Raw genomic sequence first — 53,312 nt, 5'->3', positions numbered from 1 at the left:
GGCGCCGGCCGCCCCGCCGGGTACGACCGTCAGTTCTTGTGCGCCGCCCAGGCGTGCTGGATGACCAGGTCGGCCTTCAGCTCCGTCAGCTGGATCGCGACCGCCGACGGGGCGGTGCCGCCGCGGCCGTCGCGGGAGGCCAGGGCGCCCTTGACGTTGAGGACCGTACGGACCTCCGGCGTCAGGTGCTCCGAGATCTTCGCGAACTGCTCGTCCGTCAGCTCGTCGAGCTCGATGCCGAGCCCCTCGCACTCCTTGACGCAACCGCCGGCCACCTCGTGCGCCACCCGGAACGGCACGCCCTGCTTGACCAGCCACTCCGCGATGTCGGTGGCGAGCGAGAAGCCGGCCGGCGCCAGCGCCTCCATCCGCTCCCGGTTGATCGTGAGGGTGGCCATCATCCCGGTGAAGGCCGGCAGCAGGACTTCGAGGGTGTCGCAGGAGTCGAAGACCGGCTCCTTGTCCTCCTGGAGGTCCCGGTTGTAGGCCAGGGGAAGGGCCTTGAGGGTGGCGAGCAGGCCGGTCAGGTTGCCGATGAGGCGGCCCGACTTGCCGCGCGCCAGCTCGGCGATGTCCGGGTTCTTCTTCTGCGGCATGATCGACGACCCGGTGGAGAAGGCGTCGTGCAGGGTCACGAAGGAGAACTCCTTCGTGTTCCAGATGATGATCTCCTCCGCGATCCGGGACAGGTTGATCCCGATCATCGCGGTGACGAAGGCGAACTCGGCGACGAAGTCGCGCGAGGCCGTGCCGTCGATGGAGTTTCCGACCGAGCCGCGCTCGAAGCCCAGTTCGGCGGCGACCGCCTCCGGGTCCAGGCCGAGCGAGGAGCCCGCGAGGGCGCCCGAGCCGTACGGGGAGACCGCGGTCCGGGTGTCCCACTGCCGCAGCCGCTCCGCGTCCCGGGACAGGGCCTGCACGTGGGCCAGTACGTGGTGGGCGAAGAGCACCGGCTGCGCGTGCTGCAGGTGGGTCCGGCCGGGCATGGCCACGTCGGCGTGCGCCTCGGCGAGGCCGACCAGCGCGTCCTGGAGCTCGGCGACGAGGCCGCCGATGATCCGGGCGTGGTCGCGCAGGTACATGCGGAAGAGAGTGGCGATCTGGTCGTTGCGCGACCGGCCGGCGCGCAGCTTGCCGCCGAGGTCGGCGCCGAGCCGCTCCAGCAGGCCCCGCTCCAGCGCGGTGTGGACGTCCTCGTCGGCGATGGTGCCGGTGAAGGAGCCGTTCTCCACGTCGACCGCGAGCTGGTCCAGGCCCGCGATCATGCGGCCGAGCTCTTCGTCCGTGAGCAGGCCCGCCTTGGCGAGCACACGGGCGTGGGCCTTGGAGCCCGCGATGTCGTACGGGGCCAGGCGCCAGTCGAAGTGGACCGACGCGGACAGCTTCGCGAGGGCCTCGGCGGGACCGTCGGCGAACCGAGCGCCCCAGAGCCGGACGTCACCACCGTTGTTGCTGCTCACAGCTACTGCTCCTCAAGAACGTGCATTGCTTCGGATGTGCAACCGCCTCCCCGCCGCGGAGGTAACGGGGAGGCGGTCCGTACTACGGTCTACGGTGTCGCGTCAGGCGAGGTCGCGGCGGGCCGCGATCTTCGAGGACAGGCCGAAGATCTCGATGAAGCCCTGGGCCTTCGACTGGTCGAAGGTGTCGCCCGAGTCGTAGGTCGCGAGGTTGAAGTCGTACAGCGACTCGTCGGACTTCCGGCCGGTGACGACCGCGCGGCCGCCGTGCAGGGTCATCCGGATGTCGCCGCTGACGTGCTGGTTGGCCTCGTTGATGAAACCGTCCAGCGCCCGCTTCAGCGGGGAGAACCACAGGCCGTCGTAGACCATCTCGCCCCAGCGCTGCTCGACCTGCCGCTTGTAGCGGGCCAGCTCGCGCTCGACGGTGACGTTCTCCAGCTCCTGGTGGGCGGTGATCAGCGCGATCGCGCCCGGGGCCTCGTACACCTCGCGGGACTTGATGCCCACGAGCCGGTCCTCGACGATGTCGATCCGGCCGATGCCCTGGGCCCCGGCGCGCTCGTTGAGCTGCTGGATGGCCTGGAGCACGGTGACGGGCTTGCCGTCGATGGCGACCGGGACGCCCTCCTTGAAGGAGATGACGACCTCGTCGGCCTCGCGCGGGAGGGCCGGGTCCGCGGTGTACTCGTAGATGTCCTCGATCGGCGCGTTCCAGATGTCCTCCAGGAACCCCGTCTCGACGGCGCGCCCGAAGACGTTCTGGTCGATGGAGTACGGGGACTTCTTGGTGGTCGCGATCGGCAGGTCCGCCTTTTCGGCGAAGGCGATGGCCTTGTCGCGGGTCATCGCGTAGTCGCGGACCGGGGCGATGCACGTGAGGTCGGGGCCGAGGGCGGCTATGCCGGCCTCGAAGCGGACCTGGTCGTTGCCCTTGCCGGTGCAGCCGTGGGCGACGGTGCTCGCGCCGTGCTTGCGGGCGGCGGCCACGAGGTGCTTGACGATCGCGGGCCGCGAGAGGGCGGAGACCAGCGGGTAGCGGTCCATGTAGAGGGCGTTCGCCTTGATCGCCGGGAGGCAGTACTCGTCGGCGAACTCGTCCCTGGCGTCGGCGACCTCGGCCTCCACCGCACCGCAGGCGAGTGCCCGCTTGCGGATGACGTCCAGGTCCTCGCCGCCCTGACCGACGTCCACCGCGACCGCGATGACCTCGGCGCCCGTCACCTCGGCGATCCAGCCGATGGCGACGGAGGTGTCCAGACCGCCCGAATAGGCGAGTACGACGCGCTCGGTCACGGGGTTCTCCTTACACGGTGCATCCGCCGTCACGTCCAACAGCGGTAGGCATAACTATGCACTGCTCTGCATGTTTCGTCAATCGACGGAATAACAGGAGGTCAGCGCGGGTACCGAGCGCCTAAAGTGCGCGGATGGAGATGCTGCCGCCCCTGTCCCGGACCGAATTCTGCTCACCCGCCGTCCGACTGCTGCACGGCAAGGACCCCGCGCGCGCCCTCGACGGCGGCAACCCGCAGGCCTGGGCGGATCTCGACAGGAGCATTCGCTTTTACACCACCGCCCGCTACCGGCGCAGCACCCCTTCCGGCACCGTCCAGGTGGGCAGGCACTGGTTCGACGCCCGCGAAGTCGCCGACTGGAGCACCGCCCCGTACTGGCACGACGGGCACGGGGCGACCTGGGCCGCCGCGCCCCCGGCCGCCGCCGAGCTCGCGCTCGGCCTGTGCCACGCCGACCGCAAGGTGCGGGAGGCCGCCCTCGGGCACGCGGCCGGACGGCCCGAGGTCCTGGCGCTGCTGCTGATCCGGTGCGCCGACTGGAAGGAGCCCGTACGGGAGCGGGCCCGGGCGGTGCTGACCGCGGAACTGGACGCGGCCGCGCCGGGCCTCGTACGCACCCTGGTGCCCCACGCCCTGTTCCTGAGCCCGCGCCGGTACGGCGCCTGGGCCTGGGAGCGGTGCCTGGACCGGCTCGGCTCGCCCGCCGACCTGACCGTCGAACTGGACCGGCTGGTCCTCACCGGGCAGACCCCCCAGGTCCGGCGCGATGCCCTCGGCCTGGCCCTGGAGAGCGGGATCCTGACGCCCGAGCGGCTGCTCGAAACCGCCGCCGCGAGCCGGGACCGCGTGGTGCGCAGGCGCTGCGAGGTGGCCGCCCGGCCGGCCCTGGACGCCCGCGCCGCCTCGCTCCCCGGCCCCCTCGTCGACTCCCTGCTCGCCCAGGGACGCGCGTCCCTGCGGGCGACCGCCGTCCGCGCCCTGCGCCCTGCCGGGCGGACCGGCGAACTGCCCGCATACCTGGCCGACCCCTCGGCACGGGTACGGGAAGCGGCCCGCGGGGAGCTGCGCGCCGCCGGGCAGGACCCGCTCGCCCTCTACCGCGCACGGTGCGCGGACTCCCCGGTGCCCGGCGCGGTGTTCGGGCTGGCCGAAACCGGGGACGCCTCGGACCTGCCCCTGCTGCGGCTCCTCGCCCGGTCCCCCGAAGGGCGCCTGCGGGCCGCGGCCGTCCACGGCCTGCGCAGGCACGGCGCCACCACACCCGAAGAGCTGCTGCCGTACCTGGCGGACCCGCATCCGCCCGCCGCCCGGGCGGCACGCTCGCTGGTGGTCCCGTACGCGGACACCCGGCCGGAGTCCTGGCTGCTGGAGCTGTTCGCGCCCGGCCGGCCCGAGTCCGTGCGGGTCGCGGCCCTGGTCCTGCTGGAGCTGCGCCCGCTGCTGGTCCGGCGCCGGATCGCCCGGTCCCTGACCTCCCACCGCGACCCCGCCGTGCGCGGCTGGGCCCGGAAGCTGCTCCAGCAGCGCCTGAAATGGCGGGCGTACGAGGGCCGGGTCGCAGCGCGGGAGCTCACAGACGGGACGGGGACACGAGTGGACGAAGTCGTCGACACCGAGGACCCGGCCTCCTGGACCGCGCTGGACATCGGGGTGCGGTCCATGGCCCCCTACCGGCCCGAGGCCCTGGGCTCCCGTACCGCGACCGCCCTGTGCCACTGGGACGGCCGGATCCGGGAGCGCGCCGTCGCCGAGGCCGCGGGCACCCCCGAGCTGCTGCCGCTGGTCCTCCTGCGCTGCGCCGACTGGGCCCCGCAGGTCCGGGAGGCAGCCCGGCGCGTCATCACGGAGGCGCTCCGGGAGGCCGGGGACCAGACCCTGCGCGCCCTGACCCCGATGGTGATGCACCTGGCGAAGCGCCACGAGAGCCGGTGGGCCACGGCGGCCTTCGAGGCGGCCCTGCGCGAGCCCCGGTACGCGGCGGTCTTGGCGGAGCTGTGCTCCCATCGCGACCTGCGGACCCGCCGGGCGGCCGTACGGATCACCCTGGAGGCCGCCGGCTCCTTCACGGCTTCCGAGCTGGCCCGGCGCGCCGCCGGGGAACCGGACGCGGTCCTGCGGCACCTGTGGACGCGGGCCACGATGGCCGCCTTGGCCGCGCACGGCCCCGAGGACTCCGCGGTCGACGCGCTGCTGGCCTCCCGCGCCGGATTCGTACGCGCGGCGGGCGTCACCGCTCTGCGCGCGGCCGGGCGGGCCGGCGAGGCACCCCGGTACCTCGCCGACCCGTCGGGGACGGTCCGGGCCTGTGCCCGGTGGCTGCTCCGGCAGGACGGGGCCGACGCGCGCGCCGCGTACCTGCGGCTGTGCGCGGACTCCCCGGCGCCCGGGGCCGTACTCGGGCTCGCGGAGTGCGCCGAGCGCGCGGACTCCGCCGCGCTGACCGGCCTGCTCGGCCACCGGGACGGCCCGATCCGGGCGGCTGCCGTCGCGGGGCTGCGGCTGCTCGACGGGCCCGACCCCGGCCCGGACGCACTGACCGCACTGCTGGACGACCCGTCACCTGCGGTGGTCCGGGAGGCGACGCGCTCGCTGCGCCCGGTGGCGGGCCGGCTGGCGGCGGGCCCGCTGGTGGCCCGCACCCTGCCGGACCGCCCCGCGCACGTCCGCCGGGCCGCTCTGAGGCTGCTGGCCGCCCAGGCCGCCGACGAGGGGCTGCCCGCGCTGACCGCCGCACTGGACGACCCCGACCCGGCACTGCGGCGCATCGCGCTGGACCTGCTGCGGGGATGGGACTGGCAGGCGACGGCCCGCCGGGAGACCTTCGAACGGAGGGAGCTGCGAACCCTCTACGAGCGGTACTACGTCAAGCTCGACTGGGCCGAGATGCGCAGGACCCGTCTCATCTGGTGAAAATGCGGTCCGCCCCCGCCCCCGACACGCCGATAATCGGATCATGGGAAAGCTCTATGACCGCATTGACAGCCGCATGCGCACCTTCATCGAGGAGCAGCCGGTCTTCTTCACCGCCACCGCGCCGCTGTCCGGCGACGGGCACGTCAACCTCTCCCCCAAGGGCCGCGCGGGCACGCTCGTCGTCATCGACGAAACGACCCTCGCCTACCTGGACTTCGGCGGCAGCGGGGCCGAGACCATCGCGCACGTCCGCGAGAACGGCCGCATCACGCTGATGTGGTGCGCGTTCAGCGGGCCGCCGAACATCGTGCGCATCCACGGCGACGGCGAGGCCGTCTTCCGCGACGACGCGCGCTGGGACGGGCTGATCGAGCGGTTCGGGGACGCGGACGGGCCTTCGGCGCGGGCCGTCATCCTCGTGAGGACCCGGCGGATCGCCACCGTGTGCGGGTTCGCCGTCCCCCTGATGGACTATCAGGGCGAGCGCTCGCTCCACGCGGAGTACTTCGGCCGCAAGACGGACGAGGAGTTCAACGAGTACTGCGAGAAGAAGGAGTTCATCGGGGTGAGCGTCGACGGCCTGCCTGCGCTGCCGCTGCCCCTTCCGCCCCGTACCGTCTGACATGTGCTGCGTACCGCGTTCCTCGCCGCCTCACTGATCGTCACCAGCCTGCTGGGACAGGGCCCCCACGGTGACCCGCCGCTGCCCGTCCTGCTCGCCGACACCGGCGGCGGGAGCCAGCTGATCACTGCGGTGGCCCCGGGCCCCGGCTCCACGACCGGACGCCTGACCTGGTGGGACCGGCGGGCGGGCCGCTGGTACGAGGCGGGGAGCGCCCCGGCCCGGTTCGGCGCGAACGGGCTGACCGAGGGCGCGACCCGGACCCAGGGCACGGACACCACCCCGGCCGGCCTGTACGCGCTCCCCTACGCCTTCGGCATCGCGCAGGCCCCGGCCGGTACGGCGTACCGCTACCGGCGGGTGACCCCGGACTCCTGGTGGTGCCAGGACAATGCCTCGGAGAGCTACAACCGCTGGGTGGAACCGCTGCCCGCGGACTGCGCGCCCGGCGAGGCGGAGCACCTGACCACGTACGAGACGCAGTACGCGCACGCGCTGGTCATCGCCTTCAACTACGAGCACCCGGTACGGGGCCGGGGCGCGGGCATCTTCCTGCACGTGAACGGCAAGGGCGCGACGGCCGGCTGCGTCTCGGTCCCCGAGGACGCGATGCGCGCGGTGCTGCGCTGGGCGAACCCGCGCAGGAGCCCGCACATCGCGATCGGCACGGAGTCGGGGCCCCTCGCGGTGACGCAGTACTGAGGGCCTTCTGACGACAGGCCCTAGCCCTCCTTCTGCGCCAGCCTCAACAGGTGGTCGGCGAGTGCCTGGCCGCCCGCCGGGTCGCGGCTGATCAGCATCAGGGTGTCGTCGCCCGCGATCGTGCCGAGGATGGCCTGGAGTTCGGCCTGGTCGATCGCGGAGGCGAGGAACTGGGCCGCACCCGGCGGGGTGCGCAGGACCACGAGGTTCGCGGAGGCCTCCGCCGAGATCAGCAGTTCACCGGAGAGGCGCCGCATGCGCTCCTCCTTCGCCGACTCGCCGAGCGGCGCCTGCGGGGTGCGGAAGCCGCCCTCGCTGGGGACCGCGTAGATCAGCTCGCCGCCGGTGTTGCGGATCTTCACCGCGCCGAGCTCGTCGAGGTCGCGGCTGAGCGTCGCCTGGGTGACGCTCAGCCCGTCGTCGGCGAGCAGCTTGGCCAACTGGCTCTGGGAGCGGACCGGCTGCCGGTTGAGGATGTCCACGATCCGGCGGTGGCGGGCGGTGCGGGTCTGCGGAACGGACTGCCCGTTCTGCTCGTGTTCCTGCGCCTGACTCATCGTCGTCCCATTCCCCGGTCGGTCATCCGTCCACGTCCGCGGCGGACTTCGCTGCGTCCAGCACACCGGGCAGGGCCTGCAGGAACACGTCCACCTCGGCCTCGGAGAGCACGTACGGAGGCATGAGCCGTACGACGTCGGGGGCGGGCGCGTTGACCAGGAAGCCGGCGTCCTGAGCCGCGCGCTGCACCTGCGCTGCGAGCGGCTCGGTCAGCACGATACCCAGCAGAAGGCCCGCGCCGCGGACGTGTGAGACGAGCGGGTGTGCGAATCCTTCGATTCCGGCCCGCAACCGCTCTCCGCGCTCCTTGACCTGGTCGAGGAGTCCGTCGGCGGCGATGGTGTCGATCACCGCGAGGCCGGCGGCGCAGGCGATCGGGTTGCCGCCGAAGGTGGTGCCGTGCTGGCCGGGCTGGAGCAGGTCGGCCACGGGGCCGAAGGCGGCGACGGCGCCGATCGGCAGACCGCCGCCGAGGCCCTTCGCGAGGGTGACGACGTCGGGCTCCACGCCCTCGTGGGCCTGGTGCTCGAACCACTGGCCGCAGCGCCCGATGCCGGTCTGCACCTCGTCGAGGACGAGCAGGGTGCCGGTGGCCCGGGTGATCTCGCGGGCGGTCGTCAGATATCCGGCCGGCGGCACGACCACTCCGTTCTCGCCCTGGATCGGCTCGATGATCACGAACGCGGTCTCTTCGGTGACGGCGGCCCGCAGGGCCTCCACGTCGCCGTACGGAACGTGCGTGACGTCTCCGGGCAGCGGCAGGAACGGGCCCTGCTTCTTGGGCTGGCCGGTGAGCGCCAGGGCGCCCATGGTGCGGCCGTGGAAACCGCCGTCGGTGGCGACCATGTGGGTCCGCCCGGTGAGCCGGCCGATCTTGAAGGCGGCTTCGACGGCCTCGGCGCCCGAGTTGCAGAAGAAGACCTTGCCGGGGCGGCCGAAGAGCTGGAGCAGCCGCTCGCCGAGCGCGAGGACCGGCTCGGAGGCGTACAGGTTGGAGACGTGGCCGAGGGTGGAGATCTGCTCGGTCACCGCGGTGACGATGGCCGGGTGCGCGTGGCCGAGGGCGTTGACGGCGATGCCGCCGACGAAGTCGGTGTACTGCTTGCCGTCCGCGTCCCAGACCTGGGCGCCTGCGCCGCGTACGAGGGCCAGCGCGGGGGTGCCGTAGTTGTTGGTCAGCGCGCCCTGCCAGCGGGCGGCGAAGTGCTGGTTGCTGGCGGCCTGGTTGCCGGTCATGCGGGGTCCCCTCCCTGTGTATCGATTGCCTGCGTGCCGACTGCCTGCGTGCCGAGTCCTTGCGTGCCGAGTCCCTGGTCGTCGAGCACGACCATCGTGCCGATTCCCTCGTCCGTGAAGATCTCCAGCAGGATCGAGTGCTGGACCCGCCCGTCGATCACGCGGGCGGTGGTCACCCCGTTGCGGACGGCGTGCAGGCAGCCCTCCATCTTCGGGACCATGCCGCTGGACAGCTCGGGCAGCAGCTTCTCGAGCTGGCTGACGGTGAGCCTGCTGATGACCTCGTCGCTGTTGGGCCAGTCCGCGTAGAGACCCTCCACGTCGGTGAGGACCATCAGCGTCTCGGCGCCAAGCGCGGCGGCGAGCGCCGCGGCGGCCGTGTCGGCGTTCACGTTGTACACGTGGTGGTCGTCGGCGCTGCGCGCGATGGAGGAGATGACCGGGATCCTGCCGTCCGCCAGCAGCGCTTCGATCGCGCCGGTGTCGATGGCGGTGATCTCGCCGACCCGCCCGATGTCGACGCTCTCGCCGTCGATCTCGGGCAGGTGCTTGGTGGCGGTGATGGTGTGCGCGTCCTCGCCGGTCATGCCGACGGCCAGCGGCCCGTGCTGGTTGAGCAGCCCGACCAGCTCGCGCTGGACCTGCCCGGCCAGGACCATCCGTACGACGTCCATCGCCTCGGGCGTGGTGACGCGCAGGCCCGCCTTGAACTCGCTGACCAGGCCCTGCTTGTCGAGCTGGGCGTTGATCTGCGGGCCGCCGCCGTGCACGACGACCGGCTTCAGGCCGGCCTGGCGCAGGAAGACGACGTCCTGGGCGAAGGCGGCCTTCAGGTCCTCGTCGATCATGGCGTTGCCGCCGAACTTGATGACGACGACCTTGCCGTTGTGCCGGGTCAGCCAGGGCAGGGCCTCGATGAGGATCTCGGCCTTGGGCAGTGCGGTGTGCCTGCGTGCAGTGCTCATGAGGAGTACGCGCTGTTCTCGTGGACGTACTCGGCGGTCAGGTCGTTGGCCCAGATGACCGCGGACTGCGAACCGGTGGACAGGTCGGCGGTGATGCGGACCTCGCGGCCCTTCATGCTGACCAGGTCGCGGTTCTCGCCGACCGAGCCGTTCTTGCAGACCCAGACGTCGTTGATGGCCACGTTCAGCCGGTCCGGGTCGAAGGCGGCCTTCGTGGTGCCGATCGCGGACAGGACGCGGCCCCAGTTCGGGTCCTCGCCGTGGATGGCGCACTTGAGCAGGTTGTTCCGGGCGATGGACCGGCCGACCTCGACCGCGTCCTCCTCGGTGGCCGCGCCGACGACCTCGATGCGGATGTCCTTGCTGGCGCCCTCGGCGTCACCGATGAGCTGGCGGGCCAGGTCGTCGCAGACCGTGCGTACGGCCTCCGCGAACGCCTCGTACGCCGGCACCTGGCCGGACGCGCCCGAGGCGAGCAGCAGCACCGTGTCGTTGGTGGACATGCAGCCGTCGGAGTCGACCCGGTCGAAGGTGGTGCGGGTCGCGCCGCGCAGCGCCTTGTCGAGGGTGGCGCTGTCCAGGTCGGCGTCGGTGGTGAGGACGACGAGCATGGTGGCCAGGCCCGGGGCGAGCATGCCCGCGCCCTTGGCCATGCCGCCGACGGTCCAGCCGTCCTGCGAGACGGTGGCCGTCTTGTGCACGGTGTCGGTGGTCTTGATGGCGATCGCGGCGGCCTCGCCGCCGTCGGCGGAGAGCGCGGCGACCGCGGTGTCGATGCCGGGGAGCAGCTTGTCCATGGGGAGCAGGACGCCGATCAGGCCGGTGGACGCGACGGCGACCTCGCCGGCGTTGACCTCGCCGCCCGTGCCGAGCCCGTTCAGGGCCTCGGCGACCTTCTCGGCGGTGGCGTGGGTGTCCTGGAAGCCCTTGGGGCCGGTGCACGCGTTGGCGCCGCCGGAGTTGAGGACCACCGCGCTGACGCTGGCGCCGCGCAGGACCTGCTCGGACCAGTGGACGGGGGCGGCCTTGACCCGGTTGGAGGTGAAGACGCCCGCCGCGGCCAGGCGCGGCCCGTTGTTGACCACGAGGGCCAGGTCGGGATTGCCGTTCGCCTTGATCCCGGCGGCGATGCCCGCCGCCGTGAACCCCTGTGCTGCCGTGACACTCACGGTGCGACTCCGATCGTGGAAAGACCCAGCGCCTCGGGGAGCCCGAGGGCGATGTTCATGCTCTGGACCGCGCCGCCGGCGGTGCCCTTGGTCAGGTTGTCGATGGCGCTGATCGCGATGATCCGCTGCGCGGCCTCGTCGTACGCGACCTGGATCTGAACGGCGTTGGAACCGTAGACGGAGGCCGTCGCCGGCCACTGCCCCTCGGGCAGCAGGTGGACGAAGGGCTCGTCCGCGTAGGCCTTCTCGTACGCGGCGCGGACCGCGTCGGCCGTGGTGCCCGGCAGCGCCTTGGCGCTGCAGGTGGCCAGGATGCCGCGGGGCATCGGCGCCAGCGTGGGCGTGAAGGAGACGGAGACCCGCTGCCCGGCGAGGGGGCTGAGGTTCTGCACCATCTCGGGCGTGTGGCGGTGGCCGCCGCCGACCCCGTACGGGCTCATGGAGCCCATGACCTCGGAGCCGAGCAGGTTCGGCTTGAGCGCCTTGCCGGCGCCGGAGGTGCCGGAGGCGGCGACGATCACGGCCTCGGGCTCGGCGAGCTGCGCGGCGTAGGCCGGGAACAGTGCGAGCGAGACGGCGGTCGGGTAGCAGCCGGGGACGGCGATGCGCTTGGAGCCGGCCAGGGCCGCGCGGGCGCCGGGCAGCTCGGGGAGGCCGTAGGGCCAGGTCCCGGCGTGCGGGGCGCCGTAGAACTTGTCCCAGTCGGCGGAGTCCTGGAGCCGGTGGTCGGCGCCCATGTCGACGACGAGGACCTCTTCGCCGAGCTGGGCGGCCACCGCGGCGGACTGCCCGTGCGGAAGGGCCAGGAAGACGACATCATGACCGGAGAGCACCTCGGGCGTGGTCGGCTCCAGGATGCGTCCGGCCAGCGGCACCAGGTGCGGCTGGAGCGCACCGAGCGGCTGCCCGGCGTTGGAGTTCGCCGTCAGCGCGCCGATCTCCACCTCGGGGTGGGCCAGCAGCAGGCGCAGCACTTCCCCGCCCGCGTATCCGCTCGCACCGGCCACCGCTACACGTACCACCATCGGACCCTCCTCCTCGATGGCATGACTATACGTAAGACCGCACGTTTATGCAAAGCAGTCGTCCGCCCCCGCTCCCCCAGTGTGACCTGCGGAGCAGCCCGGGCCCCAACCCTGAAGGACGTCCTGAGGGCGCGTTACGGGGCCTGCCGCTTCGGGGTCAGCGGGTTCGGGGCTGGTTGAAGCGGAGCATGTTGCCGGACGGGTCCCGGAAGGCGCAGTCGCGGACCCCGTACGGCTGGTCGACCGGCTCCTGGAGCACCTCGGCGCCGGCGGCCCGGATCCGCTCGAAGGTGGCGTCCACGTCGTCCGTGGAGAAGATCACCCCGCGGAGCACGCCCTTGGCCAGCAGTTCCGCCATCGCCTGCCGGTCGGCCGGCGAGGCGCCGGGGTCGGCGAGCGGGGGTTCGAGGACGATCTCCACGTCGGGCTGCTCGGGTGAGCCGACGGTCACCCAGCGCATCCCCTCGAAAGCGACGTCGTTGCGCACTTCCATGCCGAGGGCGTCGCGGTAGAAGGCCAGGGCCTTGTCGTGGTCGTCGACGGCGATGAAGCACTGCGCGAGCTTGATGGTCATGTCCCGAACGCTACGACGCGGCCGCGGATCCCGCTCCCCCGTTGCCCGCGGGATTGCGGACGGGCCGGGTGAAGACCTTGGCGACACAGGCCGGGATGGCGGCGCCGGCCTCGTGCCGCCGGGCCCGGTAGGCGCTGGGGGTCTCGCCGACCAGCTCCGTGAAGCGCGAGCTGAACGACCCCAGCGAGGTGCATCCGACCGCGAAGCAGACCTCGGTGACGCTCAGGTCGCCCCGCCGCAGCAGCGCCTTCGCCCGCTCGACGCGGCGGGTCATCAGGTAGCTGTACGGGGTCTCTCCGAAGGCCGCCCGGAAGCTGCGGGAGAAGTGCCCCGGCGACATGAGGGCGACGCCCGCCAGCACCGGTACGTCCAGCGGCTCGGCGTAGTCGCGGTCCATCACGTCCCGGGCGCGACGCAGCCGCACCAGGTCCTCGATCATCACGCGCACCAGCATCTCACGGCCGGTACGGGCCGAGGGGGCCACGGCGGGCGGCGGGCGGGCGACTGCGGCCAGGGGACACTGCGCGGGCCGTGGGGCCGGGAACGCGCCGGATTCCCGGCGACCCGGCTACCCGCCCGACTGCCTGCCTGCCTGCCTGCCTGCCTGCCGGCTGCTCCCCGGTCTTCTACTTCTCGTTCTTCGCGGCCTTCTCGGCCTTCTCCGCCTGCATCTGCTTGATGCGGACGGTCTCCTTGCGGACGTCGGCCTGGGTGGCGCGCTCCTTCGCGAGCCACTCCGGCATCTCCTGCTTCAGGGCCTCGATCTGCTCCGTGGTGAGCGCCTCGGTGACACCGCCGCGCGCCAGACCGGCGATGGAGACGCCGAGCTTCGCCGCGACCACCGGACGGGGGTGCGGGCCGTTGTTCCGGAGGTCCTGCAGCCACTGGGGCGGCTCGGCCTGGAGGGCGGTCAGCTCGGTGCGCGAGACGACACCCTCCTGGAACTCTGCGGGGGTGGCCTCGAGGTACACACCCAGCTTCTTCGCCGCAGTAGCGGGCTTCATGGTCTGGGTGGTCTGGTGCGACGTCATGGGGTCAAGGGTATCGAGCATGTGCGCCACCTCCGACCACGGCCGGTAATCTGGCCGGGTGACAGACTCCCGGACACCCCCGTCGTTCCAGCTCGCATACGTCCCCGGGGTGACTCCCACGAAGTGGGTCCGGATCTGGAAGGAACGACTGCCCGACGTTCCACTGACCCTCGTCCCGGTCGCTCCGGCCGACGCCCCCGCCCTGCTGCGCGGTGGCGGCGCCGACGCCGGGTTCGTCCGGCTGCCGATCGACCGTACGGATCTCAGCGCGATCCCGCTCTACACCGAGACCACGGTCGTCGTGATCCCGAAGGACCACCTCATGGCCGCGGCCGAGGAACTGTCCCTCGCGGAGCTGGCCGACGACATCGTGCTCCACCCGCTGGACGACACCCTCGAGTGGGAGCAGCTGCCGGGCAAGGCCGCGCTCCAGCGCCCGGAGACCACGGCCGACGCGATCGAGCTGGTGGCGGCGGGCATCGGGGTCCTGGTCGTGCCCCAGTCGCTCGCGCGGCTGCACCACCGCAAGGACCTCACCTACCGGACCCTGCTGGACGCCCCCGAGTCGCGCGTCGCGCTGTCGTGGCCCGAGGCGGACGAGACTCCCGAGCTGGTCGAGGAGTTCATCGGGATCGTGCGCGGGCGGACCGTCAACAGCTCGCGCGGGCGCGGACGTACTCAGCCCGAGCCCGAGCAGAAGAAGGCGAAGCCGGCGGCCCGGAAGCCGGCCCCCAGGTCGGGCGGCAAGCCGGCGGCCAAGAACCCGCGCTCCGGCGCCCCCAAGGGCGGCAAGGCCACGGCCAAGTCCACCGGCAAGCGCGGGAAGCCCCGCGGCCGCTAGTTCAGCTGGTTCTGTCGGTTCATCGGTTCAGTCGGTTCAGCTGGTTCAGCCGCCGAGCAGGTGGACCGCGGCGGCCAGCGAGCCGATGGCGGGCAGCACCCCGATGACCACCGCGGCGAACGTGAAGACCCTGGCCGGGTTCGGGTACGCGCGCGGGTCGGCGAAGTTCGCGCACAGCAGGAGCAGCGACGACGGCAGGAAGACCCACCCCCCGTCCAGCAGGCCGAAGAGCGCCCACCCCGCCAGCACGACCGCGAGGGCCACGCACGAGGTCATGAACCAGGCCCGGTTCGCGCGCAGGACCGGCGGCGCCGCGAGCAGCAGGACCGGGGCGATCACCACGAACGGCGACAGCCCGGCCCGGAGCGCCTCCCCCACGAGCGGCACCGGAAGGATCAGCGCGGCCAGCGCGATCCCCTGCTGCCACGGGTGGGCGGCCCGCGCCCGGCGCACCGCGACGCCGCCGCCCGCCGCGCCCCGCCCGGGCGCCACGATCCCCGCCATCCCTGCCCCCTCGATCCATCCGCCCCAGTCGACTTGAACGCGTTCAAGCTAGCGGATATTCGCACTCCCTGGCGATGGCCGGAGAGCGTTGCGCCCGCCACACACCCGTCCCTATAGTCACTTCGTATTCATTTCGTCACGCTGAGTGAGCTGGGGGCAAGGGTGTTACGTATCGGCAAGGGACCGACCCGAAAGGGATGGGCCCGAAAGGGATGGGTCTCGCTCGCCGCACTGGCCGCCGGGGCGGTCCTCGCCCTGGGAATGGGGGCCGCGCCCGCGAGCGCGGCCGAGGGCTCGTGCGCCGGCGGCGCCACCGGGCGGCTGCCGCGACTGCAGGACCACCGGTTCTACGTGCAGTGCGCGGGCGGGGTCGCCACCGTCGTGGCCTGCCCCACCGGGCAGGTCTACGCTCCCGCCGCACAGCTCTGCGAAGCCCCCGAGCTGGTCCGGCCCGCCGTGGCAACGGTCACCACGGCCGGCCCGGCGAAGCTGAACGGGCTGCTCTTCGGGGTCAAGAACCTCAGCACCACCGTGCGGATCGCGGACGCGCCGGCCGGGCTGGACGGCGTACCGGTCACCTTCACCACCGTCGGCGGCCGGACGCTCTGCACCGCCGTCACCGACCAGTTCGGAGCCGCCCGCTGCGACACCCCGGCCCGGCTGACGATCCCGCTGGACGAACTCCTGCGCGGCTACCGGGCGAACTACGCGGGCATCGGCGGGATCTACCTCCCCTCCTCCGCCACCGCCCCCATCGCGCTCCTCTAGGAGGCGGAATCCGTCCCCTTGGAGGCGGATTCCATCCCTGAGGCGGACCCCAGCGAGTGCCGGACCCAGACGTTCGGCTCCACGTAGACCGCGAAGCCCTGCTCCGGTTCGCAGCGGACCGGAGCCAGGGCGCCCGGAACGCGGACCGGGCCCTCCGTGTCGAAGGGCAGGCCGGTCCAGTCGCGCCACTGCTCGAGGGAGCCCGTGATCGTCATCGACAGCGGGGCCACCGAGTCGATGACGCCGCCCGCCCGCACGTGGACCCGTAGCCACGGGTCGTGCGGGAGGCCGTCCTCGCGGGTGCGGTACGCGTACTCGTGGATCGAGGTGTCGGGCTCGGCCGGCTTTCCGCTGGGCCGGACCGGCGCCACCACCTCGGCGAAACCGCGCGCCCCGGCGTTCTCCCGCATCGCGGCGAGCATCCGGCCGGACAGACCCTCGCCCTGCCGGTCGACGGCGACGCTGATCTCGATCGCGCTCACGGTGTCGGCCCGGGCCCCGCGCCGCAGGTCGGAGAAGGCCCACATCAGGATCCGGTCCCAGCCCTGCGCGGGCAGCACCCCGTCACGGCCCGGCGCGTGCTGCGCGAAGGGCACGCTGAAGCCCCGGGCGACCACCTCGTCGCCGTCCGTGGCGATCAGGACGTACTCCGGGAGCTCGGCCACCATCCGCGGGTACAACAGCCAGGCCAGCGCGTCGTGCTGGGCGAACTCGGGCCACGAGTCCTTCATGTCCCAGAGCCGCGAGGCCAGTTCGGGCCGCTCCGCGACGGTGGTGATCCGGATGCCCGCGCCGCCGTTGCCCGCGCCGCCTATGTCTGTGATGTCTTCCATGCCCGCAGGCTAGGCACGCCCCACCTGCGGCTCAACCGATTTAGCCGGTTCGGGCAGTGGTTCAGACGGGCGCCTGGAGGGAGAGGTGCCAGCGCCTCGGCCGGCCGGCGAGGGTGAGCGTGGACAGGGGGCGGACGTCCACGTTCCAGTACGTCAGCGGCGGCGCGTTCAGGGCGTACACGAGGGCCGCCCGGACCACCGACGGCTCCGCCACCGCCACGATCGCTCCCCCGTCGTCGGCCGGCCGGGTGTCGAGCCAGCCTCCGATCCGGGTGATGAAGGCGAGCAGGGACTCCCCGCCGTGCGGCGCGGCGTGCGGATCGCTGAGCCAGAGGTCCACGGCCGCGGGGTCCCGGGCGGCCACCTCGGCCAGGGTGAGCCCGCGCCAGCGGCCCATGTCGCACTCCCGCAGGGCGGGTTGCGCCATCGGGGCATAGCCGAGGGCGGTCCCGGTGGCCCGGCTGCGCGAGGTCGGCGAACAGTAGCGGAGCTCGGCCGAGCCCAGCGGGACGAGCCCGCGCGCGGCGGATTCCACCGCGCGCCAGCCGTCCACGTCGAGGGGGCGGTCGTCGTCGAAGCGCTCGGCGAGCAGCGAGGTACCACGGGCTGCTGCGACTAGCGAAACCCGAACATGCATGCGGCGATGGTGATCCGCGTGCCGCAGGAGGTCAAGCGTCGGGACGAAGCCCGGACCGCAGCCGCCGGACGGCCTCGGTCAGCTCGCCCGCGCCGGACACCCCGGCGAAGCTCAGCCGGACGAACGGACCGGGCGGTTCCGCGCAGAAGTACGGCCGTCCCGGCGCGACCGCGACCCCGGCCCGCAGGGCGGCCGCCACGAAGGCCGCGTCGTCGCCGCCCCCGCCGGGCCGTGCCCACAACTGGTATCCGCCGCGCGGCGGATGGGGCACCACCAGCTCCGGCAGCTCCCGCCGCAGCGCCCCGGTGAGCACGTCCCGGCGGTGGCGCAGCTCGGCGGCGACGGCCTTGAGGTGGCGCGGCCAGGCGGGTGCGCCGACCAGTTCCAGGGCGGCCTCCTGGAGCGGCCGGGGCACGAAGAAGCTGTCCACGACCTGGATGGCGCGCAGCCGGTCGAAGACCGGGCCGCGGGCCGCCAGCGCGCCCACCCGCAGGCTGGGCGAGGTGACCTTGGTGAGCGAGCGCACGTGGACGACCACCCCGTCCGGGTCCTCGGCGGCGAGCGGCGCGGGCAGCGGGCCCGAGTCCTCGTGGGCCAGGGACCGCGCGTAGTCGTCCTCCAGTACGAACGCCCCGGCGGCGCGCGCGATCCGCAGCACCTCGCCCCGCCGCTCGCCGGACAGCACGGCCCCGGTCGGGTTCTGGAACAGCGGCTGGCATACGAACACCCGCGCCCCGGTCGCTTCGAAGGCGGCGGCCAGCAGCTCCGGCCGGACCCCGTCGGCGTCCACCGGGACGGGCACCGGCCGGCATCCGGCGGCCCGCGCGATGGCCAGCAGCCCCGGATAGGTCGGGGATTCGACGAGGATCGGCGCCCCCGGCGGGGCGAGCGCCCGCAGCGCGGTGGCGAGCGCGCTCTGCCCGCCGGCGGTCACCAGCACGTCCCCGGCCGCGACAGCCCCGCCGATCTCGCGGGCGAACCAGTCCCGCAGCTCCGCCAGGCCCTCCACGGGCGGCCGCCCCCACACTCCGGGCCGCCGGCCTGCCCGGGCGAGGGCCGCCGCCATGGCCCGCTCGGGCTGGAGCGCCGAGTGCAGGTAGCCGCTGTGCAGTTCGATGACCCCGGCGGGCGGGGCGGCCAGGGTGACCAGCACCCCGGAGGCGTCCACGGAGCGCGGCACCACCTCACCGGAGTCCTCGGCGCTCAGGGCGACGGCCTGCCAGGAGGTGTCGCCGAGCTGCTGGGTGTGCGTACGGGGCTGCGCGCGGTAGACCCCGGCTCCGGGGCGGGTGACCACCAGGCCTTCGGCGGCGAGCTGGGCGAGGGCCCGGGAGACGGTGACGGGACTGACCCGGTACTGCTCGACCAGGGCCCGGCTCGACGGCAGCTTTCCACCCACCGAGTAGCGGTTCAGCTCGACTCGAAGGGATTCCGCCAGTTCCGCCACACTGCTACGCTCGTACATGACAGCACAGAATAGCGCTACTCTCCCGAACGCGATAGCAGTTCGAGGTACCGCAGCCCGCCGGCCCCGGCCCGCCCTCGGGGGCACCACCCTCGCGGCGGCCGCGGTCGTCACCTTCTCGCTGACCTTCCCCGGTACCGCCTGGGGGCTGGAGAGCTTCGGCCCGTGGTCCCTCTTCGGCCTGCGCTGTCTGCTCGCGGGCCTGACGGCCGGCGGCTTCCTGCTGGCCCTACGGGTCCCCGTACCCGCCCGCGCCCACTGGGCGGGGCTGGCGGTCGTCGCGGGCGGTGTGGTCGTCGGCTTCCCCCTGCTCACCACCCTCGCCCTGCAGACTTCCACCACCTCGCACGCCGCCGTGGTGGTCGGCCTGCTGCCGCTCACCACGGCCATCGTCTCCTCGCTGCGCACCGGAGCCCGGCCCTCGCGGCGGTTCTGGGCCGCGGCCGTGGCCGGAGCGGTCGTCGTCCTCGGCTTCACCGTGGCCCAGAGCGGCGGCGCCCTCTCGGGCGGCGACGCCTTCCTCTTCGGTGCGCTGCTGGTGTGCGCGGCCGGGTACACCGAGGGCGGGCGCCTGGCACGGCTGCTGCCCGGCTGGCAGGTGATCGCCTGGGCGCTGGTCCTGTGCCTGCCCATCGGCATCGCCGGCTCCGCGCTCGGGCTCGCGTACGAACCGGTCGAGCTGACCGGCCGGGGGGTGGCCGGGCTGGTCTGGGTGGCGGTCGGCTCCTCCTTCCTCGGCCTCTACGTCTGGTACCGGGGCATGGCCGAGATCGGCGCCGCCCGCGCCAGCCAGCTTCAGCTCGCGCAGCCGCTGCTGACCCTCGTGTGGTCGGTCCTGCTGCTCGGCGAACGCCTTTCCCCGGCCGCGCCCGTCGCCGCCTGCGCGGTGCTCGTCTGCATCGCCGTGACGCAGCGGCCCGATGGGCCAAAAACGGGCCGAACGACCTAAACTGCTAGCACCGGATCGGACCGCCACCGAGGAGGTCAGCATGCGCGCGACCGAGGGCGACCAGCTGGTTCAGCACGGCAGGATCGTGGGCCAGCACGACAAGGTCGGTGAGATCACCCAGGTCCTGGGAGAGAACGGCACCCCTCCCTACCGCGTCCGCTTCACGGACGGACACGAGGCCGTCATGTCCCCCGGCCCCGACTGCGTGGTGAAGCACCCGGCCGACCACGACCGCTGAGGATCGGCGGCCGCGGCGCCGGGGAGGACTGACGCAGCGCACCGGACGAGCGCACCGGATCAGCGCGGCGGCACCGCCACCGGCGTCGGGTAGTGATCGGCGACCACCTGGGCCAACGCCCCGTTGGGGTCCGCGACCACCTGCTTCGCGGAGAAGTAGACGTGGCCGCGGACCTCCGGGTATCCGGCGGCGAACCGCAGGTGCCGGGACAGCTCGCGCGGATCGCGCCAGGCGGCGGTGGAGCTCTGCGCATCGCAGCGGTACAGCGCCTCCCCCACGTAGAGCTGGACGCGGGTGCCGGCGACGGTCCGCGCCCACCAGGGGACGATGGCGGCGTAGTCGGCGGCCGGGTGGCCGAGCTGCCAGTACGCCTGCGGCACGATGTAGTCGATCCAGCCCTCGCGCACCCACTTGCGGGTGTCCGCGTACAGATCGTCGTACGTGGCCACGCCCGCCTGCGTCGGCGAACCGAGCGGATCGCGGTCGGAGTTGCGCCAGACGGCGAAGGGGCTGATGCCGAAGCGCGCCGCGGGGCGCAGCGCCCGCAGCCGCTCGGACATCTCGCGGACCAGGGTGTCCGTGTTGTGGCGGCGCCAGTCGGCGCGGGTCGCGAAGGCCCGGCCGTACTGCTCGTAGGCGGCGTCGTCGTCGAAATCCCGGCCCTCGACGGGGTACGGGTAGAAGTAGTCGTCCCAGTGCACCCCGTCGAGGGGGTAGCGGGCGACGGCGTCGAGCATGGCGTCCTGCACGAAGCGGCGGACTTCCGGAAGTCCGGGGTTGTAGTACAGCTTGCCGCCGTAGGGCACGGTCCAGCCCCGGTTGCGGCGGGCCGGGTGCGCGGGTGCGAGCAGGCTCCGGTCGGTGTGGTTGGCCACCCGGTACGGGTTGAACCAGGCGTGCAGTTCCAGTCCCCGGGCGTGCGCTTCGGCGACGGCCGTGCCGAGCGGGTCCCAGCCGGGGTCGACGCCCTGCTCGCCGGTCAGCCACTGCGACCAGGGCTCGCGCGCCGAGGGCCACATGGCGTCGGCGGTCGGCCGGACCTGGAGGATCACCGCGTTGAGGCGGCGGGCGACGGCGGTGTCGAGGAGGGCCAGCAGTTCGGCGCGCTGCTCCCGCGCCGAGAGCCCGCTCTGCGAGGGCCAGTCCACGTTCTGCACGGAGGCGACCCACATCCCGCGGAACGCTGCCTCGCCCGCTCCGCGCACCCCCTTCCCCCCGCCCGCCTCCGACGGCCCGACCGCTCGCGCGGGGGCAGCCGCCACCGCCGCCAGCACCCCCGCCGCCGCGGCCAGGATTCCCCGCCTCCCGATGGACTCCATGTGACGACTCCGTTCCACTGCGTGACATTGCCTCGTGTCCGCCCAGCATGCCCGCCCCGGCCCGACACGCCGGGCAAGGTCGGGGGTAACGTCGGGGGGCGTGGCGGGCGCCGGAACGCAGTTACCACTGCACGAGTACGGGGGACCCGCGATGGAGAGCAGCGAAAGGCACGATGTGACGGACCTCCCAGACGACATCGCACGCGTCGGCGTAGTGGGCTGCGGCCAGATGGGCGCGGGCATCGCGGAGGTGTTCGCCCGGAGCGGGCTCGAGGTGATGGTCGCCGAAACCACCGGCGAGGCCCTCGAGCTCGGGCGGACCCGGCTGCACACCTCTCTGACCAGGGCCGCCGAACGCGGCAAGATCAGCGAGGAGGAGCGGGACGCCACCCTGGCCCGCCTGTCGTTCACCACCGACCTCGGCGAGTTCGCCGACCGCGACCTCGTCATCGAGGCGGTCGTCGAGAACGAGCAGGTCAAGACGGAGATCTTCCAGGTCCTCGACCAGGTGGTCACCCGCCCGGACGCGATCCTCGCCTCCAACACCTCCTCGATCCCGCTGGTCAAGCTGGCCGTCGCGACCTCGCGTCCCGACCAGGTCATCGGCATCCACTTCTTCAACCCGGCCCCGGTGCAGCAGCTCGTCGAGCTGATCCCGGCGCTGACCACGAGCGACGAGACCATCAAGCGCGCCGAGGCCCTGGTCGGCGGCGCCCTGGGCAAGCACGCGATCCGTGCCCAGGACCGTTCCGGCTTCGTCGTCAACGCGCTCCTCATCCCGTATCTGCTGTCCGCGATCCGGATGTTCGAGTCGGGCATCGCGAGCCGCGAGGACATCGACAACGGCATGGAGCTGGGCTGTGCCCACCCGATGGGCCCGCTGAAGCTCGCGGACCTCATCGGTCTGGACACGGTGGCCTCGGTGGCCGACTCGATGTACGCGGAGTTCAAGGAGCCCCTGTACGCGGCTCCCCCGCTGCTCCAGCGCATGGTCGATGCCGGCCGCCTCGGTCGCAAGACGGGTTCGGGCTTCTACCCGTACAGCTGACCCCCGCGGCGGGCCGCCCGCGGCTCAGCCGAGCCGCAGGTGGTGCAGCAGCAACAGCCCGGCCGCCATGTTGGCGGCCGGGATCTCGCCGCGCGCGATCATGTCGGGGACCAGCTTGAGCGGTACCCACTCGCGGCGCGAGGACTCGAAGTCGTCCTCGGGGTGGCCCGTGTACGTGGCCCCGTCCGCCCAGTAGAGGTGGTGGCGGGCGTCGGTCAGCCCGTTGGACGGCTCGACGGTCATCAGGTGGTGCAGGGGGCCGGGCCGCCAGCCCGACTCCTCCTCCATCTCGCGGGCGGCCGCCCGCTCGACGGACTCCCCGTCCTCGACGACCCCGGCGGGCAGTTCCCAGCCCCAGCTGTCGGTGATGAAGCGGTGGCGCCACAGCAGCAGCACCTCGTTGGCCTCGTTGACGGCCGTGGCGACGGCGACCGGGCGCAGCCGGATGACGAAGTGGTCCAGGTGCCGGCCGTCGGGGAGCTCCACATCGGCGAGATTCACATCGAACCAGCGGTTCGTGTACACGGTTTGCTCACTCAAGTTCATCCACTGCACGGTTCTGCCACCTTCCGATCGAGTAGGTGGCAACATGGCAGCAGTTCACCCCCGCCCAGGGGAACGCGCAAAGGGCGGCGCAGAGAACGCCACGGGGATGTCACAGCGGAACGCGCAGCGCCCCGTCGATGAGTTCGGCCGTGTCCTCGGCCCCCGGACAACCGCTGGTCAGCAGCTGCTCCCGGACCACGCGCAACCGGTCGCGCAGGCGCAGCGATTCCATCCCCTTGGCCCGCTCGGCCATTTCGGCCGCCGAGGCCACCGCCTGATCGGCCTCGCCCTGGCGCAGCTGGATCTCGCACAGCATCGCGAGCCGGTGCACCCGGCCCCGGTCGTGCGCGGGGGTGCCGACGGCGGCCGAGGCCTGTTCCCGGGCCGCCCGCAGATCGCCCATGCCGAGCAGCGCCTCCGCCACCTGTACGTTGACCAGCCCGGGCTGTACGTACCCCGTCTCGTCCGGCTCCGTGCCGGGCCGGATCCGTTCCGCCGCCGCCTCGGCCTTGCGGATGCAGGCCAACGCGGTCGCGGTATCACCGAGTTGGGCGTACGCCTTGGCCTGCATGGCGTACAGGTCCGCGGCCAGGGCCGGGGTGGTGTGCCGTCCCGCGGCGCGCAGGGCGGCCTCGGCGAAGGCAACGGCCTGGCGGAACTCCCGTAGATGGAGGGACTGGTTGACGATCAGCGCGATCACGTAGGCCCCGAGCCCCCGGTCCCCGCTCGCCTTGGCCAGCCTCAGCGCCTGGTGGAAGTACCGCTGGGCCAGCCCGTGCGCGTCCGAGTCGTACGCGCAGATCCCCGCCACGGCCACGAGGGAACCCCCGGCCCGGTGCAGGCTGCGGCCGAGCCCGTCGGAGTAACTCCCGCGCAGCATCGGGGCGGTCTCGGTACCGAGGAAGCGGACGACCCGGTCCCGGGTGGCCACGCCGCCGGCCCGGCGGTACATCAGCTCGTAGTGCGCGCGGGCGGCCTTCAGGATCTCCACGTGCTCGGGACCGACGCGGGTCGGCCCCTCGCGGGACACGTCGGCGTCCTCGGGCGGGTTCTCCCACTCCCATACGGGCATCACCGCCGGGGTACCGGTCAGCGCCCCGGCGTCGAGGGGCTGCCGGCCGTTGCCGTCGGAGCGCCACAGTGCGGCGGCGCGGTCGACGAAGCCGCTGAGCGGGGCCCCTTGCGGATCGGCGGGCTGTCCGGGCAGACCGAACCCGACGTCGTCGAGGGAGAGCGGCCGCCGCAGCCGGCCCCCGATCACCTCGCAGATCAGGTCCGGGACCTGGCCGCGCGGGCGCTGCCCCTTCAACCACCGTGCCACGGCGGTGTGTTCGTAGCGCAGGGCGAGTCCGCGGGAACGGCCCGCCTGGTTCACGTACGCGGCGAGTCCGGCATGGGACATGCCCGCCTCGGCGAGGAGGGCGTCGAGCAGTGCATTGGGCTGCATGGCCGCTCCAAGGGCTCGTCGGATCCAGGCTAGTGGGTGCGGGGTTCACACGGGGTGTGAACGTCGTACGCGCATAAATGCGATACGCACCCTGCCGCGCAGGCCCGTCCGAGCGCTTCACTTAAGGGCCTCGCCAAGAGGTAGCTCGGGTCGTCGGCTCCCCCTCGTACAGTGCGACGACCCGTCAACCGCGCCGCCCGTCCTGTTGTCTGCCCGACACTCCACGGCAGGCGGGCGGCGCGCTTCGGCTCCGCCGGGTCCTGGTTGGTCGCCGGGACCCGGCCGGGCCGGACCGAGCGCGCGCCGGGCCCACCCACCGGGCCCGGCCCGCGTGGTCCCCCCTCCGGCCCGCGTGCTCCCCGATACCGGCCCGGACGTCCGCGCCCTCGGCGCGGCCGCGCAGCCCTGCGGGCGGCTTCCCCCACCCCGCCCCTTCCCGAAACCGGGCTCCGCCCGGACCCGGTCCTCAAACGCCGGACGGGCTGAATGCATCCAGCCTCGCCGGCGTTTGAGGCGCGGGTCCGGGGCGCAGCCCGGGTACGGGTGAGGGGGCACACCCCGGACGGAACCGGGATGCACCCCCTCAGCACGAGCGGCAGCGGCTACGCGCCGCGCAGCACCGCCCCCGTACGCTCGCCCGCGAGGGCGACCGCCGCGTCACGGGCCGCCGTGGACTCCTCGGCGGTCAGCGTGCGGTCGGTCGCGCGGAAGCGCAGCGCGTAGGCCAGGGACTTCTTGCCCTCGCCCACCTGCTCGCCCTCGAACACGTCGAACAGCCGCAGGGACTCCAGCAGTTCACCGGCGCCCTTGTGCAGCGCGTCCTCGACGGCCGAAGCCGGCACCGACGCGTCCACGATCAGCGCGACGTCCTGGGTCGCCACCGGGAAGGAGGAGATCCGGGGCGCCTGGAGGGCCTCGCCGCCGGCCGCCGCGAGGCGGTCCAGGTCGAGCTCCATGGCGCTGGTGCGGGCCGGCAGGCCCATCGCCTTGACCACGCGCGGGTGCAGCTCACCGGCGTGCCCGATGACCGTCTCCACCCCGTCCAGGGTGACGAGCAGCTCGGCGCAGCGACCCGGGTGCCAGGGGCCGTACTGGCCCTGGCGCACGACGAGCTCCGCACCGGCCTCGACGGCCAGCGAACGCGCCGCCTGGACCGCGTCGGCCCAGTCGGCCGGACGGCCCTTGCCCCACCAGCCGGCCTGCTCGCGGGCTCCGGCCAGCACGACCGCGGCGTAGCGCGGCTGTGCGGGCAGGGCCGCGTTCAGGGTGGCGATCTCCTCGTCGGTGGGACGCCGGTCGACGCCGAGGCGTACGGCGACGCCCGGCTGCGCGGCGGCCCGGAAGACCGAGCCGGTCTCGAAGAGGGCGAGGTCGTGGCTGCCCCGGCTGTCGTTGCGGCGCAGCGCGCCGAGCAGACCCGGCAGCAGCGTGGTGCGCAGCGCCGGCTCCTCGTCGGAGATCGGGTTGACCAGCTTGACGACCTGGCGGGAGGCGTCGTGCGCGGACAGCTGGAGCTGGTCGAAGACGCCTTCCCCGATGAAGGGGTAGCTGAGCGCCTCGACGTAGCCCGCGCCGGCCAGCGCGCGGCCGACCCGGCGGTGCAGCTGCTGCCGGGCGGTCAGACCGCGGCCGGAGGGCACCTGCGGGAGGGTGGAGGGGAGGTTCCCGTAGCCCTCCAGCCGGATGACTTCCTCGGCGAGGTCGTTGGGCTCGGCGAGGTCGGGCCGCCACGAGGGCGCCGTGACGACGAGCTCGTCCTGGCCGTAGACGTCGCAGCCGACCTCCTGCAGGCGGCGTACGACGGTCTCCCGGCCGTACTGCATGCCCGCGACCTTGTCGGGGTGGTCCGCGCTCATCGCGATGGTGCGCGGGGCGCCCGGTGCGGTGAGCTCGGTGACGCCGGCCTCGGCGGTGCCGCCCGCGAGCAGCACCAGCAGGTCGACGGTGCGCTGCGCGGCAGCGGCGGCGGCCTGCGGGTCGACGCCGCGCTCGAAGCGCTTGGACGCCTCGGAGGACAGCTTGAGGCGGCGGGCGGTGCGCGAGATCGACACGGAGTCGAAGTGCGCGGCCTCCACGACCACGTCGGTGGTGCCGGTGACGGCGCCCGTCTCCGGGTCCGTGACGGAGTCGGCGATCTCCGTGTTGGCGCCGCCCATGACACCGGCGAGCCCGATCGGGCCGCTGTTGTCGGTGATCACCAGGTCCTCGGAGTCGAGCGTGCGCTTGACTCCGTCCAGGGTGGTGAACTTCTCGCCCTGCTCGGCCCGGCGGACGCCGATGGCGCCGTCGATCCGCGAGCGGTCGTAGGCGTGCAGCGGCTGGCCGAGCTCGAGCATCACGTAGTTGGTGATGTCGACGGCGAGCGAGATCGGGCGCATGCCCGCCTTCTGGAGGCGGCGCGTGAGCCAGATCGGGGAGCGTGCCTCGGGGTCGAGGCCGGTCACCGTGCGCGCGGTGAAGCGGTCGCAGCCCTGCGGGTCGTCGATCTTGACGGCGTAGCCGTACGAGTTCGGCTGGGGCACGTCGAGCAGCGCCGGGTCGCGCAGCGGCAGGCCGTAGGCGGTGGCGGCCTCGCGGGCCACGCCGCGCATGGACATGCAGTAGCCGCGGTCCGGGGTGATGTCGATGTCGAGGACCTCGTCGACCAGCTCCAGGAGCTTGATCGCGTCGGTGCCGACCTCGTGCTCGTGCGGCAGCACGATGATGCCGTGCGTGCCGTCGTCGCCCATGCCCAGCTCGTCGCCGGAGCAGATCATGCCGTGCGAGGTGCGGCCGTACGTCTCGCGCGCGGCGATCGCGAAGTCGCCGGGCAGCACCGCGCCCGGCAGGACCACGACGACCTTGTCGCCGACGGAGAAGTTCCGGGCGCCGCAGACGATCTCCTGCGGCAGGCCGGTGCCGTTGGCGGCGCCGACGTCCACGGTGCAGAAGCGGATCGGCTTGCGGAAGCCTTCGAGCTCCTCGATGGTCAGCACCTGGCCGACGACGAGCGGGCCCTTGAGCCCGCCGCCGAGCTGCTCGACGGTCTCGACCTCGAGGCCGGCGTCGACGAGCTTGTGGGCCACGTCGCGACCGGTTTCACCCGCGGGGAGGTCGACGTACTCCCGCAGCCAAGAAAGCGGGACGCGCATCAGATCTCACTCCCGAACGGCCGGGTGAAACGAACGTCACCCTCGACCATGTCTCGCATGTCTTCTACGTTGTGGCGGAACATCAGCATCCGCTCGATGCCGAAGCCGAAGGCGAACCCGCTGTACTTCTCCGGGTCCACACCGCAGGCGATGAGCACCTTCGGGTTGACCATGCCGCAGCCGCCGAGCTCGATCCAGCCCTCGCTGGAGCAGGTGCGGCACGGGCGGTCGGGGTTGCCCACCGACGCGCCGCGGCACACGTAGCACTGCATGTCCATCTCGGCGGACGGCTCGGTGAAGGGGAAGAAGTGCGGGCGCAGGCGCGTGGTGGTGCCCTCGCCGAACAGCTCCTGGACCATGTGGTCCATGGTGCCCTTGAGGTCCGCCATGGTCAGGCCCTCGTCCACGGCGAGCAGCTCGACCTGGTGGAAGACCGGGGTGTGCGTCGCGTCGAGCTCGTCGGTGCGGTACACCCGCCCCGGGCACACGATGTAGACGGGGGGCTTGCGCTCCAGCAGCGAGCGCGCCTGCACCGGGGAGGTGTGGGTGCGCAGCACGACACCGGACTCGTCGCCCTCGGTGCCTTCCGGCCCCCGGACGAAGAAGGTGTCCTGCATCTGGCGCGCGGGGTGGTCGGGCGTGAAGTTGAGGGCGTCGAAGTTGAACCACTCCGCCTCGACCTCGGGGCCCTCCGCGACCTCGTACCCCATGGCCACGAAGATGTCCGCGATGCGGTCCATCAGCGTGGTCAGGGGGTGCCGGGCGCCGGCGGGCACGCGGTCGTAGGGCAGCGTGACGTCCACCGCCTCCTCGACCAGCACCCGCTCGTCGCGCTCGGCTTCGAGCGCGACCGTGCGGGCCCCGAAGGCCTTGTTCACGGCGCCCCGCGCCTGGCCCACGAGCTTGCCCGCGGTGGCCTTGGCCTGCGGGGGCAGCGCGCCGATCTCTCGGTTGGCGAGCGCCAGGGGCGAGCGGTCGCCCATGTGCGCGGTCTTCGCCTCCCGAAGTTCGTCGAGGTCACCGGCGGCGGCGAAGGCGGCGAGCGCCTCGTCCCGCATGCGCTCGATCTCTTCCGGTTTCAGTGCCTCGACCTCGACAGGGTCGTAGGACTTGTTCGGTGCCGACATCTCTTCCCGTACTTCCGATGGCTGGCTGGTGGGTCCCCCGCGCGACGCGCAGGACGCGCTCGGCACAAGGACGCAAAGGTGCCAAAGGTCGAGTCTAAAGGTCGCTGGGGGTGAAGGAGCCCGTGGGCCGCTTGGCGAGACGCTCCGCAGGACTACTGCGTGAGGTACGCGGGGGCGCCGACGGGCAGGATAAATCGGAACTCGGCGCCGCCTCCGGGGCCGCGGCCGACCTTGATGGTGCCGCCGTGGGCTTCCACGATGCCCTTGACGATGTAGAGGCCCAGGCCGGTGCCGCCGCGCTTGCTCCCCCGCCAGAAGCGGGTGAAGACGCGGCCCATCGACTCCTCGGGGATACCAGGGCCTTCATCGGTCACGGTGACGGCGGTTCCCTTCTCGGTCTTCCCCGCGGCGTTCGCGAAGCTGGTCGGCGTCACGTCGATGGTGACGGTTCCCTCGCCGTGCCGCACCGCATTTTCGAGCAGGTTGCCGAGGATCTGGTCAATTTTGTCCGGGTCCGCCCACAAGTCGGGCAGCGGCCGGCTCACGCTGACCAGGAACCGCTCCGGGGCCTGCCCGTTCGCGGTGAGCGCCTGGACGTGGCGGCCCACGGCCGTGGAGATGTCGACCGGCTGGCGGCGCACCTCCAGGCGGCCCGAGTCGATGCGGGAGATGTCCAGGAGCTCGGCGATGAGCCGGGTGACGCGGTTCGCGTCGGCGTCGACGGTCTCCAGCATCAACCGCTTCTGGTCGTCGGTGAACCGCTCCCACTTGGCGAGGAGGGTCGCCGTGAACCCCTTCACGGAGGTCAGCGGGGAGCGCAGCTCGTGCGCGACGGTGGCGATCAGCTCGGCGTGGCTGCGCTCGGTGCGCCGCCGGGCCTCGGTGCCGCGCAGGGTGACCACGAGCCGGCGCACCGGGCCCTTGGGATGGGTGCGCACGTACCGGGCGGAGACGAGCACCTCGCGGCCGCCGGGGAGCAGGAGGTTGCGCTCGGGCTGTCCACGCCGGGTGGCGAGGCCTCCGTAGGGGTCGGTCAGCGCCCACCAGCGGCGGCCCTCGAGGTCCTCCAGCGGGAGTGCGCGCTCGATGCCCAGGCCCAGGGCCTCACCGGCCACGAGGGCGGTGATGCGGGCGGCGGCGGAGTTGAAGCAGATGACCCGGCCGGTGGCGTCGGCGATCACCAGCCCGTCGGGCAGGTCGTCGGGGTCGATCCCGAGCGCGTCGAACCCGCCGTGCCCGTCCGGGTCCTCCGCCGCGTCCCGTCCTTCCGCGACGGGACCTGCGGCGCCTACGGGGCTCGCGGGCGCGGGCCGGGCCTGCGGGGGCGGGGCGGCGTCGTTCTGGGGCTGCTGCACGGGCACCCGGGTGGCGGGGGCGGCCAGCTGGGGCACGGTCGTCAGGACCGGTGCGCCGGCCGCCTTGGCGGCACCTGGCGAGCTGTTCGTACCGACGGTCATGTCCCCGTACCCCACATCTCCGAGTAGCGCAGTGGGCCCCCCGGGCGGCCACATTACTAGCTGGGGGTCACGGAGCGGCACCCTCCGGGCGCCCGCTGTGCACGCGCGGAGGCGTACAGGCACACCGCGGCGGCCGTGGCGAGGTTCAGGCTCTCGGCCTTTCCGTGGATCGGGACCCGTACGACCGCGTCGGCGAGCGCCCTGGTCTCCTCGGGCAGGCCCCAGGCCTCGTTGCCGAAGATCCAGGCCGAGGGGGTGCCCATGGTGCCCGCGTCGAGCTCGGCGTCGAGGTCGTCCGTGCCGGCCCCGTCGGCGGCGAGGATCCGCACACCGGCCGCGCGCAGCCCCTCGACGGCCTGCTCCACGGGCACTCCGACGGCCACCGGGAGGTGGAAGAGGGAGCCCACGGAGGCGCGTACCGACTTGGGGTTGTACAGGTCCACGGAGGCGTCGGTCAGCACGACGGCGTCGGCTCCGGCGGCGTCCGCGCAGCGCAGCACCGTACCGGCGTTGCCGGGGTCGCGGACGTGCGCGAGAACGGCGACGAGCTTGGGCCGGGCCCCCAGGATCTCCTCGAACGGGGAGTCGAGGAAGTGGCAGACGCCGACCAGGCCCTGCGGGGTGACGGTCTGCGAGACCTCCGCGAGCACCTCGTCGGAGGCGTAGTGGACGCGTGCTCCGGCGGCGTACGCGGCGTCGACGATGTCGGCGTAGCGCTCGGCGGCCTCCACGGTCGCGAACAGCTCGATCAGCGTGGACTCGCCGCCGGCACCGCGGTGCTCCACGGCCTCGCGCACGGCCTGCGGGCCCTCGGCGATGAAGCGGCGCTCCTTGGTACGGAAATTGCGTCGCGCCAGTCGCCTGGCGGCGGCCACCCGGGTGGACCGGGGGGAAATCAGCTCGGCGGGGGTGCCCATGGCGGTCGGCTCGCTTCCGTACGTACAGCGGGTGGCTGCCCTGATCAAAGGAAATGGTGGGTCAACGCACCGGACCCGCAGGCGCGAGGCCTGCGGGTCCGGGCACGTTACTGCAGCCTTGAGGGCGTGCTGCTTAGGCAGCGACCTTCGGGGCGTTGACGTCGGCCGGGAGGGCCTTCTGCGCGACCTCGACCAGCGCGGCGAACGCGTTGGCGTCGTTGACGGCCAGCTCGGCGAGGATCTTGCGGTCCACCTCGATGTTGGCGGCGTTCAGACCCTGGATGAGGCGGTTGTACGTCATGCCGTTCTGACGGGCAGCCGCGTTGATGCGCTGGATCCAGAGACGACGGAAGTCGCCCTTGCGCTTCTTGCGGTCGTTGAAGTTGTAGACCAGGGAGTGGGTGACCTGCTCCTTGGCCTTGCGGTACAGGCGCGAACGCTGACCGCGGTAACCCTTCGCCGCCTCGAGGATTGCCCGACGCTTCTTGTGCGCGTTTACTGCCCGCTTGACGCGTGCCACTTTGTACTCCTTGTAGCGGGGCCGTGGATGACTTCACACGGCCCGAATTCGATGGGGTCCCGGTCTCGACGTGCTCCCGCTCCCGGACGGGGAGCGGAGGACGTCACTTGCCGAGAAGCTTCTTGATCTTCGCGGCGTCGCCGGGGGCCATCTCCGCGGTGCCGGTCAGGCGGCGGGTGACACGGGACGACTTGTGCTCGAGCAGGTGGCGCTTGCCGGCGCGCTCACGGAGCACCTTGCCGGAGCCGGTGATCTTGAAGCGCTTCTTGGTCCCGGAGTGCGTCTTGTTCTTCGGCATAGCGCCGTTATCTCCTCGTCGGTGGCGCCCCCACCGGCCCTGGTGGGGGCCGGCTCACGGGAGCGTCATGTTGTATCGGTGATCCGAGACGGGCTGCCTCGGAATCAGGCCTGGGCAGAGGCCTCGTCGGAGGCGGCTGCCTCGTCGGTGCCGGCCTCGGCCGTGTCGGCCGCGTCGGTCGCTTCGTCGGAAGCGTCCTCGGCGTCCACGTCCTCGGCTTCGAGTGCGGCGTTCTCCGCCTCGAGCGCGGCGTCGGCGGCCAGGGCCTCGTCACCGCTCTCGTCGCTGACCGCAACACCCTGGCGCTCGGCCTTGCGGGCGGCCTGCGCCTCGCGGGCTTCGGCCATTGCCTCGGTCTTCTTCTTGTGCGGACCGAGAACCATGATCATGTTTCGGCCGTCCTGCTTCGGGTTCGACTCGATGAACCCGAGGTCCTCGACGTCCGAAGCCAGACGCTGCAGCAGTCGGTAGCCGAGTTCCGGCCTGGACTGCTCGCGACCACGGAACATGATCGTGATCTTGACCTTGTCGCCCTGCTTGAGGAACCGAACGACGTGACCCTTCTTGGTGTCATAGTCGTGCGGGTCGATCTTCGGCCGGAGCTTCATTTCCTTGATGACCGTGTGCGCCTGGTTCTTGCGCGCCTCACGGGCCTTCATGGCCGACTCGTACTTGAACTTGCCGTAGTCCATGAGCTTGCAGACCGGCGGGCGTGCGGACGCCGCGACCTCGACCAGGTCGAGGTCGTACTCCTGCGCGAGCTCAAGCGCCTTGGCAAGCGGCACGATGCCGACCTGCTCGCCACTCGGGCCGACGAGTCGTACCTCGGGAACGCGAATCCGGTCGTTGATGCGGGGCTCGGTGCTGATGGATCCTCCTCGGTAGCACCACACGGCTGCCTGGAGGACAGCCGCTGACGATATTTCCGTCAGACCGACCGCGGCGGGGAATGAAAAAAGCCCCGCCGGGCACAGGCGGGGGCTCCAATACAACCGGAGCACCGTCGCGTGCGAACCGCGGGGCGCAAAATCGGGCAGCTTTCCATCGTCCGTACGGAACGATGGATACCACCAGACCGGTGACCCGCCTCCCGTGAGGGTGGCTGGGTGGGAGAATCGGAGCCTCCACTTGTGGGCCGGGCACATAAGTGTCCGGCCGGTCGAAGTACATACTAGCACCCGCGTTGCAAGCCCGCCGCACGGCATATCGTGGGGCACATGACTGACGCGACGCCCTCCGGTTCCTCCTCCGGTGCCCCCTCCGAATCCCCGGCCGCTCCCGACTACGACGACCTGACCCGCGACATCGCGGACGTGCCGGCCGTCGAGGTCATCACCACGGTGGCCGTCCACCTGCTCAGCGCGGCGGCGGTCAACCTGGGCCTGGACAAGCCGGACTCCGAGTACAAGGACCTCGACGAGGCCCGCAAGCTGATCACCGCCCTGGCCGGCCTGGTCACCGCGAGCGCCACCGAGATCAGCTCCTTCCACGCCGCCCCGCTGCGCGACGGCCTGAAGTCCCTCCAGCTGGCCTTCCGCGAGGCCTCGCTGGTGCAGGACGAGCCGGGGCAGGGCCCGGGCGAGAAGTTCACGGGCCCCGTGTACGCGTAACACCCGGAGCAGCAGGAAGGGCGCCTCCCGATGCCGGGAGGCGCCCTCGTGCGTTCCGGGGGTCAGCGCGTGAAGAGCGGCTCGCCCGGCGGGACCGGGGCCCCCTCCGGGAGCAGCGCCAGGTCCAGTCCGCCTACGAGGCGTGCGCGCAGGGTCTCGTCGGCCGCCAGGGCCTCGGCCACCCGGCGGGCCGCCGCCGCGGCCTGCGGACCGGTCGCCAGCACGATCGCCAGGGTTCCGTCGGCGTCCGCGCCGCCCGGGCCCAGGTGGGCGCCGAGCACGGCCGGTTCGGCGGTCACGACGGCCCGTACGGCCTCGCGCACGGCGGGGTCGGCGAGCGGGCCGGCGTCCGTGCGGCCCTCGGCGAGCGCGAGCAGCGCGGGCCTCGCGAGCTGGTACGGGACCGGCCCGGACAGGTCGAGCACGATGGTGTCGGCCTTCTCGTGCGCGGCGGCGGCCAGCGCCTGGTGCAGCGGCACCGCCACCGGCCGGGCGGCCGGGTCCCACAGGGCCAGCGAGGCGATGGAGGTGAAGGCGGGCAGCGCCCGCCGGTCCCCTGCCCGCAGGGTGGGGACGGCCATGTCGCTGGTCTTCTCGCGCTTGAGCCCGGTCTCGGGGTCGGTCTCGACCTCACCGAGGACCGCGACGACGGGAACCAGCAGGCGGGCGTCCTTGAGGGCCGCCAGCACCTCCGGTTCCTTGGCTCTGTCCACGGCCCAGGCGGCCAGGGCCGCGCTCAGCCGGGGGTCGGCGGAGCCGTCGTCGTCGGAGAAACCGGGGTCCGGAATGTTTTTGTTCAGCTCAGCTTTGTTCGCCACAGTTCCCCGAGCCTATCCCGCGTCGGGATCCCGCCGTCCGGCCCCGGGCCGCCGGGCCAGTACGCCGGCCGCCACGAGCAGCGCGAGCCCCGCGGCCACGCCCGCCGGGGCTCCGAAGCGGGCCCAGAGCCCGGGATCACGCACCGGGTCGGGACCGGCGCCGAAGTAGGTGCTCCCGCTCGCGACGGGTACGGGCAGCACCGGCTCGGGGGACAGCTCGTCGGCCTTCTGGAGGGCGGCGACCGGGTCCACCAGGCCGAAGCCGCGGGAGTCGTCACGGCCGCCGCGCGGGGGACTGGAGGCCGTGTCCTCCAGCAGGTTCTTGATCTGCGCCGGGGACAGGTCGGGGTGGACGGCCCTGACCAGGGCGACGGCGCCCGAGACGTAGGCGGAGGCGGCGCTGGTGCCCCAGCCGTTGTAGTAGGAGCGGTCGGGGTCGGCGATGACCACGTTGACGCCCGGGGCGCTGACGGTCGCGTACCAGCTCCGGGTGGAGAAGGATGCCTTCTTGTTCTCGCGGTTGACGGCCGTGACGGCGATGACCCCGGGGTAGGCGGCCGGGTACGAGATGCGGTCCCCCGACTTGCCGCCGTTGCCCGCGGAGGCGACGACGACCACGCCCTTGCCGAGGGCGTACTGGACGGCCTCGTCCTCGGCCGCGTCGTGGTGGGCGGAGCTGCTGTCGTCGCCGAGCGAGAGGTTGATCACGTCGGCGCCGTGGTCGGTGGCCCAGCGGATGCCCTCGGCGAGGGCTCCGCCCTTGCTTTCGCGGGCCTTGTCCCGGCCGGGGTCACCCTCCTCCAGGATCACCCGGACCGGGAGGATCTTCGCCGCGGGGGCGATGCCCAGGATGCCCTTCTTGCGGTCGGTGCCGTGGCCGTGCCCGGCGATGATCCCGGCCATGGCGGTGCCGTGGCGGGCCCAGGCGCGGTCGCCGCGTACGGCGCCGATGCCGACGAGGTCGGCGCCCTCCATGACCTGGCCGGCCAGGTCGGGGTGGGTCGGGTCGACCCCGGTGTCGAGGACTGCCACGGTGACCCCCTCGCCCATCGTGGTGCCCCAGGCCTCATCGGCGCGCAGGGCCAACAGCCCCCACTGGCGGTCGCGGATGGCGTCGGCAGCGGCCGGCGGCGCGGCGGTGACGGTGAACAGGGCTCCGAGGGCGAGGGCCGCCGGGAACAGGGCGCGGCGGGTCATCGGGAGGCCTCCGGGGTCCCCGTCGGAGCCTTTGACGGCTGCGAGTTCTGCGGGGCCTGCGGGGTCTTCGACGGCTCCGCGGCCGGCCGGACCGGCTTGCCCGGAGGGGTGGTCGCGAGGGTGCGCAGAGTGCCTTCCACCAGTTCGCCGATGGCCTTGGCCTCGTGACCGAGGCCCGCCTGGGCCACGCGCCCGCGGGCGTCCTCGGCCATCTTGTCCTCCGCGGGACTGGGGGTGTTGAGGCGGCGGCCGTCAGCGAAGGCGGACACCGTGTAGACGACGACCGGGGCTTCGGCGAGCACGGAGGCGGTCCAGGCGCCGCGGCGGTTGTCGGGGAACCCGTAGCCGATCGGGGCGGTCAGCCGGCCGCGCAGGAGGTCCATGGCGGCGGCCTCGGCGGGGGTGAAGACCATGCCGACCGTGACGAAGGAGCTGCGGGTGGCGTCGGTGTAGGTGGCACGGAGCACGCGGGTGCAGCCGGTCCCGGCGAACAGGGCCTGCCAGTCGGAGCCGAGCGTTTCCTCGGAGCAGCCGTCGGCGGCGGCGGCGGTGATCCGGGTCCACGTCCGGTCGGCGCCGCCCGGCCCGGCGCCCTGGCCGTCGAGGACGGGCGGGAACAGGGTGTCGACGGGGGTGCTGTGCCAGAGGGACGCAGCCTTGCGGTAGGCCTCGGCGGGGGGCACGGGCCGGGACGCGGCCTGGTGGTCGGAGACCGCCTTGTAGCCGGCCGCACCGGTGAGACCGAGGCCGAGAAGGCCGCACAGGGCGGCGGCGAGGACCGTTCCCGGGCGCCGCCGTGGCGGTACCTGGATGTAGTCGGGCGTGGTCAGGACCCCGCCGTGCGGTGTGGACGTACTCATCCGGCGGCTCAGCCCCCCGTTCCCGTCGGCTGCCTGCCCTTACTTTACGCGCCCGCCGGCACCGGAAACGTCGGCCGGGGAGGAGCGACGGTAAACACATTCGAACTGCCGTCTCCATATCCAAAAGGGGCATCCGGAGGTCGAGACCGAGATGTGACCGCAGCACCCTGCCGGGCCCCTGACCTGGCAGGGCACCTCCCGGCCCCCGCGAACCCCCTACCCACGAGTACACCCATCTGGCAGGCTGCCGCCCATGAACTCCCCCGCCGCCGACCGGGCCCGCTACGACCGGGCCACCGCCCATCTCGACGCTCCGCTGGCCCTCGTGGACCTGGACGCGTTCGACGCCAACGCCGACGACCTCGTGCGTCGCGCCGGCGGGAAGCCGGTCCGGGTGGCGAGCAAGTCCGTACGCTGCCGCGCGCTGCTCGAACGGGTCCTGGCACGGCCCGGATTCGCCGGGATCATGTCCTACACCCTCGCCGAGTCGATCTGGCTGGCCCGCTCGGGCTTCGAGGACGTGCTCCTCGCCTACCCGTCAGCCGACCGGGCCGGCTTCGCCGAGCTCGCCGCCGATCCGAAGCTGGCCCGCGCGGTCACCGTGATGGTCGACGACCTCGCGCAGCTGGAGCTCGTGGACGGGGCCCGCGATGGCGGCGCCCAGGAGATCCGGGTCTGCCTGGAACTGGACACCGCCCTGCAGCTCTTCGGCGGCCGGGTGCGCGTCGGCGCCCGCCGCTCCCCGCTGCGCGAGCCCGCCCAGCTCGCCGAGCTGGCCCGCGCCGTGAGCGCCCGGCCCGGCTTCCGGGTGGTCGGGGTGATGGGCTACGAGGGCCACGTGGCCGGGGTCGGCGACGCGCTCGCGGGGCGCCCGCTGAGGTCGCGCGCCATCCGGCTGATGCAGGGCGCGGCCCGCAAGGAGCTGGCCGCCCGCCGGGCCGAGGCCGTACGGGCCGTGCGCGCGGTGGTCCCGGACCTGGAGTTCGTCAACGGCGGCGGCACCGGCAGCGTCCAGCAGACCGCCGCCGAGGACGCGGTGACCGAGATCGCCGCCGGGTCGGGGCTGTACGTACCGCGGCTGTTCGACAACTACACCTCCTTCAGCGGCCGCCCGGCGGCGCTCTTCGCCCAGCCGGTGGTCCGCCGGCCCGGGGTCGGGGTGATCACGGTGCTCGGCGGCGGGTACCCGGCCTCCGGCGCGCCCGGCGCGGACCGGCTGCCGGTCCCGTACCTCCCCGAGGGGCTGCGCTACGACCCGCAGGAGGGGGCCGGCGAGGTGCAGACCCCGCTGCTCGGCAGCCCGGCCGACGATCTGCTGATCGGCGACCGGGTCTGGTTCCGGCACGCGAAGGCCGGTGAGCTGTGCGAGCGGTTCGACACCCTGCACCTGGTCCAGGGCGACCGGGTGACGGCCTCCGCCCCGACCTACCGGGGCGAGGGCCGCACCTTCCTCTAGGGCGTGTCCGCAAAGTCCCGCCTGCCTCCGGGCGCACGGCGCTACTTTGCGGACACGCCCTAGGGCCGCCTTCCAGGCCCGGTCAGAAGACGGAGTCCGTCTGGTCCGGGATGACGCTGGCGTCACCCCGGAGCACGGGCCCCGGGGTGCCGTCGCGGCCGGTGAAGCCGGTGGTCGCGCACGGGTACGGCGCGGCCTTCTGCTTCTTGGGCTGGATGAACATCGGGTTCACGATCCACTTGCCGTCGCTGTTGTCGTAGGCGCGGCACATCAGCTCGTTCTTGTTGCGGTTGACGGCGAGCCGCAGCACGGTCGCGTCCCGCAGGAACGAGATGTCGGTGTCGGAGTCGCCCGCGGCGAACACCTGGCGGCGGGCGGCCGGCCGGACGTTCTCGGCCGCGGCGCCGCGGACCCCGTAGATCTCCTTGTTGATCCAGCAGCGCTTGCCGTCGATGTACGTGATCATCGTGTCGGCGCCGTCCGCGACGGATCCGCAGCCCTGCAGGTGGGAGGTGAACTTCCCGCCGTACGTGGTGGTGTTGCGGATGCCGATGACGTGCCCGGCGTCGATGCCCACGCCCTCGGCCCACACCTCGACGACCGGCTGCGGCGAGGCCGAGCTGATCCAGACGTCGAAGCCGGCCTTCTGCAGCGCGCCGATGAGGTCCTTCTGCTGGTCGTAGTAGCGCACCCAGCCGGTGGCGGTGGCGGAGCCGACCTGCTGCTGGGCGTCGACCGGTGCGGCCAGGTTCTCGGCCCGCGCGGCGGCCGTGAAGCCACGGATCTCGCGCGCGGTCCAGCCCTGCATGAGCTGCGGCAGCCAGGCGTAGGCGGGCTCGAACGTACGGCGGTCCCAGCCGGCGAAGGCGGGGGCGGCACCGCGGGTGGCGGCGGTGCCGTAGACGGCGTTGATCTCGTCGGCGCAGCCGGCTCCCTGCGCAGTGCCCGTGGGCAGCGGGGCGCCGGGCTTCGCGAGGGCCCCGCAGGCAACGGCCAGGGCCTGGGCGGCGGCCGGGGTGAGGTGGCGGCTGGTCCTGGTCCAGTCGCCCGCGGCGGGCTGGCGGATCTTGCCGTTGCGCAGCAGCCAGAACATCTGTGCGTCGCCCACGTCGTTCTTGACGACGGTGTTGTCCCAGTCGAAGACGGCGACGGGCTTGTTGCGGTTCGGCCGGTACGGGTTGCACGTCCCGTAGTCCTGGATGAGCTGCTGGAGCCGGGCCTGGTTGTCCCCGTACCAACCGGCCCCCAGCTGCGGGGTGGTGCAGTGGGCGCGGTCCGCCTGGGCGGGGGCGGCGGCGGTGAGGGTTCCGGCGGCTATCACCGCGGCGGCGCCGGCGGCCTGGAGCCTGCGCTTCGTGCTGAGTCCGATCACTGAGGTGGCACTCCCGTTTCTTTTCAAGATCGTCGCGGACGGTGGAGCACGACAGCCGGGCGTCGCGGGACGCCCGGCTGTCGGGAGAGTGGTGGTGATGCGGTCGCTTAGAGAGGAGTGACGTACGCGCCGGAGATGCCGCCGTCGACCAGGAAGTCGGTGGCGTTGATGAAGGAGGAGTCGTCGCTCGCGAGGAAGGCGACGGCGGCGGCGATCTCGGTGGGCTCGGCGAACCGGCCCAGCGGGATGTGCACGATCCGGCGGGCGGCGCGCTCCGGGTCCTTGGCGAACAGTTCCTGCAGGAGCGGGGTGTTGACGGGCCCCGGGCAGAGCGCGTTGACGCGGATGCCCTCGCGGGCGAACTGCACGCCGAGCTCGCGGGACATGGCGAGCACGCCGCCCTTGGAGGCGGTGTAGGAGATCTGCGAGGTCGCGGCGCCCATCCGGGCCACGAAGGACGCGGTGTTGATGATGGAGCCCCGGCCCTGGCGCTGCATGTAGGGCAGCGCGGCCTTGCAGCAGAGGTAGACGGAGGTGAGGTTGACGTCCTGGACCCGCTTCCAGGCCTCCAGGCCCGTGGTGAGGATCGAGTCGTCGTCCGGGGGCGAGATGCCGGCGTTGTTGAAGGCGATGTCCACGGAACCGTAGGTGTCGAAGGCGGTCTTGAACAGGGCCTCGACCTCCTCCGGGCTGGTGACGTCGACCTTGACGAAGGTGCCGCCGACCTCCTCGGCAGCCGCCTTGCCCGCGGTCTCGTCGATGTCGCCGCAGACGACGTTGGCGCCTTCGGAGGCCAGCCGGCGGGCCGTGGCGAGGCCGATGCCGCTGCCGGCTCCGGTGATGACGGCGGTACGGCCGACCAGGCGGCGGCAGACGATCTCTTCGGTGGGCTCGATGCTCATGTTCTTCAGGCCTCCGTGCTGATGAAGACGTTCTTGGTCTCGGTGAAAGCGGTGAGGGAGTCGGGTCCGAGCTCGCGCCCGAGTCCGGACTGCTTGTAGCCGCCGAAGGGGGTCCAGTAGCGGACGCTGCTGTGGGAGTTGACCGACAGGTTGCCCGCGGCGACGGCGCGCGAGACGCGCAGTGCGCGGCCCACGTCGCGGGTCCACAGGGATCCGGCGAGGCCGTAGTCGGTGGCGTTGGCCAGCCGTACGGCGTCCTCCTCGTCCTCGAAGGGCAGGACGACGGCGACCGGCCCGAAGACCTCCTCGGTGGCCACGGCGGCGGTGGGGTCGACGCCGGTGACGAGGGTCGGGGGGTACCAGAAGCCGGGGCCCTCGGGGGCTGTGCCCCGGACGACGGTGAGGTCATCGGTGACGTAGGACCGTACGCGGTCCAGCTGGGCCCGCGAGATCAGCGGTCCCAGTTGGGTGTTCTCGTCGTACGGGTCGCCGACGACCACCTTCTCCACGGCGGGCACGATCAGTTCCATGAACCGGTCGTAGGCGGAGCGCTGTACGAGGATCCGCGTGCGGGCGCAGCAGTCCTGCCCGGTGTTGTCCAGGAAGGACATCGGGGCCGCGGCCGCCGCCGCTTCCAGGTCGGCGTCGGCGAAGACGATGTTGGGGTTCTTGCCGCCGAGTTCGAGGGTGAGGCGCTTCACCCGGTCGGCGCACTTGGCCATGATCCGCTTGCCGGTCCGGGTGGACCCGGTGAACACGATCTTGGCCACCCCCGGGTGCTCGACGAGGGCGTCGCCCGCCACCTCGCCCCGGCCGGGCAGCACCTGGAACAGGTGCTCGGGGAGTCCGGCCTCCAGGGCGAGTTCGGCGAGGCGCAGCGCGGTGAGCGGGGTGGTCTCGGCGGGCTTGAGGATGACCGCGTTGCCCGCGGCCAGCGCCGGGGCCAGGCCCCAGGCGGCGATCGGCATGGGGAAGTTCCACGGCGCGATCACGCCGATGACGCCGAGGGGTTCGAGGAAGGTGACGTCGATGCCGCCGGCGACGGGGATCTGGCGGCCGGAGAGCCGTTCCACTCCCCCGGCGGCGAATTCGAGCACGTCACGGACGTTGCCGGCTTCCCAGCGGGCGTTGCCGATGGTGTGGCCCGCTTCCCGGACCTCCAGCTGTGCCAGTTCCTCGATGTGCCCGTCGACGATCGAGGCGAAGCGGCGCAGCAGCCTGGCCCGGTCGCCGGGGGCGGCGGCCGCCCAGGTCCGCTGGGCCGCGGTGGCCCGTACGACGGCGGCGTCGACGTCGTCCCGTGTGGCGGCCGGGACGACGGCGACGAGTTCCTCGGTGGCCGGATTCAAGACTTCCAGCGCATCGGACACGTGGTGGCCTTTCAGACGTTCGGGTGCGGTGGGTGCGGTGGGTCCGGTAATGGGGCGTGTGGGGACTGCGGTACGCCTCGGGGCCTAGAGGCGCTCGAAGGAGCGGCGCAGTTCCCAGTCGGTGACGGCGGAGTCGTACGCGTCCAGTTCGACGCGGGCCATGTTCCGGTAGTGGGCGACGACCTCGGGGCCGAAGGCGGCCTTGGCGATCTCGCTGTTCTCCCAGAGCTCGGCGGCCTCGCGCAAGGTGGTGGGGACGTGCGCGAAGTCGGCGGTGTAGGCGTTGCCGGCACAGGCCTCGGGCAGTTCCAGCCGGTTCTCGATGCCGTAGATCCCGGCCGCGACCAGGCCGGCGACGGCGAGGTACGGGTTGACGTCTCCGCCGGGCAGGCGGTTCTCGAAGCGCATGGAGCGGCCGTGGCCGACCACTCGGAGCGCGCAGGTCCGGTTGTCCACGCCCCAGGCGACGGCGGTCGGCGCGAAGGATCCCGGCTGGAAACGCTTGTAGGAGTTGATGTTGGGGGCGTAGAGAAGGGAGAAGTCGCGCAGCGCGGCGAGCTGGCCGGCCAGGAAGTGGCGCATCACGGGTGACATACCGCCGTGGTCGTGCCCGTCCGGGCCGTCATCGGCCATCGCGCTGCGTCCGTCGGCGTCGTTGAGCGAGAGGTGGATGTGACAGGAGTTGCCCTCGCGCTCGTCGAACTTGGCCATGAAGGTGAGCGAGACGCCCTCCTGGGCGGCGATCTCCTTGGCCCCCGTCTTGTAGACGGAGTGCTGGTCACAGGTGGTCAGCGCCTCGTCGTAGCGGAAGACGATCTCGTGCTGGCCGAGGTTGCACTCGCCCTTGGCCGACTCGACGACCAGGCCGGCGGCCTGCATCTCGTTGCGGATGCGGCGCAGCAGGGGTTCGACGCGGCCGGTCCCGAGGAGGGAGTAGTCGGTGTTGTACTGGTTGGCGGGGGTCAGGCCGCGGTAGTCGGAGTTCCAGGCCTGCTCGTAGGTGTCCAGGAAGACCATGAACTCCAGCTCGGTGCCCACCATCGCGGTGTACCCGTGTTCGGCGAGGCGCTCGAGCTGGCGGCGCAGGATCTGGCGGGGCGCGGCGACGACGGGCGAGCCGTCGTTCCAGGCGAGGTCGGCGAGGATGAAGGCGCTGCCCGGGTTCCAGGGGATCCGGCGCAGGGTGGCGAGGTCGGCGTGCATGGCGAAGTCGCCGTAGCCCCGGTCCCAGGAGGACATCTCGTACCCGTCGACGGTGTTCATCTCCGTGTCGACGGCGAGGAGGTAGTTGCAGCCCTCGGTGCCGTGCTGGAGGACCTCGTCGAGGAAGAACTGTGCGGCGAACCGCTTGCCCTGAAGGCGCCCCTGCATGTCGGGGAAGCCCAGGACCACTGTGTCGATTTCACCGCTGGCGACGAGAGCACGGAGCTCTTCGGGCGAAAGCGGCGGCTTGCGGTCTACCACGGGATTCTCTCCTTCGGTGAGCCGAGTAGGCCTAAGGTATTGAATAGAACCATTGCTTGGGAAGGGGAGGAGGCGAGATGACCGATACGGCGAGCGAGGACGAGGCGGCCCGGCGGCTCAATCCCGTACTGCGACAGGTGCGGGCGGGCAACGGTTTCGAGGAGGCGCTGGAGCAGATCCTCCAGGTGGTCCGGCTCGGACTGGTGCCGGGCGGGGAACGGCTGCCGCCGGAGCGCGAGTTGGCCGAGCGGATGGGGATCAGCCGGGTGACGCTCCGCGAGGTGCTGAAGGTACTCCAGGACCAGGGCCTGGTGGAGGCCCGGCGCGGGCGGTATGGCGGAACGTTTGTGCTGCCCCGCCCCGACACCCCGGCCGGGGGCACCGAGGAGGAGCTGCGGCGCCGGGTCGCGGGCGTGGACATCGAGGACGTGCTGCGCTTCCGCGAGGTCCTGGAGGTGGGAGCGGCCGGCCTGTGCGCCTCCCAGGGGCTGTCCGAGCGCGACACCGACCGGCTGCTGGGGGCGCTGACCGCCACCCACGACGCCCCGCTGCCCGACTACCGCCGCCAGGACACCCTCTTCCACCTCACCCTGTGCGAACTCGCCGGATCCGCCACCCTGACGGCCCAGTACGCGGCCGTCAGGGCCACCGTGAACGACCTGCTGGACTGCATTCCGCTGCTGGTGCGCAACCTGGAGCACTCGCAGCAGCAGCACAGCACGCTGGTGGAGGCGGTGCTGGACCGCGACCCGGAGGCGGCGCGCGAGGTGATGCGCGAGCACTGCTGCGGCACGGCGGCCCTGCTGCGGGGATTCCTGACCTGACCCGGACCCCCGCCCCCGAACCCGGACCGAGAGGCATTCGTAACCCCTGTTTAACGCAGGGGTCTTGCGCCCGCCACGCCCGAGGAGCAAAGGTACGCCCCACAACCATTGCCCTAGGCAGGAGCGCACATGGCCGACGACCCCGGCGCACGGCTGGCAGCCGTGCCCGAACCCGCCTCGTCCCCCGAGGCCGCTGTCCCCCACACCCCCGTCCCCGGGAAGGGCACCGACGGTTACCTGGAGCGCCGCACCCTGCGCCGCGGCAGCGCCGGCTGGCTGCTGCTGACCGGTCTCGGCGTCGCGTACGTGGTCTCCGGCGACTTCTCCGGCTGGAACATCGGCCTCGCCCAGGGCGGTTTCGGCGGCCTCGCCATCGCCACCGTCCTGATGGGCGTCATGTACGCGTGCCTGGTCTACTCGCTCGCCGAGCTGTCGGCCATCCTGCCGACCGCGGGCGGCGGTTACGGTTTCGCCCGCCGGGCGCTCGGCACCTGGGGCGGCTTCCTCACCGGCACCGCGATCCTCATCGAATACATCCTCGCCCCCGCCGCCATCGCCATCTTCATCGGCGACTACGTGGAGTCCCTCAACCTCTTCGGCCTCACCTCGGGCTGGCCGGTCTACCTCGCCTGCTTCGTCGTCTTCATCGGCATCCACCTGTGGGGCGTGGGCGAGGCCCTCAGCTTCTCGCTCGTCGTCACCGCCATCGCCGTGATAGCGCTGGTCGTCTTCGCCGTCGGCGCCTTCACCCAGTTCGACCCCGCCAACCTCGACAACATCGCCGTCGACACCACCGCCGCCGGCGCGAGCTCCTGGCTGCCGCTGGGCATCCTCGGCATCTGGGCCGCCTTCCCCTTCGGCATGTGGTTCTTCCTCGGCGTCGAGGGCGTGCCGCTGGCCGCCGAGGAGGCCAAGGACCCGGTCCGCTCGGTACCGCGCGCCCTGTCCATCTCCATGGGCATCCTGGTCCTGCTCGCCCTGGTCACCTTCCTCGCCTCCACCGGTGCGCGCGGAGCCGACGCCATCAAGGACGCGGGCAACCCGCTCGTCGTCGCCCTGGAGGGCGACCCCGGCCTCTCCTGGCTGAAGACCTTCGTCAACTACGCGGGCCTGGCCGGGCTGGTGGCCTCCTTCTTCTCCCTCATCTACGCCGGCTCCCGCCAGCTGTTCGCCCTCTCCCGGGCGGGCTACCTCCCGCGCTTCCTGTCCCTGACCTCGAAGCGCAAGGCCCCGTACCTGGGCCTGCTCATCCCCGGCGCCATCGGCTTCGCACTGGCCGCCGCCACCGGCAACGGCCCGCGCATGCTGAACATGGCGGTCTTCGGCGCGACCATCTCGTACGCGCTCATGGCCCTCTCCCACATCGTGCTGCGGCGCCGCGAGCCCGGCCTGGAACGGCCGTACCGCACTCCGGGCGGCATCGCGACCTCCACGGTGGCCTTCGTCCTCGCCCTCTCGGCGCTGGTCGCCACCTTCCTGGTGGACAAGGACGCGGCGTTCATCGCCCTGGCCGTGTACGCCGTCGCCCTCGCCTACTTCGCGTTCTACAGTCGGCACCACCTGGTGGCCTCCGCGCCCGAGGAGGAGTTCGCGGCGCTGGCGGAAGCCGAGGCCGAGCTCTCCCGCGACTGATCCGCCCTTCCCCTCCCGGAGGTAGTCCCGTGCCCAGGCCGCTCATCGGCATCACCACCTACGTCGAACAATCCACCCGCTACGGGGTGTGGGACGTCCCGACGGCCCTCATCCCCACCGGGTACTACGAGCTCGTCCAGGCCTCGGGAGGCACCGCCGTCCTGCTCCCGCCGGACGAACCGGAGGCGGCGGCGGAGGTGCTCGGCCGACTGGACGGCCTGGTCGTGGCGGGCGGCCCCGATGTGGACCCGGTCCGGTACGGAGCTCCGCGCGATCCCCGTACCGGACCGGCGGCGACCCTGCGCGACGCGTGGGAACTCTCCCTGATCTCCGCGGCCCTGGCCTCGGGCACGCCCCTGCTCGGCATCTGCCGCGGCATGCAGGCGCTGAACGTGGCCCTGGGCGGCACCCTGATCCAGCACCTCGACGGCCACGTGGCGAGCCCCGGCGTGATCTCCTGGCACCCGGTCCGCCCGGTCCCCGGCACGCTGTACGCGGCTCTGGTCCCGGAGGAGTCGGAGGTCCCGACCTACCACCACCAGGCGGTAGACCGCCTGGGCCGGGGCCTGATCGCCTCCTCCCACGCCGCGGACGGCACGGTGGAGTCCATCGAACTCCCCGCCTCCTCCCCCTGGACCCTGGGCGTCCAATGGCACCCGGAGCTGGACAAGGACACCCGTGTCATGTCGGCCCTGATCACAGCAGCCTCCACCCACCCCTGACCCAAACCGCCGACCACGGGGCGCCCGACACCCCCCAGCCCGGGGCAGGGTCCAGCCCAGGGCCGGGTCCAGGCCGGGGCAGGGTCCAGGCCGGGTCAGGGCCAGGTCGGGTCAGCGTCCAGGCCGGGTCAGCGTCCGGGCCGGGTCAGGGCCAGCCCAGGGCCGGGTCAGCGTCTGGTCAGCGAGAGCAGGTCGCGCGCCGGGCCCGCCGGCCGCGCCCCCGCGGGCCACACCGCTCGCAGCTCCCGCTCCAGCCCCGCCCCGATCACCGGCACGGACACCAGCCGCCGCCCCGCCATCTCGTCCCCGACCGCCAGTTCCGACAGCACGCACGGCCCGGCCCCGCTGACCGCCGCCGCCTTCACCGCGGTGGTGGAGGCCAGTTCCAGCAGCGGCTCCGCCAGTCCCCCGCACCCGGCCAGCGCCGCGTCCAGGACCTGCCGGGTCCCCGACCCCCGCTCCCGCAGGATCAGCGGGGTCGCCGCCAGCTCGGCCGGCTCCACTCCGCGCGTGCGCCGGGCCCAGGGGTGCCCGGGGGCCACCGCCACCACGAGGCGGTCCTGCGCGATGACCACCGAGTCCAGTCCCTCCGGCACGCTCAGCCCCTCCACGAAGCCGAGGTCCGCCTCGTGCGCGAGCACCCGTTCCGCCACCACCGCCGAGTTCCCCGCGTGCAGCGACACCGCCGTGTCCGGCCGCTGCCCGCGCAGCGCGATCAGCCAGCCGGGCAGCAGGTACTCCGCGATGGTCATGCTGGCCGCGACCCGCAGCCGGGAGTCGCGGCGGCCCCGTAGCGCCTGCGCGCCCGCGTCGAAGGCCTCGGCCGCCTCGACCACCCGCCGGGCCCAGTCCGTGACCAGCGCACCTTCCGCGGTCAGCGTCGACCCGCGCGGGGAGCGGTCCACGAGGGCGACCCCGAGCCGGGTCTCCATCGCCCGGATCCGGCTGCTGGCGGCGGGCTGGGTGATCCCGAGCCGTCGCGCGGCGGCGCTCAGACTGCCCACGCGCGCGACCGCGAGCAGCAGTTCCATGGCCCCCAGGTCGGGGACCCGGTGTGCCAGCGGAAGCTGCCCCTCGACCCACTCCTCATTACCGTGCCCATTACCCATAACTTCAGTTTATGCCCTCATAGGAAGAGACCCTCTGCCGTCCGGCCCCGCCCGGCGGGACGCTGGATCCATGGCCACCACCCTTGTACGCCCCCGTCCCACCACCTCCGGGACCAGCGGAGCCCTCCGTACGGCAGCCCACAAGGCTCCCTCCCTGCGGCACCTCGGCCCCAATTGGTACGCCTCCGTCATGGGCACGGCGATCATCGCCAATGCCGGCGCGACCCTCCCGTACCAGCTCCCCGGCCAGCGCGTGGTCTGCCAGGTCTTCTGGGTGCTGGCCGCCACCGCCCTCGCGGTTCTGCTGACCGCCCGGGCCGGCCACTGGCTCCACCACCGCGACCAGGCCCGCGCCCACCTCCTGGACCCCGCCGTGGCCCCCTTCTACGGCTGCCTCTCGATGGCCCTGCTGGCCGTCGGCGGAGGTGCGCTCATCGTCGGCAAGGACCTCATCGGCGTCCCCGCCGCCGTGGCCGTGGACACGGTCCTGTTCACCGCCGGCACCGCCATAGGCCTCCTCGCGGCCGTCGCCGTCCCCTACCTGATGGTGGTCCGGCACAAGGTGGAGGCCCACCAGGCCACCCCCGTCTGGCTGCTCCCCGTGGTCGCCCCCATGGTCTCCGCCGCGCTGGGCCCCCTGCTCATCCCCCATCTGCCCGCCGGCCAGGCCCGCGAGGCCATGCTGCTCGGCTGCTACGCGATGTTCGGCCTGAGCCTGCTGGCCACCCTGCTGCTGCTCCCCCTGATCTTCGGCCGGCTGATCTTCCACGGCCCCCTCCCCCTGGTCCTCACCCCGACCCTGTTCCTGGTCCTGGGCCCCCTCGGCCAGTCCACCACCGCGGTGAACTCCCTCGCGGACATGGCCCCCCAGTCGATGGCCGGCCCCTATTCCGGCGCCCTCTCCGCCTTCGCGGTCGTCTACGGGGTCCCCGTGATGGGATTCGCCCTGCTGTGGCTGGCGCTGGCCGGGGCGATGCTGCTGCGGGCCGCCCGGGACGGCATGGGGTTCGCCATGACCTGGTGGGCGCTGACCTTCCCCGTCGGCACCTGTGTCACCGGCGCCGCCGGGCTGGCCCGGCACACCGGCCTCACCGCCTTCTCCTGGCTGGCAGCGGCCCTCTTCCTGGCCCTGCTGACCGCCTGGCTGCTGGCCGCCGCGAACACCCTGCGCGGCCTCGCCACCGGCCGCCTGCTGGCCGCCCCCCGCTAGGCGGGACCCACTAGAGCGAGGCCCGCAGGGCAGCGGCCAAAGCCGCCGGGGCCTCGGCCAGCGAGGGCCCGTACCAGGTCAGGTGGCGGCCGTCGACGAACGCGGCCGGGATACCGGGGAAGGCCTCGGGCCCGTCCGCGGCGGTGAACCGGTACGGCTCGTCGGGGAACACCACGAGCTCGCAGCCGGCGGCGGCCAGCTCGGCCGCCGGGATCCTCGGGTACCGCTCCGCGTGCCCGGCGTAGGCGTTGCGCACCCCGAGGCGGGCCAGCAGGTCCCCCGCGAAGGTGTCGCGGCCCAGCACCATCCAGGGCCGGCGCCAGATGGGCACGAAGGCCGTCAGCGGCGGTCCGGACGGCTCCGCGCGGGCCCAGGCGGCCTCCGCGTCCGCGAGCCACCGGGGCCGCTCCAGCCCCATGGCCCCCACGAGTACCCGGTCCAGTTCGGCGAACGCCTGCGGCAGGTCCCGTACCTCGGTGACCAGGACCTCCAGCCCGGCCTCCCGCAGCGCCGCCAGGTCAGGGGCCCGGTTCTCCTCCTCGTTGGCGAGGACCAGATCCGGGCGCAGCTCCGCGATCGCCCGTACGTCGGGGTTCTTCGTCCCCCCGATGCGCGCCACGTCCCCGAGGGCGGCCGGGTGGGTGCACCAGTCGGTCACCCCGGCCAGCGCCCCGGGCGCGCTCACGGCCACCGCCTCGGTCAGGGACGGCACCAGCGAAACGACCCGCATCCGGTCAGTGTCCCGGGGAGGGCGGCTCGGAGGTCGCGTGGATGTGTTCGCCGACCGCGACGATCAGGATCCGGGTGTCCTCGGTGACGGCCCGCCAGCGGTGGCGCACCCCGCCGGACAGGAACAGCGCGTCGCCGTTCTCCAGCCGGTACGCCCGTCCCTCGGCCTCCACCTGGCAGGCGCCCGAGACCACGTACATCAGCTCGTCGTTGCGGTGCTGGTACTCGCGGCCCGCGTCCTGGTCCCCGGTGAACTCCAGCGCGTGCAGCTGGTGGTGCCCGCGCACGAGGGGCCGTACGCCGGGGACGGGGGTCAGCGCGGACTCGTCGCCGGCCCGTACGAGGTCCACGGTGCGCGCGGTGTCGGAGGCGGCCAGCAGATCGACGGCCGTGGTCTCCAGCGCGTCGGCGACCCGCTCCAGGGACCGCATGCTGGGCCGGGCCCGCTCGTTCTCTATCTGGCTCAGGAAGGGAACCGACAGCCCGCTGCGCGCGGACACGGCGGCGAGGGTCAGGTGCAGGGCCCGGCGTCTCTTGCGCACGGCCACACCCACCCGCAGCGGTTCCTTGGAGTCCTTGTCCCGGTCCCGCTCCTTGTCGTCCGCGCCGGCCATCGCTCCGCGCCCGTTCTTTCCGTCGGTGCCGTCCCTGTCGTCCATGGCGGGGCTGCCCTCCCCTTGTTCCGGGTGGTCCGGTCCATCGCACATCGCACATCGGTGTGCTGTAAGCACCTTACGCAGCAACCGGCCCCGGTTTCGCGCTCAAGAGCAGAGGAGGCCGTACCTGCGCCACTTTCCGTTTCCCCTCAGTGCATCATCGTGACCGTGACGACGACACGACGCCTGATGCTCCTGGACACCGCTTCCCTCTACTACCGCGCGTACTTCGGCGTGCCGGACTCCGTGAAGGCCCCCGACGGCACTCCGGTCAACGCCGTCCGCGGTCTGCTCGACTTCATCGGCCGCCTCGTGCAGGACCACCGGCCCGACGACCTGGTCGCCTGCATGGACGCCGACTGGCGGCCCCACTGGCGGGTGGAGCTGATCCCCTCTTACAAGGCCCACCGGGTCGCCCAGGAGACGGAGAGCGGTCCTGACGTCGAGGAGACCCCGGACACCCTGGCCCCGCAGGTCCCGATCATCGAGGCGGCCCTGGACGCCTTCGGCATCGCCCGGGTGGGGGTCGCCGGGTACGAGGCCGACGACGTGATCGGCACCCTGACCGGACGCGCCACGGGCCCGGTGGACATCGTCACGGGCGACCGGGACCTGTACCAGCTGGTCGACGACGCGAAGCAGCGCCGCGTGCTGTACCCGCTGAAGGGCGTGGGCACCCTCCAGGTCACCGACGAGGCCTGGCTCCGCGAGAAGTACGGGGTCGACGGCCCCGGCTACGCGGACCTGGCACTGCTGCGGGGCGACCCGAGCGACGGCCTGCCGGGCGTCCCCGGCGTCGGCGAGAAGACGGCGGCGAAGCTGCTGGACGCCTACGGGGACCTGGCCGGAATCATCGCGGCGATCGAGGACCCGAAGTCGAAGCTGACCCCCACCCAGCGCAAGCGGCTGGACGAGTCCAGGGATTATCTAGCGGTCGCCCCGAAGGTGGTACAGGTCGCTTCGGACGTTCCGCTCCCGCCGTTCGACCCGGCGCTCCCGGCCGTTCCCGCCCAGCCGGATCTCGTCGCCGCGCTCGCTCACAGGTGGGGCCTGAGTGGCGCCGTTGAACGTCTAAGCAGCGCACTGCGCCCGTGAGATGCTAACTTAGGTAATCCTAAGCTTAACGGAGTCAGGGTCGGAAAGTCAGGGAGACGTCGTGGCAGAAGGACGCGCCCGCAAGGTCGGCACCGCAGTGGTCGTGCGGACCGAGCGGTTGAGTCCGCACATGGTGCGGATCGTGCTGGGCGGTGCGGGGCTGGCCGGATTCGGTGCGGGCAGGTACACCGACCACTACGTGAAACTGCTCTTCGCACCGACCGGCGTCACCTACACCACCCCCTGGGACCTCGACCGGATCCGGGCGGCCCATCCCCGCGAGGAATGGCCGCGCCAGCGCGCGTACACGGTGCGCGCATGGGACCCGGTCCGCCTCGAGCTGACCCTCGACTTCGTGGTCCACGGCGACGAGGGACTGGCCGGCCCCTGGGCGGCCCGCGTACAGCCGGGTGAACTCGTACGCTTCCTCGGTCCGGGCGGGGCCTACGCCCCGGACCCGGTCGCCGGCTGGCACCTCCTGGTCGGCGACGAGAGCGCCCTTCCGGCGATCGGCGCCGCGATGGAGCGGATGCCCGCCGGAGCGCGGGTCCACGCGCTCGTGGAGGTCCAGGGCCCGGACGACGAGCAGGAGATCGCCACTGCCGACGGCATCGTCCCGGTCTGGATCCACCGCGGCTCCCGCCCGATCGGGGAGGCGCTGACCGAGGCCGTCCAGGCCCTGGCCTTCCCCTCAGCCGACGTACACGCTTTCGTGCACGGCGAAGCCGGATTCGTCAGAGCCCTGCGCCACCACCTGCGCATCGAGCGCGGCATCCCGCGCGAGCGCCTGTCCATCTCCGGCTACTGGCGCCTGGGCCAGACCGACGAGGGCTGGCGCGCGATCAAGCGGGACTGGAACGCGGAAGTCGAAGCCGAGCAGGAGCGCACCCTGGCCGCCGCGTCCTGACACGGCGGTGAAGGGCTCCCCGGACGGATCCGGGAGCCCGGGGCAGCGGCGGCACCCCGCCCGCACGGAATCCGGCGGCAAGCGACCCCGCAAGGCGGCACCACCCGTTCGGCGGCACAATGGGCGCATGCGTACGCTCCGCGCATTCACGGCAGCCGGAGCAGCCGCCCTCCTGGCCACGGCCGGGACCGCGACCGCCGCGCCGACCCCGCCGCCCGCGCCCACCGCCCAGCTCACCGACGCCCAGGTCGACACGGCGGTGCGGCGCCTCGATGCGACGGTCGCCGAGATGATGCGACGCACCGGGGTCCCGGGCGTCTCCGTCGCCGTCGTCCACGACGACAAGGTGGTCTACCTCAAGGGTTTCGGCCTGCGCCGCGTCGGCGACCCGGCCGCGGTGGGCCCCGACACCGTCTTCCAGATCGCCTCGCTCTCCAAGCCGATCACCTCCACCATCGCCGCCGGGGTGCTGGAGGACCCCGCCGGCTTCGACCGGCACGCGGAACTGCCCGGCTTCGCCCTCAAGGACCCGTGGGTCACCTCCCACGTCACCACCGCCGACCTGCTCTCCCACCGCAGCGGCCTGCCCGACCACGCCGGCGACCTCCTCGAAGACCTCGGCTACGACCAGGCGTACATCCTCGACCACCTGCGCCTGGCACCCCTGACCCCCTTCCGCGCGAGCTACGCCTACACCAACTACGGGTTCACCGCCGGCGCCGAGGCGATCGCCCGCTCCCAGGGCGTCAGCTGGCAGAAGCTCAGCGCCGACACCCTCTTCAAGCCCGCCGGCATGACGCACACCAGCACCGAGTTCCAGGCCTTCGTCGACGCCCCCGACCACGCCTCCACCCACGTGAAGGCCGCGCCCGACGGCAAGACGGGTGACCTCACGTGGATCCCCCGCTACGTCCGCGATCCCGACGCCCAGGCCCCGGCCGGCGGGGTGAGCAGCACCGCCCGCGACATGTCCCGGTGGCTGCGGCTCCAGCTCTCCGGCGGGACCCTCGACGGCAAGCGGATCATCCCCGCCGACACCCTGGCCCGCACCCACCTCCCCGAGATCGTGTCGCAGCCGCCCGCCTCCCCCACCGGCCGCACCGGCTTCTACGGGCTGGGCTGGAACGTCAACTACGACGACGCGGGCCGCCTGCGCCTGAGCCACTCCGGCGCCTTCGAACTCGGCGCCAACACCAGCGTCGCCATGCTCCCGCTGGAGAAGCTCGGCATCGTCGTGCTCACCAACGGCGCCCCCGTCGGCCTCCCCGACGCCGTCGCGGCCGACTTCTTCGACACCGCCGAACACGGGAAGGCCACCACCGACTGGCTGGCCCTGACGGGCGCCCTCTACGCCCAAATCAACGCGGAGGGCCGCTCCCCCACCGACTACGCCCACCCGCCCACCGGGGCGAAGCCGGCCGCCGAGGACTCCGCGTACACCGGCACCTACGACAACCCCTACTACGGCAAGGCCACCGTGGCCGCCACGAGCAAGGGCGAGCTGACCCTGTCGCTCGGCCCGGAGCCGATGGTCTTCCCCCTCACCCACTACGAAGGGGACACCTTCAGCTTCGAGACCGCCGGGGAGAACGCGGTCGGCCGCACCGGAGTGTTCTTCTCCCCCTCCGACCGCACGGTCCGCATCGAGTACCTGGACGCCGACCACCTGGGGACCTTCACCAGGGGCTAGGTGTATTGACCCGCAGCGTTGTTTACGCGGCTGATGGGTGGGTGTCCGCCCAGTGCGGTGTGGGAGCGGTGGTGGTTGTAGGTGTGGAGGA

General features: G+C 72.7%; 51 protein-coding genes. 17 read left to right on the top strand and 34 right to left on the bottom strand.

The genetic code is table 11. The features are described from left to right. Positions 1–29: 29 nt before the first annotated feature. Positions 30–1,460, bottom strand: a complete 1,431-nt coding sequence (gene argH / locus ACFWBW_RS27040; RefSeq protein ID WP_385377269.1) for an argininosuccinate lyase — start codon at positions 1,458–1,460, stop codon at positions 30–32. A gap of 102 nt (positions 1,461–1,562) precedes the next feature. After that, positions 1,563–2,756 (bottom strand): argininosuccinate synthase, encoded by a 1,194-nt coding sequence (locus tag ACFWBW_RS27035; protein ID WP_385377266.1) that lies wholly within the window; start codon positions 2,754–2,756, stop codon positions 1,563–1,565. A gap of 134 nt (positions 2,757–2,890) precedes the next feature. On the opposite strand from ACFWBW_RS27035, the gene ACFWBW_RS27030 reads away from it, so the two are divergent. From ACFWBW_RS27030 to ACFWBW_RS27020, 3 genes are read left to right on the top strand one after another with little or no spacing between them, the layout of a single operon-like run. Then, the gene (locus ACFWBW_RS27030; RefSeq protein ID WP_385377263.1) at positions 2,891–5,668 is read left to right on the top strand and encodes a hypothetical protein; all 2,778 of its coding nucleotides are present in this window, start codon (positions 2,891–2,893) and stop codon (positions 5,666–5,668) included. A 43-nt stretch (positions 5,669–5,711) separates the two neighbouring features. Continuing rightward, positions 5,712–6,293, top strand: a complete 582-nt coding sequence (locus ACFWBW_RS27025) for a pyridoxamine 5'-phosphate oxidase family protein (RefSeq protein ID WP_385377260.1) — start codon at positions 5,712–5,714, stop codon at positions 6,291–6,293. 33 nt (positions 6,294–6,326) lie between these two features. Further along, positions 6,327–6,995, top strand: coding sequence for a L,D-transpeptidase (locus ACFWBW_RS27020; RefSeq protein ID WP_385377321.1), 669 nt, complete (start codon positions 6,327–6,329; stop codon positions 6,993–6,995). A gap of 20 nt (positions 6,996–7,015) precedes the next feature. On the opposite strand, the gene ACFWBW_RS27015 is transcribed toward ACFWBW_RS27020, so the two are convergent. From ACFWBW_RS27015 to ACFWBW_RS26980, 8 genes are all read right to left on the bottom strand, one after another. After that, complete coding sequence (locus tag ACFWBW_RS27015; protein ID WP_356880141.1) at positions 7,016–7,552, bottom strand: arginine repressor; 537 nt, start codon at positions 7,550–7,552, stop codon at positions 7,016–7,018. 22 nt (positions 7,553–7,574) lie between these two features. Continuing rightward, positions 7,575–8,789, bottom strand: coding sequence for an acetylornithine transaminase (locus ACFWBW_RS27010; protein WP_385377256.1), 1,215 nt, complete (start codon positions 8,787–8,789; stop codon positions 7,575–7,577). Next, positions 8,786–9,754 (bottom strand): acetylglutamate kinase, encoded by a 969-nt coding sequence (gene argB, locus ACFWBW_RS27005; RefSeq protein ID WP_385377253.1) that lies wholly within the window; start codon positions 9,752–9,754, stop codon positions 8,786–8,788. Before argB ends, ACFWBW_RS27010 begins: the two co-directional genes overlap by 4 nt. After that, the gene (gene argJ, locus ACFWBW_RS27000; RefSeq protein ID WP_385377251.1) at positions 9,751–10,923 is read right to left on the bottom strand and encodes a bifunctional glutamate N-acetyltransferase/amino-acid acetyltransferase ArgJ; all 1,173 of its coding nucleotides are present in this window, start codon (positions 10,921–10,923) and stop codon (positions 9,751–9,753) included. Before argJ ends, argB begins: the two co-directional genes overlap by 4 nt. Continuing rightward, a complete protein-coding gene (argC, locus tag ACFWBW_RS26995) occupies positions 10,920–11,948 on the bottom strand; it encodes an N-acetyl-gamma-glutamyl-phosphate reductase (RefSeq protein ID WP_385377248.1) in 1,029 nt (342 codons plus the stop codon). Before argC ends, argJ begins: the two co-directional genes overlap by 4 nt. Positions 11,949–12,105: 157 nt before the next feature. Further along, a complete protein-coding gene (locus ACFWBW_RS26990; protein WP_385377245.1) occupies positions 12,106–12,522 on the bottom strand; it encodes a VOC family protein in 417 nt (138 codons plus the stop codon). A 10-nt stretch (positions 12,523–12,532) separates the two neighbouring features. Beyond that, positions 12,533–12,976, bottom strand: coding sequence for a helix-turn-helix domain-containing protein (locus ACFWBW_RS26985; protein ID WP_385377242.1), 444 nt, complete (start codon positions 12,974–12,976; stop codon positions 12,533–12,535). Between the two features lie 172 nt (positions 12,977–13,148). Then, positions 13,149–13,574, bottom strand: coding sequence for a DUF5997 family protein (locus ACFWBW_RS26980; protein ID WP_385377239.1), 426 nt, complete (start codon positions 13,572–13,574; stop codon positions 13,149–13,151). 37 nt (positions 13,575–13,611) lie between these two features. Between ACFWBW_RS26980 and ACFWBW_RS26975 the strand changes: the two genes are divergently transcribed. Beyond that, complete coding sequence (locus tag ACFWBW_RS26975; protein ID WP_385377236.1) at positions 13,612–14,394, top strand: LysR family substrate-binding domain-containing protein; 783 nt, start codon at positions 13,612–13,614, stop codon at positions 14,392–14,394. Positions 14,395–14,439: 45 nt separating this feature from the next. Here the strand turns inward: ACFWBW_RS26975 and ACFWBW_RS26970 are convergent, their stop codons facing one another. Further along, positions 14,440–14,898: a hypothetical protein gene (locus ACFWBW_RS26970; protein ID WP_385377233.1), complete on the bottom strand. Its 459-nt coding sequence runs from the start codon at positions 14,896–14,898 to the stop codon at positions 14,440–14,442. A 162-nt stretch (positions 14,899–15,060) separates the two neighbouring features. Here ACFWBW_RS26970 and ACFWBW_RS26965 point away from each other — a divergent pair, with 162 nt between their 5' ends. Beyond that, positions 15,061–15,666 carry a chitin binding peritrophin-A domain-containing protein gene (locus ACFWBW_RS26965; RefSeq protein ID WP_385377230.1) on the top strand — a complete coding sequence of 202 codons (606 nt, stop codon included), beginning with the start codon at positions 15,061–15,063 and terminating at the stop codon, positions 15,664–15,666. Here the strand turns inward: ACFWBW_RS26965 and ACFWBW_RS26960 are convergent. The 3 genes from ACFWBW_RS26960 to ACFWBW_RS26950 all read right to left on the bottom strand — a co-directional run bounded on the left by ACFWBW_RS26960 (position 15,663) and on the right by ACFWBW_RS26950 (position 18,601). Next, on the bottom strand, positions 15,663–16,499 hold the full coding sequence (locus ACFWBW_RS26960) for an N-acetyltransferase (protein ID WP_385377227.1): 837 nt from the start codon (positions 16,497–16,499) through the stop codon (positions 15,663–15,665). The genes ACFWBW_RS26965 and ACFWBW_RS26960 overlap by 4 nt on opposite strands. Before the next feature lie 61 nt (positions 16,500–16,560). After that, positions 16,561–17,136, bottom strand: a complete 576-nt coding sequence (locus tag ACFWBW_RS26955) for a histidine phosphatase family protein (RefSeq protein WP_385377224.1) — start codon at positions 17,134–17,136, stop codon at positions 16,561–16,563. Positions 17,137–17,167: 31 nt separating this feature from the next. Then, positions 17,168–18,601, bottom strand: a complete 1,434-nt coding sequence (locus tag ACFWBW_RS26950) for a PLP-dependent aminotransferase family protein (RefSeq protein WP_385377221.1) — start codon at positions 18,599–18,601, stop codon at positions 17,168–17,170. On the opposite strand from ACFWBW_RS26950, the gene ACFWBW_RS26945 reads away from it, so the two are divergent. Next, entirely contained in the window at positions 18,600–19,550 is a 951-nt protein-coding gene (locus ACFWBW_RS26945; RefSeq protein ID WP_385377218.1) for a DMT family transporter, read from the top strand. The genes ACFWBW_RS26950 and ACFWBW_RS26945 overlap by 2 nt on opposite strands. 40 nt (positions 19,551–19,590) lie before the next feature. Beyond that, positions 19,591–19,788, top strand: a complete 198-nt coding sequence (locus tag ACFWBW_RS26940) for a DUF1918 domain-containing protein (protein ID WP_384650345.1) — start codon at positions 19,591–19,593, stop codon at positions 19,786–19,788. A gap of 59 nt (positions 19,789–19,847) precedes the next feature. Here the strand turns inward: ACFWBW_RS26940 and ACFWBW_RS26935 are convergent, their stop codons facing one another. Further along, positions 19,848–21,107, bottom strand: a complete 1,260-nt coding sequence (locus ACFWBW_RS26935; protein WP_385377215.1) for a glycoside hydrolase family 10 protein — start codon at positions 21,105–21,107, stop codon at positions 19,848–19,850. A 151-nt stretch (positions 21,108–21,258) separates the two neighbouring features. Here ACFWBW_RS26935 and ACFWBW_RS26930 point away from each other — a divergent pair, with 151 nt between their 5' ends. After that, positions 21,259–22,155 (top strand): 3-hydroxybutyryl-CoA dehydrogenase, encoded by an 897-nt coding sequence (locus ACFWBW_RS26930; protein ID WP_327251867.1) that lies wholly within the window; start codon positions 21,259–21,261, stop codon positions 22,153–22,155. A gap of 24 nt (positions 22,156–22,179) precedes the next feature. Here the strand turns inward: ACFWBW_RS26930 and ACFWBW_RS26925 are convergent, their stop codons facing one another. The 9 genes from ACFWBW_RS26925 to infC form a co-directional block, all read right to left on the bottom strand. Then, positions 22,180–22,701 carry an NUDIX hydrolase gene (locus ACFWBW_RS26925; protein ID WP_383944901.1) on the bottom strand — a complete coding sequence of 174 codons (522 nt, stop codon included), beginning with the start codon at positions 22,699–22,701 and terminating at the stop codon, positions 22,180–22,182. A gap of 109 nt (positions 22,702–22,810) precedes the next feature. Next, a complete protein-coding gene (locus tag ACFWBW_RS26920) occupies positions 22,811–24,148 on the bottom strand; it encodes a transcriptional regulator (protein ID WP_385377212.1) in 1,338 nt (445 codons plus the stop codon). Between the two features lie 602 nt (positions 24,149–24,750). Beyond that, positions 24,751–27,279: a phenylalanine--tRNA ligase subunit beta gene (gene pheT / locus ACFWBW_RS26915; RefSeq protein WP_385377209.1), complete on the bottom strand. Its 2,529-nt coding sequence runs from the start codon at positions 27,277–27,279 to the stop codon at positions 24,751–24,753. Further along, the gene (gene pheS, locus ACFWBW_RS26910; RefSeq protein ID WP_243334093.1) at positions 27,279–28,406 is read right to left on the bottom strand and encodes a phenylalanine--tRNA ligase subunit alpha; all 1,128 of its coding nucleotides are present in this window, start codon (positions 28,404–28,406) and stop codon (positions 27,279–27,281) included. The genes pheT and pheS overlap by 1 nt, the downstream gene beginning before the upstream one ends. 152 nt (positions 28,407–28,558) lie before the next feature. Further along, entirely contained in the window at positions 28,559–29,863 is a 1,305-nt protein-coding gene (locus ACFWBW_RS26905) for an ATP-binding protein (protein ID WP_385377205.1), read from the bottom strand. A 56-nt stretch (positions 29,864–29,919) separates the two neighbouring features. Continuing rightward, complete coding sequence (locus tag ACFWBW_RS26900) at positions 29,920–30,780, bottom strand: TrmH family RNA methyltransferase (RefSeq protein ID WP_385377318.1); 861 nt, start codon at positions 30,778–30,780, stop codon at positions 29,920–29,922. Between the two features lie 133 nt (positions 30,781–30,913). After that, entirely contained in the window at positions 30,914–31,300 is a 387-nt protein-coding gene (rplT, locus tag ACFWBW_RS26895; RefSeq protein WP_214948116.1) for a 50S ribosomal protein L20, read from the bottom strand. A 103-nt stretch (positions 31,301–31,403) separates the two neighbouring features. Continuing rightward, positions 31,404–31,598: a 50S ribosomal protein L35 gene (rpmI, locus tag ACFWBW_RS26890; RefSeq protein ID WP_030157249.1), complete on the bottom strand. Its 195-nt coding sequence runs from the start codon at positions 31,596–31,598 to the stop codon at positions 31,404–31,406. Positions 31,599–31,702: 104 nt separating this feature from the next. Continuing rightward, the gene (gene infC / locus ACFWBW_RS26885; protein ID WP_385377202.1) at positions 31,703–32,491 is read right to left on the bottom strand and encodes a translation initiation factor IF-3; all 789 of its coding nucleotides are present in this window, start codon (positions 32,489–32,491) and stop codon (positions 31,703–31,705) included. A gap of 324 nt (positions 32,492–32,815) precedes the next feature. On the opposite strand from infC, the gene ACFWBW_RS26880 reads away from it, so the two are divergent. Next, entirely contained in the window at positions 32,816–33,208 is a 393-nt protein-coding gene (locus ACFWBW_RS26880) for a DUF1844 domain-containing protein (RefSeq protein WP_385377199.1), read from the top strand. Between the two features lie 62 nt (positions 33,209–33,270). Here the strand turns inward: ACFWBW_RS26880 and ACFWBW_RS26875 are convergent, their stop codons facing one another. From ACFWBW_RS26875 to ACFWBW_RS26865, 3 genes are read right to left on the bottom strand one after another with little or no spacing between them, the layout of a single operon-like run. Then, a complete protein-coding gene (locus ACFWBW_RS26875) occupies positions 33,271–34,026 on the bottom strand; it encodes an SseB family protein (protein ID WP_385377195.1) in 756 nt (251 codons plus the stop codon). 12 nt (positions 34,027–34,038) lie between these two features. Then, positions 34,039–35,223, bottom strand: coding sequence for a type VII secretion-associated serine protease mycosin (gene mycP / locus ACFWBW_RS26870; RefSeq protein WP_385377192.1), 1,185 nt, complete (start codon positions 35,221–35,223; stop codon positions 34,039–34,041). Then, on the bottom strand, positions 35,220–36,083 hold the full coding sequence (locus ACFWBW_RS26865) for a hypothetical protein (RefSeq protein ID WP_385377189.1): 864 nt from the start codon (positions 36,081–36,083) through the stop codon (positions 35,220–35,222). The genes mycP and ACFWBW_RS26865 overlap by 4 nt, the downstream gene beginning before the upstream one ends. A 253-nt stretch (positions 36,084–36,336) precedes the next feature. On the opposite strand from ACFWBW_RS26865, the gene ACFWBW_RS26860 reads away from it, so the two are divergent. Continuing rightward, a complete protein-coding gene (locus tag ACFWBW_RS26860; RefSeq protein WP_385377186.1) occupies positions 36,337–37,539 on the top strand; it encodes an amino acid deaminase/aldolase in 1,203 nt (400 codons plus the stop codon). 82 nt (positions 37,540–37,621) lie between these two features. Here ACFWBW_RS26860 and ACFWBW_RS26855 read toward each other — a convergent pair whose 3' ends face one another. From ACFWBW_RS26855 to ACFWBW_RS26840, 4 genes are all read right to left on the bottom strand, one after another. Further along, positions 37,622–38,911 carry a haloacid dehalogenase-like hydrolase gene (locus ACFWBW_RS26855; protein ID WP_385377183.1) on the bottom strand — a complete coding sequence of 430 codons (1,290 nt, stop codon included), beginning with the start codon at positions 38,909–38,911 and terminating at the stop codon, positions 37,622–37,624. A gap of 107 nt (positions 38,912–39,018) precedes the next feature. Continuing rightward, positions 39,019–39,813, bottom strand: a complete 795-nt coding sequence (locus ACFWBW_RS26850; RefSeq protein WP_243334068.1) for a 3-oxoacyl-ACP reductase — start codon at positions 39,811–39,813, stop codon at positions 39,019–39,021. A gap of 5 nt (positions 39,814–39,818) precedes the next feature. Then, the gene (locus ACFWBW_RS26845) at positions 39,819–41,183 is read right to left on the bottom strand and encodes an aldehyde dehydrogenase family protein (RefSeq protein WP_385377180.1); all 1,365 of its coding nucleotides are present in this window, start codon (positions 41,181–41,183) and stop codon (positions 39,819–39,821) included. 84 nt (positions 41,184–41,267) lie between these two features. Then, positions 41,268–42,647 (bottom strand): glutamine synthetase family protein, encoded by a 1,380-nt coding sequence (locus ACFWBW_RS26840; RefSeq protein ID WP_385377178.1) that lies wholly within the window; start codon positions 42,645–42,647, stop codon positions 41,268–41,270. A 77-nt stretch (positions 42,648–42,724) separates the two neighbouring features. On the opposite strand from ACFWBW_RS26840, the gene ACFWBW_RS26835 reads away from it, so the two are divergent. The 3 genes from ACFWBW_RS26835 to ACFWBW_RS26825 all read left to right on the top strand — a co-directional run bounded on the left by ACFWBW_RS26835 (position 42,725) and on the right by ACFWBW_RS26825 (position 45,825). Then, complete coding sequence (locus tag ACFWBW_RS26835; RefSeq protein ID WP_274552721.1) at positions 42,725–43,471, top strand: FadR/GntR family transcriptional regulator; 747 nt, start codon at positions 42,725–42,727, stop codon at positions 43,469–43,471. A gap of 129 nt (positions 43,472–43,600) precedes the next feature. Next, the gene (gene eat / locus ACFWBW_RS26830) at positions 43,601–45,103 is read left to right on the top strand and encodes an ethanolamine permease (protein WP_385377175.1); all 1,503 of its coding nucleotides are present in this window, start codon (positions 43,601–43,603) and stop codon (positions 45,101–45,103) included. 29 nt (positions 45,104–45,132) lie between these two features. Further along, complete coding sequence (locus tag ACFWBW_RS26825; RefSeq protein WP_385377173.1) at positions 45,133–45,825, top strand: gamma-glutamyl-gamma-aminobutyrate hydrolase family protein; 693 nt, start codon at positions 45,133–45,135, stop codon at positions 45,823–45,825. 167 nt (positions 45,826–45,992) lie between these two features. Here the strand turns inward: ACFWBW_RS26825 and ACFWBW_RS26820 are convergent, their stop codons facing one another. Further along, complete coding sequence (locus tag ACFWBW_RS26820; RefSeq protein WP_385377170.1) at positions 45,993–46,934, bottom strand: LysR family transcriptional regulator; 942 nt, start codon at positions 46,932–46,934, stop codon at positions 45,993–45,995. A gap of 70 nt (positions 46,935–47,004) precedes the next feature. Between ACFWBW_RS26820 and ACFWBW_RS26815 the strand changes: the two genes are divergently transcribed. Further along, positions 47,005–48,144, top strand: coding sequence for a TDT family transporter (locus ACFWBW_RS26815; protein WP_385377167.1), 1,140 nt, complete (start codon positions 47,005–47,007; stop codon positions 48,142–48,144). Between the two features lie 10 nt (positions 48,145–48,154). On the opposite strand, the gene ACFWBW_RS26810 is transcribed toward ACFWBW_RS26815, so the two are convergent. Then, positions 48,155–48,874, bottom strand: coding sequence for a helical backbone metal receptor (locus ACFWBW_RS26810; protein WP_385377164.1), 720 nt, complete (start codon positions 48,872–48,874; stop codon positions 48,155–48,157). A gap of 4 nt (positions 48,875–48,878) precedes the next feature. Then, positions 48,879–49,487, bottom strand: a complete 609-nt coding sequence (locus ACFWBW_RS26805; protein WP_385377315.1) for a helix-turn-helix domain-containing protein — start codon at positions 49,485–49,487, stop codon at positions 48,879–48,881. Positions 49,488–49,718: 231 nt separating this feature from the next. Between ACFWBW_RS26805 and ACFWBW_RS26800 the strand changes: the two genes are divergently transcribed. The 3 genes from ACFWBW_RS26800 to ACFWBW_RS26790 all read left to right on the top strand — a co-directional run bounded on the left by ACFWBW_RS26800 (position 49,719) and on the right by ACFWBW_RS26790 (position 53,221). After that, positions 49,719–50,624, top strand: coding sequence for a 5'-3' exonuclease H3TH domain-containing protein (locus tag ACFWBW_RS26800; RefSeq protein WP_385377312.1), 906 nt, complete (start codon positions 49,719–49,721; stop codon positions 50,622–50,624). Positions 50,625–50,685: 61 nt separating this feature from the next. Continuing rightward, positions 50,686–51,531 (top strand): siderophore-interacting protein, encoded by an 846-nt coding sequence (locus ACFWBW_RS26795; RefSeq protein ID WP_385377162.1) that lies wholly within the window; start codon positions 50,686–50,688, stop codon positions 51,529–51,531. A 127-nt stretch (positions 51,532–51,658) separates the two neighbouring features. Beyond that, positions 51,659–53,221: a serine hydrolase gene (locus ACFWBW_RS26790; RefSeq protein ID WP_385377159.1), complete on the top strand. Its 1,563-nt coding sequence runs from the start codon at positions 51,659–51,661 to the stop codon at positions 53,219–53,221. Positions 53,222–53,312 lie beyond the last annotated feature (91 nt).

The sequence above is a fragment of the Streptomyces sp. NPDC059957 genome, assembly GCF_042730015.1.
Classification (GTDB): Bacteria; Actinomycetota; Actinomycetes; order Streptomycetales; family Streptomycetaceae; genus Streptomyces.
The sequence above is the reverse complement of the archived record's forward strand: the minus strand, read 5'-3'. Positions and strand labels throughout refer to the sequence as shown.

What these genes read in the sequence shown, in the direction of transcription:
- argB (WP_385377253.1), bottom strand. Translation starts at nt 9,754, where the DNA reads ATGAGCACTGCACGCAGGCACACCGCACTGCCCAAGGCCGAGATCCTC.
- ACFWBW_RS26950 (WP_385377221.1), bottom strand. Translation starts at nt 18,601, where the DNA reads ATGTACGAGCGTAGCAGTGTGGCGGAACTGGCGGAATCCCTTCGAGTC.
- ACFWBW_RS26980 (WP_385377239.1), bottom strand. Translation starts at nt 13,574, where the DNA reads ATGCTCGATACCCTTGACCCCATGACGTCGCACCAGACCACCCAGACC.
- ACFWBW_RS26960 (WP_385377227.1), bottom strand. Translation starts at nt 16,499, where the DNA reads ATGGAAGACATCACAGACATAGGCGGCGCGGGCAACGGCGGCGCGGGC.
- ACFWBW_RS26945 (WP_385377218.1), top strand. Translation starts at nt 18,600, where the DNA reads ATGACAGCACAGAATAGCGCTACTCTCCCGAACGCGATAGCAGTTCGA.
- ACFWBW_RS26935 (WP_385377215.1), bottom strand. Translation starts at nt 21,107, where the DNA reads ATGGAGTCCATCGGGAGGCGGGGAATCCTGGCCGCGGCGGCGGGGGTG.
- pheS (WP_243334093.1), bottom strand. Translation starts at nt 28,406, where the DNA reads ATGTCGGCACCGAACAAGTCCTACGACCCTGTCGAGGTCGAGGCACTG.
- ACFWBW_RS26865 (WP_385377189.1), bottom strand. Translation starts at nt 36,083, where the DNA reads ATGAGTACGTCCACACCGCACGGCGGGGTCCTGACCACGCCCGACTAC.
- ACFWBW_RS26835 (WP_274552721.1), top strand. Translation starts at nt 42,725, where the DNA reads ATGACCGATACGGCGAGCGAGGACGAGGCGGCCCGGCGGCTCAATCCC.
- ACFWBW_RS27030 (WP_385377263.1), top strand. Translation starts at nt 2,891, where the DNA reads ATGGAGATGCTGCCGCCCCTGTCCCGGACCGAATTCTGCTCACCCGCC.
- ACFWBW_RS26820 (WP_385377170.1), bottom strand. Translation starts at nt 46,934, where the DNA reads ATGGGTAATGGGCACGGTAATGAGGAGTGGGTCGAGGGGCAGCTTCCG.
- rpmI (WP_030157249.1), bottom strand. Translation starts at nt 31,598, where the DNA reads ATGCCGAAGAACAAGACGCACTCCGGGACCAAGAAGCGCTTCAAGATC.
- ACFWBW_RS26940 (WP_384650345.1), top strand. Translation starts at nt 19,591, where the DNA reads ATGCGCGCGACCGAGGGCGACCAGCTGGTTCAGCACGGCAGGATCGTG.
- ACFWBW_RS26900 (WP_385377318.1), bottom strand. Translation starts at nt 30,780, where the DNA reads ATGGGCACCCCCGCCGAGCTGATTTCCCCCCGGTCCACCCGGGTGGCC.
- ACFWBW_RS27025 (WP_385377260.1), top strand. Translation starts at nt 5,712, where the DNA reads ATGGGAAAGCTCTATGACCGCATTGACAGCCGCATGCGCACCTTCATC.
- ACFWBW_RS26790 (WP_385377159.1), top strand. Translation starts at nt 51,659, where the DNA reads ATGCGTACGCTCCGCGCATTCACGGCAGCCGGAGCAGCCGCCCTCCTG.
- argC (WP_385377248.1), bottom strand. Translation starts at nt 11,948, where the DNA reads ATGGTGGTACGTGTAGCGGTGGCCGGTGCGAGCGGATACGCGGGCGGG.
- ACFWBW_RS26925 (WP_383944901.1), bottom strand. Translation starts at nt 22,701, where the DNA reads ATGAACTTGAGTGAGCAAACCGTGTACACGAACCGCTGGTTCGATGTG.
- ACFWBW_RS26815 (WP_385377167.1), top strand. Translation starts at nt 47,005, where the DNA reads ATGGCCACCACCCTTGTACGCCCCCGTCCCACCACCTCCGGGACCAGC.
- ACFWBW_RS26990 (WP_385377245.1), bottom strand. Translation starts at nt 12,522, where the DNA reads ATGACCATCAAGCTCGCGCAGTGCTTCATCGCCGTCGACGACCACGAC.
- eat (WP_385377175.1), top strand. Translation starts at nt 43,601, where the DNA reads ATGGCCGACGACCCCGGCGCACGGCTGGCAGCCGTGCCCGAACCCGCC.
- ACFWBW_RS27010 (WP_385377256.1), bottom strand. Translation starts at nt 8,789, where the DNA reads ATGACCGGCAACCAGGCCGCCAGCAACCAGCACTTCGCCGCCCGCTGG.
- ACFWBW_RS26930 (WP_327251867.1), top strand. Translation starts at nt 21,259, where the DNA reads ATGGAGAGCAGCGAAAGGCACGATGTGACGGACCTCCCAGACGACATC.
- ACFWBW_RS26810 (WP_385377164.1), bottom strand. Translation starts at nt 48,874, where the DNA reads ATGCGGGTCGTTTCGCTGGTGCCGTCCCTGACCGAGGCGGTGGCCGTG.
- ACFWBW_RS26860 (WP_385377186.1), top strand. Translation starts at nt 36,337, where the DNA reads ATGAACTCCCCCGCCGCCGACCGGGCCCGCTACGACCGGGCCACCGCC.
- ACFWBW_RS26805 (WP_385377315.1), bottom strand. Translation starts at nt 49,487, where the DNA reads ATGGCCGGCGCGGACGACAAGGAGCGGGACCGGGACAAGGACTCCAAG.
- ACFWBW_RS26955 (WP_385377224.1), bottom strand. Translation starts at nt 17,136, where the DNA reads ATGCATGTTCGGGTTTCGCTAGTCGCAGCAGCCCGTGGTACCTCGCTG.
- ACFWBW_RS26905 (WP_385377205.1), bottom strand. Translation starts at nt 29,863, where the DNA reads ATGACCGTCGGTACGAACAGCTCGCCAGGTGCCGCCAAGGCGGCCGGC.
- mycP (WP_385377192.1), bottom strand. Translation starts at nt 35,223, where the DNA reads ATGACCCGCCGCGCCCTGTTCCCGGCGGCCCTCGCCCTCGGAGCCCTG.
- ACFWBW_RS26800 (WP_385377312.1), top strand. Translation starts at nt 49,719, where the DNA reads ATGCTCCTGGACACCGCTTCCCTCTACTACCGCGCGTACTTCGGCGTG.
- ACFWBW_RS26985 (WP_385377242.1), bottom strand. Translation starts at nt 12,976, where the DNA reads ATGCTGGTGCGCGTGATGATCGAGGACCTGGTGCGGCTGCGTCGCGCC.
- ACFWBW_RS27015 (WP_356880141.1), bottom strand. Translation starts at nt 7,552, where the DNA reads ATGAGTCAGGCGCAGGAACACGAGCAGAACGGGCAGTCCGTTCCGCAG.
- ACFWBW_RS26850 (WP_243334068.1), bottom strand. Translation starts at nt 39,813, where the DNA reads ATGAGCATCGAGCCCACCGAAGAGATCGTCTGCCGCCGCCTGGTCGGC.
- ACFWBW_RS26880 (WP_385377199.1), top strand. Translation starts at nt 32,816, where the DNA reads ATGACTGACGCGACGCCCTCCGGTTCCTCCTCCGGTGCCCCCTCCGAA.
- ACFWBW_RS26920 (WP_385377212.1), bottom strand. Translation starts at nt 24,148, where the DNA reads ATGCAGCCCAATGCACTGCTCGACGCCCTCCTCGCCGAGGCGGGCATG.
- ACFWBW_RS26970 (WP_385377233.1), bottom strand. Translation starts at nt 14,898, where the DNA reads ATGGCGGGGATCGTGGCGCCCGGGCGGGGCGCGGCGGGCGGCGGCGTC.
- pheT (WP_385377209.1), bottom strand. Translation starts at nt 27,279, where the DNA reads ATGCGCGTCCCGCTTTCTTGGCTGCGGGAGTACGTCGACCTCCCCGCG.